Annotated in this window: 52 protein-coding genes and 2 pseudogenes (2 of these 54 only partly in view); 22 read left to right on the top strand and 32 right to left on the bottom strand. The window is 73.1% G+C overall.

Annotated elements, in window-relative coordinates; genetic code table 11:
• Positions 1 to 1255, bottom strand: the 5' portion of a protein-coding gene (locus tag IF47_RS0115855) for a DNA repair helicase XPB (protein ID WP_031509439.1). Its footprint begins 395 nt before the window's first position; only the first 1255 of its 1650 coding nucleotides appear in the window; the start codon lies at positions 1253 to 1255; its stop codon lies off the left edge, out of view.
• A 133-nt stretch (positions 1256 to 1388) separates the two neighbouring features.
• Positions 1389 to 3878 (bottom strand): helicase-associated domain-containing protein, encoded by a 2490-nt coding sequence (locus IF47_RS0115850; protein WP_031509438.1) that lies wholly within the window; start codon positions 3876 to 3878, stop codon positions 1389 to 1391.
• Positions 3879 to 3985: 107 nt separating this feature from the next.
• Between IF47_RS0115850 and IF47_RS0115845 the strand changes: the two genes are divergently transcribed.
• Together IF47_RS0115845 and IF47_RS0115840 are read left to right on the top strand one after the other, a co-directional pair.
• Positions 3986 to 4993, top strand: a complete 1008-nt coding sequence (locus IF47_RS0115845; protein WP_031509437.1) for a chromosomal replication initiator protein DnaA — start codon at positions 3986 to 3988, stop codon at positions 4991 to 4993.
• A gap of 59 nt (positions 4994 to 5052) precedes the next feature.
• Positions 5053 to 5673 (top strand): HAD family hydrolase, encoded by a 621-nt coding sequence (locus IF47_RS0115840; RefSeq protein WP_037732741.1) that lies wholly within the window; start codon positions 5053 to 5055, stop codon positions 5671 to 5673.
• Here IF47_RS0115840 and IF47_RS0115835 read toward each other — a convergent pair.
• Complete coding sequence (locus IF47_RS0115835; protein WP_031509435.1) at positions 5670 to 5912, bottom strand: hypothetical protein; 243 nt, start codon at positions 5910 to 5912, stop codon at positions 5670 to 5672. The two genes, IF47_RS0115840 and IF47_RS0115835, sit on opposite strands and share 4 nt — an antisense overlap.
• Before the next feature lie 196 nt (positions 5913 to 6108).
• Between IF47_RS0115835 and IF47_RS31915 the strand changes: the two genes are divergently transcribed.
• Positions 6109 to 6492 (top strand): cold-shock protein, encoded by a 384-nt coding sequence (locus IF47_RS31915; protein ID WP_031509434.1) that lies wholly within the window; start codon positions 6109 to 6111, stop codon positions 6490 to 6492.
• A 56-nt stretch (positions 6493 to 6548) separates the two neighbouring features.
• On the opposite strand, the gene IF47_RS0115825 is transcribed toward IF47_RS31915, so the two are convergent.
• The 4 genes from IF47_RS0115825 to IF47_RS0115810 are packed head-to-tail and all read right to left on the bottom strand — an operon-like array spanning position 6549 to position 10142.
• Positions 6549 to 7427, bottom strand: a complete 879-nt coding sequence (locus IF47_RS0115825; protein ID WP_051717754.1) for a 1,4-dihydroxy-6-naphtoate synthase — start codon at positions 7425 to 7427, stop codon at positions 6549 to 6551.
• Positions 7420 to 8097, bottom strand: coding sequence for a futalosine hydrolase (locus IF47_RS0115820; protein WP_037732685.1), 678 nt, complete (start codon positions 8095 to 8097; stop codon positions 7420 to 7422). Before IF47_RS0115820 ends, IF47_RS0115825 begins: the two co-directional genes overlap by 8 nt.
• 17 nt (positions 8098 to 8114) lie before the next feature.
• Entirely contained in the window at positions 8115 to 8609 is a 495-nt protein-coding gene (locus tag IF47_RS0115815; RefSeq protein WP_031509431.1) for a hypothetical protein, read from the bottom strand.
• Positions 8610 to 8636: 27 nt separating this feature from the next.
• Positions 8637 to 10142, bottom strand: a complete 1506-nt coding sequence (locus IF47_RS0115810) for an MFS transporter (RefSeq protein WP_031509430.1) — start codon at positions 10140 to 10142, stop codon at positions 8637 to 8639.
• A gap of 244 nt (positions 10143 to 10386) precedes the next feature.
• Here IF47_RS0115810 and IF47_RS0115805 point away from each other — a divergent pair, with 244 nt between their 5' ends.
• Positions 10387 to 11361 (top strand): DUF3027 domain-containing protein, encoded by a 975-nt coding sequence (locus IF47_RS0115805; RefSeq protein ID WP_051717753.1) that lies wholly within the window; start codon positions 10387 to 10389, stop codon positions 11359 to 11361.
• Between the two features lie 69 nt (positions 11362 to 11430).
• Here the strand turns inward: IF47_RS0115805 and IF47_RS0115800 are convergent, their stop codons facing one another.
• The 11 genes from IF47_RS0115800 to IF47_RS0115750 form a co-directional block, all read right to left on the bottom strand.
• Positions 11431 to 12180 carry an SDR family oxidoreductase gene (locus tag IF47_RS0115800; RefSeq protein WP_031509428.1) on the bottom strand — a complete coding sequence of 250 codons (750 nt, stop codon included), beginning with the start codon at positions 12178 to 12180 and terminating at the stop codon, positions 11431 to 11433.
• A 281-nt stretch (positions 12181 to 12461) separates the two neighbouring features.
• Positions 12462 to 13280: a gamma-glutamyl-gamma-aminobutyrate hydrolase family protein gene (locus IF47_RS0115795; protein WP_245641128.1), complete on the bottom strand. Its 819-nt coding sequence runs from the start codon at positions 13278 to 13280 to the stop codon at positions 12462 to 12464.
• Positions 13277 to 14791, bottom strand: a complete 1515-nt coding sequence (locus IF47_RS0115790; RefSeq protein WP_031509426.1) for an aldehyde dehydrogenase — start codon at positions 14789 to 14791, stop codon at positions 13277 to 13279. The genes IF47_RS0115795 and IF47_RS0115790 overlap by 4 nt, the downstream gene beginning before the upstream one ends.
• On the bottom strand, positions 14788 to 15516 hold the full coding sequence (locus IF47_RS0115785; protein WP_031509425.1) for a gamma-glutamyl-gamma-aminobutyrate hydrolase family protein: 729 nt from the start codon (positions 15514 to 15516) through the stop codon (positions 14788 to 14790). Before IF47_RS0115785 ends, IF47_RS0115790 begins: the two co-directional genes overlap by 4 nt.
• Positions 15513 to 16286 (bottom strand): substrate-binding periplasmic protein, encoded by a 774-nt coding sequence (locus IF47_RS0115780; protein WP_051717752.1) that lies wholly within the window; start codon positions 16284 to 16286, stop codon positions 15513 to 15515. The genes IF47_RS0115785 and IF47_RS0115780 overlap by 4 nt, the downstream gene beginning before the upstream one ends.
• Positions 16283 to 17689 carry a glutamine synthetase family protein gene (locus tag IF47_RS0115775; protein ID WP_031509423.1) on the bottom strand — a complete coding sequence of 469 codons (1407 nt, stop codon included), beginning with the start codon at positions 17687 to 17689 and terminating at the stop codon, positions 16283 to 16285. The genes IF47_RS0115780 and IF47_RS0115775 overlap by 4 nt, the downstream gene beginning before the upstream one ends.
• A 136-nt stretch (positions 17690 to 17825) precedes the next feature.
• Positions 17826 to 19049 carry an NAD(P)/FAD-dependent oxidoreductase gene (locus IF47_RS0115770; protein ID WP_031509422.1) on the bottom strand — a complete coding sequence of 408 codons (1224 nt, stop codon included), beginning with the start codon at positions 19047 to 19049 and terminating at the stop codon, positions 17826 to 17828.
• Between the two features lie 12 nt (positions 19050 to 19061).
• Positions 19062 to 19250, bottom strand: coding sequence for a ferredoxin (locus tag IF47_RS0115765; RefSeq protein WP_031509421.1), 189 nt, complete (start codon positions 19248 to 19250; stop codon positions 19062 to 19064).
• 52 nt (positions 19251 to 19302) lie between these two features.
• Positions 19303 to 20505, bottom strand: a complete 1203-nt coding sequence (locus IF47_RS0115760; protein WP_031509420.1) for a cytochrome P450 — start codon at positions 20503 to 20505, stop codon at positions 19303 to 19305.
• A 259-nt stretch (positions 20506 to 20764) separates the two neighbouring features.
• The gene (locus IF47_RS0115755; protein ID WP_037732683.1) at positions 20765 to 21484 is read right to left on the bottom strand and encodes a PDC sensor domain-containing protein; all 720 of its coding nucleotides are present in this window, start codon (positions 21482 to 21484) and stop codon (positions 20765 to 20767) included.
• A 52-nt stretch (positions 21485 to 21536) separates the two neighbouring features.
• Entirely contained in the window at positions 21537 to 22283 is a 747-nt protein-coding gene (locus IF47_RS0115750; RefSeq protein WP_211257221.1) for a FadR/GntR family transcriptional regulator, read from the bottom strand.
• A 309-nt stretch (positions 22284 to 22592) separates the two neighbouring features.
• Between IF47_RS0115750 and IF47_RS0115745 the strand changes: the two genes are divergently transcribed.
• Positions 22593 to 24098 (top strand): APC family permease, encoded by a 1506-nt coding sequence (locus IF47_RS0115745; protein ID WP_245641127.1) that lies wholly within the window; start codon positions 22593 to 22595, stop codon positions 24096 to 24098.
• Between the two features lie 10 nt (positions 24099 to 24108).
• On the opposite strand, the pseudogene IF47_RS31550 reads toward IF47_RS0115745, so the two are convergent.
• The 4 genes and pseudogenes from IF47_RS31550 to IF47_RS0115725 all read right to left on the bottom strand — a co-directional run.
• A pseudogene (locus tag IF47_RS31550) lies at positions 24109 to 24273 on the bottom strand (class I SAM-dependent methyltransferase); the annotation flags it as partial.
• Between the two features lie 374 nt (positions 24274 to 24647).
• A pseudogene (locus IF47_RS27865) lies at positions 24648 to 25698 on the bottom strand (acyl-CoA dehydrogenase family protein).
• 66 nt (positions 25699 to 25764) lie between these two features.
• The gene (locus IF47_RS0115730) at positions 25765 to 26928 is read right to left on the bottom strand and encodes a CaiB/BaiF CoA transferase family protein (RefSeq protein ID WP_031509416.1); all 1164 of its coding nucleotides are present in this window, start codon (positions 26926 to 26928) and stop codon (positions 25765 to 25767) included.
• Positions 26925 to 28469: an aldehyde dehydrogenase family protein gene (locus tag IF47_RS0115725; protein ID WP_037732682.1), complete on the bottom strand. Its 1545-nt coding sequence runs from the start codon at positions 28467 to 28469 to the stop codon at positions 26925 to 26927. The genes IF47_RS0115730 and IF47_RS0115725 overlap by 4 nt, the downstream gene beginning before the upstream one ends.
• A gap of 153 nt (positions 28470 to 28622) precedes the next feature.
• Here IF47_RS0115725 and IF47_RS0115720 point away from each other — a divergent pair, with 153 nt between their 5' ends.
• From IF47_RS0115720 to IF47_RS0115695, 6 genes are all read left to right on the top strand, one after another.
• Positions 28623 to 30092, top strand: a complete 1470-nt coding sequence (locus tag IF47_RS0115720) for a PucR family transcriptional regulator (RefSeq protein ID WP_031509414.1) — start codon at positions 28623 to 28625, stop codon at positions 30090 to 30092.
• A 277-nt stretch (positions 30093 to 30369) separates the two neighbouring features.
• Complete coding sequence (locus IF47_RS0115715) at positions 30370 to 30786, top strand: DUF7144 family membrane protein (protein WP_031509413.1); 417 nt, start codon at positions 30370 to 30372, stop codon at positions 30784 to 30786.
• Between the two features lie 67 nt (positions 30787 to 30853).
• Complete coding sequence (locus IF47_RS0115710) at positions 30854 to 31273, top strand: SHOCT domain-containing protein (protein WP_031509412.1); 420 nt, start codon at positions 30854 to 30856, stop codon at positions 31271 to 31273.
• A gap of 33 nt (positions 31274 to 31306) precedes the next feature.
• On the top strand, positions 31307 to 31939 hold the full coding sequence (locus IF47_RS0115705) for a GAP family protein (RefSeq protein WP_031509411.1): 633 nt from the start codon (positions 31307 to 31309) through the stop codon (positions 31937 to 31939).
• A 292-nt stretch (positions 31940 to 32231) separates the two neighbouring features.
• Entirely contained in the window at positions 32232 to 33368 is a 1137-nt protein-coding gene (locus IF47_RS0115700; RefSeq protein WP_425423596.1) for an AI-2E family transporter, read from the top strand.
• 223 nt (positions 33369 to 33591) lie between these two features.
• Positions 33592 to 36771 carry a sacsin N-terminal ATP-binding-like domain-containing protein gene (locus IF47_RS0115695; RefSeq protein ID WP_211257220.1) on the top strand — a complete coding sequence of 1060 codons (3180 nt, stop codon included), beginning with the start codon at positions 33592 to 33594 and terminating at the stop codon, positions 36769 to 36771.
• Positions 36772 to 36869: 98 nt separating this feature from the next.
• On the opposite strand, the gene IF47_RS0115690 is transcribed toward IF47_RS0115695, so the two are convergent.
• Entirely contained in the window at positions 36870 to 37496 is a 627-nt protein-coding gene (locus IF47_RS0115690) for a class I SAM-dependent methyltransferase (protein WP_031509408.1), read from the bottom strand.
• An 86-nt stretch (positions 37497 to 37582) separates the two neighbouring features.
• On the opposite strand from IF47_RS0115690, the gene IF47_RS0115685 reads away from it, so the two are divergent.
• Together IF47_RS0115685 and IF47_RS0115680 are read left to right on the top strand one after the other, a co-directional pair.
• On the top strand, positions 37583 to 38191 hold the full coding sequence (locus IF47_RS0115685; RefSeq protein ID WP_031509407.1) for a helix-turn-helix domain-containing protein: 609 nt from the start codon (positions 37583 to 37585) through the stop codon (positions 38189 to 38191).
• Between the two features lie 72 nt (positions 38192 to 38263).
• Positions 38264 to 38707 carry a hypothetical protein gene (locus IF47_RS0115680; RefSeq protein ID WP_211257219.1) on the top strand — a complete coding sequence of 148 codons (444 nt, stop codon included), beginning with the start codon at positions 38264 to 38266 and terminating at the stop codon, positions 38705 to 38707.
• A gap of 115 nt (positions 38708 to 38822) precedes the next feature.
• Here IF47_RS0115680 and IF47_RS0115675 read toward each other — a convergent pair whose 3' ends face one another.
• The gene (locus tag IF47_RS0115675) at positions 38823 to 39362 is read right to left on the bottom strand and encodes an NUDIX domain-containing protein (RefSeq protein ID WP_245641126.1); all 540 of its coding nucleotides are present in this window, start codon (positions 39360 to 39362) and stop codon (positions 38823 to 38825) included.
• Positions 39363 to 39461: 99 nt separating this feature from the next.
• Entirely contained in the window at positions 39462 to 39779 is a 318-nt protein-coding gene (locus IF47_RS0115670) for a hypothetical protein (protein WP_157839982.1), read from the bottom strand.
• A gap of 130 nt (positions 39780 to 39909) precedes the next feature.
• On the opposite strand from IF47_RS0115670, the gene IF47_RS0115665 reads away from it, so the two are divergent.
• Positions 39910 to 40308 (top strand): NUDIX domain-containing protein, encoded by a 399-nt coding sequence (locus IF47_RS0115665; RefSeq protein ID WP_281179472.1) that lies wholly within the window; start codon positions 39910 to 39912, stop codon positions 40306 to 40308.
• A gap of 297 nt (positions 40309 to 40605) precedes the next feature.
• On the opposite strand, the gene IF47_RS32015 is transcribed toward IF47_RS0115665, so the two are convergent.
• Together IF47_RS32015 and IF47_RS0115655 are read right to left on the bottom strand one after the other, a co-directional pair.
• Positions 40606 to 40731: a hypothetical protein gene (locus IF47_RS32015; RefSeq protein ID WP_342667272.1), complete on the bottom strand. Its 126-nt coding sequence runs from the start codon at positions 40729 to 40731 to the stop codon at positions 40606 to 40608.
• Positions 40728 to 41480 (bottom strand): Type 1 glutamine amidotransferase-like domain-containing protein, encoded by a 753-nt coding sequence (locus tag IF47_RS0115655; protein ID WP_031509402.1) that lies wholly within the window; start codon positions 41478 to 41480, stop codon positions 40728 to 40730. Before IF47_RS0115655 ends, IF47_RS32015 begins: the two co-directional genes overlap by 4 nt.
• 153 nt (positions 41481 to 41633) lie before the next feature.
• Here IF47_RS0115655 and IF47_RS0115645 point away from each other — a divergent pair, with 153 nt between their 5' ends.
• On the top strand, positions 41634 to 41972 hold the full coding sequence (locus tag IF47_RS0115645; RefSeq protein WP_031509401.1) for a hypothetical protein: 339 nt from the start codon (positions 41634 to 41636) through the stop codon (positions 41970 to 41972).
• A gap of 87 nt (positions 41973 to 42059) precedes the next feature.
• Here IF47_RS0115645 and IF47_RS0115640 read toward each other — a convergent pair whose 3' ends face one another.
• Both IF47_RS0115640 and IF47_RS0115635 read right to left on the bottom strand, forming a co-directional pair.
• Entirely contained in the window at positions 42060 to 44534 is a 2475-nt protein-coding gene (locus tag IF47_RS0115640) for an HAD-IC family P-type ATPase (protein ID WP_031509400.1), read from the bottom strand.
• 184 nt (positions 44535 to 44718) lie between these two features.
• Positions 44719 to 45060 carry a DUF2530 domain-containing protein gene (locus IF47_RS0115635; RefSeq protein ID WP_078591871.1) on the bottom strand — a complete coding sequence of 114 codons (342 nt, stop codon included), beginning with the start codon at positions 45058 to 45060 and terminating at the stop codon, positions 44719 to 44721.
• A 299-nt stretch (positions 45061 to 45359) separates the two neighbouring features.
• Here IF47_RS0115635 and IF47_RS0115630 point away from each other — a divergent pair, with 299 nt between their 5' ends.
• The 4 genes from IF47_RS0115630 (at position 45360) to thpR (ending at position 49728) form a co-directional block, all read left to right on the top strand.
• Positions 45360 to 46841: an NCS2 family permease gene (locus IF47_RS0115630; protein ID WP_031509398.1), complete on the top strand. Its 1482-nt coding sequence runs from the start codon at positions 45360 to 45362 to the stop codon at positions 46839 to 46841.
• A gap of 349 nt (positions 46842 to 47190) precedes the next feature.
• The gene (locus IF47_RS0115625) at positions 47191 to 47628 is read left to right on the top strand and encodes a MarR family winged helix-turn-helix transcriptional regulator (protein ID WP_031509397.1); all 438 of its coding nucleotides are present in this window, start codon (positions 47191 to 47193) and stop codon (positions 47626 to 47628) included.
• A 34-nt stretch (positions 47629 to 47662) separates the two neighbouring features.
• Positions 47663 to 49162 (top strand): MFS transporter, encoded by a 1500-nt coding sequence (locus tag IF47_RS0115620; RefSeq protein ID WP_078591862.1) that lies wholly within the window; start codon positions 47663 to 47665, stop codon positions 49160 to 49162.
• Complete coding sequence (gene thpR, locus IF47_RS0115615) at positions 49159 to 49728, top strand: RNA 2',3'-cyclic phosphodiesterase (RefSeq protein ID WP_031509395.1); 570 nt, start codon at positions 49159 to 49161, stop codon at positions 49726 to 49728. The genes IF47_RS0115620 and thpR overlap by 4 nt, the downstream gene beginning before the upstream one ends.
• A 229-nt stretch (positions 49729 to 49957) precedes the next feature.
• Here thpR and IF47_RS0115605 read toward each other — a convergent pair whose 3' ends face one another.
• Together IF47_RS0115605 and IF47_RS0115600 are read right to left on the bottom strand one after the other, a co-directional pair.
• A complete protein-coding gene (locus IF47_RS0115605; RefSeq protein ID WP_031509394.1) occupies positions 49958 to 50953 on the bottom strand; it encodes an aldo/keto reductase in 996 nt (331 codons plus the stop codon).
• A 67-nt stretch (positions 50954 to 51020) separates the two neighbouring features.
• Positions 51021 to 51722 carry a GDSL-type esterase/lipase family protein gene (locus IF47_RS0115600; protein WP_031509393.1) on the bottom strand — a complete coding sequence of 234 codons (702 nt, stop codon included), beginning with the start codon at positions 51720 to 51722 and terminating at the stop codon, positions 51021 to 51023.
• Between the two features lie 170 nt (positions 51723 to 51892).
• Here IF47_RS0115600 and IF47_RS0115595 point away from each other — a divergent pair, with 170 nt between their 5' ends.
• The 3 genes from IF47_RS0115595 (at position 51893) to IF47_RS0115585 (ending at position 55090) form a co-directional block, all read left to right on the top strand.
• Complete coding sequence (locus IF47_RS0115595; protein ID WP_051717747.1) at positions 51893 to 52903, top strand: serine hydrolase domain-containing protein; 1011 nt, start codon at positions 51893 to 51895, stop codon at positions 52901 to 52903.
• A 139-nt stretch (positions 52904 to 53042) separates the two neighbouring features.
• Entirely contained in the window at positions 53043 to 53978 is a 936-nt protein-coding gene (locus tag IF47_RS0115590; protein ID WP_051717745.1) for a serine hydrolase domain-containing protein, read from the top strand.
• A 68-nt stretch (positions 53979 to 54046) separates the two neighbouring features.
• Positions 54047 to 55090 (top strand): esterase-like activity of phytase family protein, encoded by a 1044-nt coding sequence (locus IF47_RS0115585; RefSeq protein ID WP_031509390.1) that lies wholly within the window; start codon positions 54047 to 54049, stop codon positions 55088 to 55090.
• 48 nt (positions 55091 to 55138) lie between these two features.
• Here the strand turns inward: IF47_RS0115585 and IF47_RS0115580 are convergent, their stop codons facing one another.
• Positions 55139 to 55630, bottom strand: partial view of a hypothetical protein gene (locus tag IF47_RS0115580; RefSeq protein WP_157839981.1) — the 3' portion only. The gene runs 87 nt beyond the window's last position; only the last 492 of its 579 coding nucleotides appear in the window; its start codon lies beyond the right edge, outside the window; it ends in the stop codon at positions 55139 to 55141.

Below are 55630 nucleotides of genomic sequence, written 5' to 3'. Positions count from 1 at the left end.
CGATGTACTGGCCGATGACGAGCGTCTGCTCGCCGGCGTGGCGGCGCACCAGCGCCTCGGTGACGCGCTGCTTGGAGGCCGTGGTGGAGCAGAAGCGGTACTTCTCGTCCGCCTCGGCCGTCGCGTACGCCAGCCGCTCGGACTCGGTGAGGTCGACGCGGACCTCCACGCAGTCGGCCGGCGCGATGTAGCCCTGCGCCTCGATCTCCTTCCAGGGGGCGTCGAAGCGCTTGGGGCCGATGAGGGAGAAGACGTCGGACTCGCGGCCGTCCTCCCGCACCAGGGTGGCCGTCAGGCCCAGGCGGCGGCGGGCTTGGAGGTCGGCGGTGAACTTGAACACCGGCGCCGGCAGCAGGTGCACCTCGTCGTAGACGATCAGGCCCCAGTCGCGGGAGTCGAACAGCTCCAGGTGCGGGTAGACGCCCTTCCGCTTGGTCGTCAGCACCTGGTACGTGGCGATGGTGACCGGCCGGATCTCCTTCTTGGCGCCGCTGTACTCGCCGATCTCGTGCTCCGTCAGCGAGGTGCGCCGCATCAGCTCGTGCTTCCACTGCCGGGCCGAGACGGTGTTGGTGACCAGGATCAGCGTGGTGGACTTCGCCGTGGCCATCGCACCCGCGCCCACCAGCGTCTTCCCCGCCCCGCAGGGCAGGACGACGACACCGGAACCGCCGTGCCAGAAGCTCTCCACGGCCTGCTTCTGGTACGGGCGCAGCGCCCAGCCGTCCTCGTGGAGCTCGATCGCGTGGGCCTCGCCGTCCACATAGCCGGCCAAGTCCTCGGCGGGCCAGCCCAGCTTGAGCAGCGCCTGCTTGATCTGGCCGCGCTCGGAGGGGTGGACGGCGACGGTGTCGGGGTCGATGCGGGCGCCGACCAGCGGCTGGATCCGCTTCGACCGCAGGATCTCCTCCAGCACGGGCCGGTCGGTGGTCTCCAGCACCAGACCGTGCACGGGGTGCTTGAGCAGCCGCAGCCGCCCGTAGCGGTCCATCGTCTCGGCCACGTCCACCAGCAGCGCGTGCGGCACCGGGTAGCGGGAGTGGGTGACCAGCGCGTCCACGACCTGCTCGGCGTCGTGGCCGGCGGCGCGGGCGTTCCACAGGCCCAGCGGCGTCAGCCGGTAGGTGTGGATGTGCTCCGGAGCGCGCTCCAGCTCGGCGAAGGGCGCGATGGCGCGACGGCACGCGTCGGCCTGCTCGTGGTCGACCTCCAGCAGCAGGGTCTTGTCGCTCTGCACGATGAGCGGTCCGGTCACGTGGTCCTCCTGCCTTCGACTGCCTCCGGCGCGCGTGGGCCGACCGTCCAGTGTGCCGCATCGGACCGACAGGCGAACGGTGCTCGGCCGTCGACGCCCGTACGGGTGAAGCCGCGCCGGACCGGCGCCGGTCTCACCCGTCGTCGGCGTCCGCCGACTCGGCCGCGCCCGTGACGCGGTGCAGGGGGTAGGTGCGGACCTCGGCGGCGATGTGGTCGTACCCCGTGACGAAGCCGTCCTCGACGCGGACGGGGTCGATGACGCGCCGGCCGGCCACCCCGTCGGCGTCGACGTAGCCGATCACCACCGACGCCCCCGTCCGGACCGCCGAGCGCAGGAGGGCCAGGGTGTCGGCCGCCGCGGTGCGCGGCGGGCGGCCGTTCGGGGCGTCGGGCGCGGACGGTGCGGACCGGTCGGGGCGGTGCGGGACGCGGGCCGCCCGGTCGCCCGCGCGGATGGCGCGGACGGCGGCGGCCAGCAGCGGGCGGTCGGGGCGCGGCGGGCCGTCCGGCACCGGCTCGGGCGCCGTGCGCGGCGGGGTGCGCAGGGTGTCGGCGCGGTGGATCACCACGTCGCCCTCGGCTGACTCGGCGGCCGGGGCGTACCCCATCGACCGCAGCCGCTCCAGCAGCGTGACCGGGTCCGTCTCGGCGGCCAGCACCGTCGGCGCCAGCAGCCGCAGCCCCAGACCGGCGGCACGGCGGTCGGCCACGATCTCGGCGAGCAGCGCGTCGTCGTCGCAGCGGACGTACGAGCCGGCCGCGCCCACCCGCAGCCGGCCGTGCCGCCGCGCCACGTCGTCGATCAGGTACGCCAGCGGCTGCGGGACGGGCGTGTGGGAGTGGGCGGCCAGGAAGGAGTGCAGCTCGGACGCGGTGCGGCCCGTGTCGAGGGCACGACGCACGGACCGGGGGGTGAAGCGGTAGACCGTCGCGCCGCCCTTGGACTCCACGTCGGCGAGGACGTTCAGCGTCTCGGCCAGGGGCCGCCGGAGCGGACCGGGCGCCACGGCCGTCAGGTCGGCCTGGAGCAGGACGTGGTCCAGCGGTTCGGGGAGGAGCGGGGCGAGACGGGCGGCGGCACCGTCCAGGGCCCGCTCCGTCTCCTCCTCCAGAGAGGTGCGCGCCCCGGCGCCCGCGTCCAGCAGGGGGCGTGCGTACGACGCCAACGCGCCGCGTCCGGTGACGCCCAGCAGCTCCGCCTCCCGGAGCGTCCAGCGCGCGATCCGACCACGCGTCTCGGTGCCGGCGCGCAGCGGGCACTCCCAGTCCAGCCGGGCCACCACCGCCTCGACGTCCGGGGCGGCGACCTCGTCGTCCGGTGCCTCGCCCTCCGCGAGCCCGGCGAGCAGGCGCAGGACGCGGCGGCGCAGCTCGGGCGCCGGGCCGCGGTCCAGGCCCGGACCGAGCGCGTTCAGGGCGCGGCCCTTGGCGTCGCGCTCGCCGACCAGCCCGGCCGGCCGGGTGCTCGCCAGCCAGGCGCCCGCCAGCCGCGCCCACCGTCGCTCGGGCGGCTGTTCCAGCCACACGTCGTACGCCGGGGTGGGCGCGTACCGCTCGTCCGCCTCGCCGTCGGAGGCCACCAGCCCGGCGGCGTAGGACACCTCGATCCAGAAGGCGGCGACCGGCTCGGGCACGTCGAGCGTGACGGCGGTGCGCTTGAGGTCCCGCACGCCCAGGCCGCCCGCGCGCAGCACGGGCGGGGCGCCGGCGGCCGTGCTCCAGGACGTCAGCAGTTCCTCGACGGCCGTGAGCGCGGCCAGCGCCTGCCCCGCCGCCGCGGCGTCCACCGACCGACGGGGGTGCGCGCGGGCCGGCTCCAGAGCGGGCGGCAGCGGCTCCAGCCGGCGGTGGGCCCGACCGTCGCGCAGGTGGAGGGCGACCTCACGGGGCAGGACCACCGTCCGGGACCCCACCGGCAGCAGCAGCCCGCGGTCCAGCAGCCAGCGGACCGGGGCCGAGGGGCGCTCGGAGACCTCCCCGTAGGGCGGGCCCCAGGTCAGCTTGGCGAGCGTCGCCCGCGCCTCCTCGGACGCCCCCGCCAGCAGGGACGCCATCCGCTCGCGGTCGGTGAACAGGGCGGTCAGGGCGGCCAGCGCGCTCACCGGGTCGTGGGTGGTGGGCAGCCCGACGGCGATCAGGAGCTCCTGGAGGCGGCCGGGCGACATGCCCGACGTGGCCTCGGCCAGCGTCGGGCCCAGGCCCGTCGGCGAGGGGCGGTCGGCGTTCGGGGTGAGCAGCTCGCGCGCGGTGCGCACCAGACGCAGCCGGTCGTCGCCGCCCCACACCAGGGCCCGCTCGCGCAGCAGGCCGAGCGCGCGCGGCAGCTCGTCCTCGCCGCCGGGCAGCGAAGCGGCCAGCGTCTCGTACGGGCAGGGGTCGGGTGCGACGGCCAGCGCCTCGGTCACCTGGAGGGCGAACCGGTCGAGCCGTTCCATCGCCCGCACCACCGAGGCGCGGGTGCCCGCGCGGGTGGCGAGCTGGGTGAGGTCGGAGGGGACGGGGGAGAGCAGGTCCGGACGGGCCCGCAGCAGCTCGACGAGCGCCTCGTCGGGACGCGAGCGCAGCTCGTCGGCGAGCGTGCGGGGAGCTGCTCGTCGGCGTGCCTCGGGCTCTGTCGTCATCCTCACCACCGTACCGGCCCCCTGTGACGATCGGTTCCGTCCGGCGCGGTGCGCGGTACGGTCGTGGACGTACGGGAGTCAAGGACCGGCGGCCGATGGGGTGTTCGGTGGGGATCGAGAGCGAACAACTCGTCTTCGACTATCTGAGCCGGATCGGGGATCTGGCGCACGGCACGAGCATGACGGCCGCCGAGCGGGCGAAGCTGGTGGGTCGGGTGCGCGCCGACATCGACCGGCGCCGGGCCGAGGCGGGCGGCGCCGACACCGTGGCCGGGGTGCGGAAGATCCTGAACGCCCTCGGCAGACCGGAGGAGGTCGTCGCGCAGGAGGGCGTGTCCGTCCCGCGGCCCAGGGACGTCCCCGGGTCCGGGGACGTCCCCCGGTCCGGGGAGCCGCGTCCGGCCGAGGAGGGGAGAGGGACGGTCCCGCCCACGGTCGTCTCGTCGCCCTCGTCGCCGCACCTGGCGGGCATCGGCGAACCGGGCCCCGAGGAGAGCGCCCCGGACTGGTGGCGCGAGGGCCCCGGCCTGCCCCGGTACGTCGAGGGCGGCCGGATCGAGGTGGGCGGCTTCGTCGGCGGGGTGGAGGCGCCGGAACTGCTCGACTCCCCCCAAGCGCCGGGAGGACCGGGAGGGCTGGAGGCGCCCGTGGGCGGTGGCGGGGACGCGGAACCCCCGACGGCCCCCGTGCTCGACACCCCCGACACCCCCGGCGCGTCGGGCGGACGCCTGGCACGGCTGTGGCGCGCCCGCGCGGCGAAGGGCGCGGGCGTCCCGCGCGTGGGCGGCGTGGTGGAACTGCTGGCCGCCGCCGCGCTGGTGGCGGGCGCGGTGCTGGGCTCGCTGGTTCCCCTGGGCCTGGGCTGGCTGGCCGCCTGGTGGTCGCCGCGGCTGAGCCGCGTCGAGGCCAAACGGGCGGTCATGGTGGTGCCGGGCACGGTCGCCGCCGCCGCGCTGGTGTGGCTGTGGGGCCGTACGGAGGGCCGCTGGGGGGAGCCGATCGCCGAGGGCGGGCTGGGCGAGGCGGTCGGCGACGCCTGGCCGTGGACGCTGCGCGCCGCGGCCGTCGCCAGCGCCCTGTACCTGGTCTGGCGCGCGCGACGGCCGAAGGGCTGAACGCGGACCGAGGTCGGGCGGGCCCGAGCTCACGGGGCGAGGGCTGCACAATGAAGGGCATGACTTCTCGCGCGGTGACGGTCGGCTTCGACCTGGACATGACGCTGATCGACTCCCGCCCCGGCATCCGGGCGACCTACCTGGCCCTCTCCGCGGAGACCGGTACGTACATCGACGCCGACCTGGCCGTCACCCGCCTCGGCCCGCCGCTGGAGGTCGAGCTGGCGCACTGGTTCCCGGAGGAGGCGCTCGAGGAGGTCGCCGTGCGCTACCGCGAGCTGTACACGCACCACGCCATCGAGCCGACCCTCGCCATGCCCGGGGCGCGGGAGGCGGTGGACGCGGTGCGGCGGGCGGGCGGCACGGCGATCGTGGTCACCGCCAAGCACGAGCCCAGCGCCAAGCTCCACCTGGAGCACCTGGGCATCGCACCGGACGCGGTGATCGGCGGGCTGTGGGCGGAGGCCAAGGCCGAGGCGCTGGTCGAGTACGGGGCGGGCGTCTACGTCGGCGACCACCGCGGCGACGTGCGCGGCGCGCGGGCGGCCGGCGCGCTGTCGGTGGCCGTGCCGACGGGGCCGTGCGACGCGGAGGAGCTCCGGGCGGAGGGGGCCGACGTGGTGCTGGAGGACCTGACGGCGTTCCCCGCCTGGCTGGAGGCGTACGCGGCGGGCCGCTAGCGCCCGGACTCCGCGCGGGCCCGGCGGCGCTGCACCGCGATGGAGCGCAGCACCCCGGCGCCGGCGATGGCGAAGCCGACGCCCATCAGCATGCTGACGAGGTACGCCGCCGTGGGCAGCGGGTCGGCTCCGAGGAAGAGCGGCAGCAGGGTCACGAGGGTGGCCGCCGCGCCGATGAAGAAGACGACGGCACCGATGCGGACGAGCAGATCTCCCGCGCGGGACGTTTCACTGGTCACCGGGACAGGGTAATTCGATGGTCGGGCACGCGCGGCACGCGGGGGGAGGGGCCGGGGGCGTCTTGTCACCGGGACGTGGACCATTAATCTTGTTGACGGCGGGTCGTTCGGCCCGCTGAAGTCTTATTCAGAGCCGTTTTCTTTTCAAGAAGTCGTCACCCGGTCATACGGACGAGTACAAGGACAGAGGACAGACGTGCCTACCGGCAAGGTCAAGTGGTTCAACAGCGAGAAGGGTTTCGGCTTCCTCTCCCGCGACGACGGCGGTGACGTCTTCGTGCACTCGTCGGTGCTCCCGGACGGGGTGACCACCCTGCGGCCCGGCCAGCGGGTGGAATTCGGCGTCGTCGCCGGTCAGCGAGGTGATCAGGCGCTCTCGCTGACCCTGCTGGAGCCCGCCCCCTCCGTGGCGGCGGCCCAGCGGCTCAAGCCCGACGAGATGGCGTCGATCGTGCAGGACCTCACCAATGTGCTGGACCGGGTCGCGCAGCAGTTGGAGCGTGGACGTTACCCGGAGCGCCAGCAGGGCCGCAAGATCGCGGGCATGCTCCGCGCGGTGGCCGACCAGCTCGACGTCTGAGGCCCGGCCGGCGGGGCCGGCCGGGGTCCGACGAGATCGGTCGAGATCGGTCGCGGTCAGTCGAAGTCCAGGGCGCCGGGGTGGAGGGGCGGGACGAGCCCCTCGCCCGCGGCGCGCGTGAGCAGCGCGCGCACGGCCGCGTAGCCGTCCTCGCCGAGGTCGGCGGTGAACTCGTTGACGTACAGCTCGATGTGCCGGTCGGCGACCGTCGGGTCCATCTCCTGGGCGTGTTCCAGCACATGGGCGCGGGACGCTTGGGGGTCGTCCCAGGCCATCCGCACCGAGGCGCGGGCGGACTCGGCGAGCGTGCGCAGCCGCCGTGCGCCCAGCGAACGCCGGGCGATGATCGCGCCGAGGGGGATCGGCAGCCCGGTGCCGGCCTCCCAGTGCTCGCCCATGTCGGCCAAGCGGTGGAGGCCGTAGTTCCCGTAGGTGAAGCGCGCCTCGTGGATGACCAGCCCGGCGTCGACCTCGCCGTCGCGGACGGCGGGCATGATCCGGTGGAAGGGCATGACGACGATCCGCCCGACACCGCCGGGCACCTTCTCCGCCGCCCACAGCCGGAACAGCAGGTAGGCCGTCGACCGCTCGCTGGGCACCGCGACCGTCGCGCCGCGCAGGTCCGCCCCCGGCTCGCGGGTGAGCACCAGCGGGCCGCAGCCGCGCCCGAGCGCGCCGCCGCACGGCAGCAGCGCGTACTCCCGGAGCACCCACGGCAGGACGGCGTAGGAGACCTTGAGGACGTCCAGCTCACCGCGCTCGGCCATGCCGTTGGTGACGTCGATGTCCGCGAACGTCACGTCCAGCGGCGGGGCGCCGGGCACCAGACCGTGCGCCCAGGCGTGGAAGACGAAGGTGTCGTTGGGACAGGGGGAGTAGGCGATCCGCAGTGGTCCGCCCTCTTCGGGGCTCCGCTCGGACTGCCGCTCAGACATCACCTGGGACACGGTCCCTCCAACCGTCGAGTACGGGAACGATCCTGCCGAATGCGGCCGTCAGGGCGTCGAGCGCCTCCGCGATCCGCCAGGCCGAGCGGTCGCGCGGGCCCACGGGGTTGGACACGGAGCGGACCTCCAGCACCGGGACGCCCCAGACCGCCGCGGCCTCGGCGACGCCGAAGCCCTCCATCGCCTCGGCCAGCGCACCCGGGTGGCGCCGCGCCAACAGCGCCGCCCGTTCGGCGGTGCCGGTGGTGGTGGAGACCGTCAGCACCGGCCCCAGCGCCGCGCCGGCCGCTTCCGCGACGGTCCGCGCCAGCGGGCCGTGCGGACGGTGGACGGTCGTGCCGAAGCCCAGGTCGGCCACGGAGGTGAAGGGCTCGGGACCGTCGGGCGTCTCCGAACCCAGGTCCGCGGCGACGATCTCGGAGGCGACGACCACCGAGCCGACCGGCGCCAGGGGCGGGAAGCCACCGCCGATGCCCGCCGAGACCACCAGGCCGTAGGGGTGTCCGTCCGCCGCCGCGCGGGACAGTGCCGCGGCGGTGCGGGCCGCCGCGGCGGCGGGGCCGGCCCCCACGGCGAGCACGTCGATGCCCGCCGGGGCACACGCGGCGGCCACGGCGTCACGCTCCGCCGCGACGGCGGTGACGACGAGAGTGGACACGGCGGGCCCGGAGGGGGTCAGTCTTCCTCGCGGTCGAGGTTGATGCGCCACACGCCGTCGCTGTACCGGCTGCCGTCGTAGCCGACGACGCTGAGCTGCACCGTGTCCGCGGAGGTGCCGTCGGTCTGGGCGAACAGGCCGTCGCTGGAGAAGCTGCGGTAGGTCTTGCCGATCGGCTCGGAGACCACGGGCCGCTCACCGAGGAAGACCACCCAGCCGGTCTCGGCGATCTCGGGATCGACGCCGATGCGCAGCATGTCGCCCTCGCCGACCGTGATGGACGTGTCGGTCTTCTTCTTGACACAGGAGAGCACCTTGTCCTGCGACAGCTTCTTGCCCTCCGTGTAGCAGGTCGCTTCCGTGGACACGCTGTCCGAGCCGACGGTCACGGTCGCTCGGGGGGTCGGCTTCTCACAGGCGGAGAGGACGACGAGACCGAGGGTGGCCGCACCGATGGCTACGGCAGTGCGGATGCTGCGGCTGCCCTTGCCCCGGGAGATCGTGTGCGTCATGACGTGCAGGCTACCCGGCGGTTCCCCTCACGCGACGCGCGGGTGGGGCGTGCCGTGGCGCGCGGCGGACAACAGGGGCCGGACGGTCGCGAGCGCGCCCGCCGCGACGATCAGCCCGGCCACCCCCATGCCGACCGGGCCGATCAGCGGCAGCGCGATCCCGATGGCGCCGCCCACCACCCACGACATCTGCATCAGCGTCTCGGAGCGGGCGAAGGCGGAGGTCCGCACCACCTCGGGGACGTCCCGCTGGATGAGGGCGTCCAGGGAGAGCTTGCCCAGCGCCTGCGCCATCCCGGCGGCCGCCGCGAGGACGGGCACGGTGACCGTGCCGTACAGCACCGCCGCCACCACGGCCGCGGTCAGCGCCATGGCCAGCACGGACGCGATGATCAACTCCGGTCCGCGGTCCCGCAGCCAGGCGCCCAGCGCCGTGCCCAGCGCGTTGCCGCCGCCCGCGGCGACGGCGACGACCCCCAGCGAGACGACGGCGTCCAGCCCGCGCAGGGGGTGCTCGCGCAGCATGAAGGCGAGGAAGAAGGTGAGGAAGCCGGAGAGCGCGCGCAGGGAGGAGTTGGCGATCAGCGCGTTGAGCACGGACGCGCCGACCGTCCGCAGTCCGGGCCGCTTCGGCTTCCCGTTCCCGTTCCCGTCCCCGGGGCCGGCCCCGCCTCCGGTTCCGGTGGCGGTTCCGGTGGTGCTCCCCACCGCGTCGCCGCCGGCGGCCCGCTCGCCGTCCCGGACCTCCCGGACCTCCCGCGCGTCCTCGGACCCGGCGCCGTTCGCCGCCTCGTAGGCGGACAGCAACGCCTTTCGCTCGCCCTTGGCGGAGTCCACCTTGTGGGGGAGGGAGAAGGACAGGAACGTTCCGACGACGAAGACGACGAAGGCCCCGTACAGCGGCCAGGACGGCCCCAGCCCGTGCAGCGCCGCCCCCGCCGGCGCCGCGGCGCCGGTGGCCAGCAAACCGGCCAGCGTCACCCGCGAGTTGGCCTTGACCAGCGAGATGCGGTGCGGCAGGAGTCTGGGCACGACCGCGGACCTGACCACCCCGTACGCCTTGGACGCCACCAGGACCCCCAGCGCCGCCGGATAGAGCTCCAGGCTGCCGGTGGCCACCGCCCCCGCCATGCTCAGCGCGAGGAGCGCACGGGCCAGCATCGAACCGGCCATCGCGGCGCGCCGACCGTGCGGGATGCGGTCCAGCAGCGGCCCGATGATCGGCGCCAGCAGCGCGAAGGGGGCCAGGGTGACGGCCAGGTAGAGCGCGACCCGCCCCCGGGCCTCGCCCGTGGGGACGGAGAAGAAGATGGTGGAGGCCAGGGCGACGGTGATCATCATGTCGCCCGCGGAGTTCACGGCGTGCAGTTCGATGAGTTTGCCCAGGCCCGACTCTCCCGCCCCCTGCGCGTGCGTCGCCCGGCGGATCCGTCGCCCGAGCGCGCGGGGAGGCGCGTGTACGGCGCGGACGATCGCCCGCGCCGTACGACGGAACCGCCCCTCGCCTCGCCGGGGCGTCCTGAAGGCTGCCACGTCGCAAGTGTGCCCCAACGGCGGCTGCCCAGCCCGGCGCCTTTTGGTTGAAGGTGCGACGGTTGGAGGCGGACCCACGTGGGGTAGCGTGGAGGGACAGTGCGCTCCACCCGGCGATATCGCGGGAGTCGGGACGTCGCAGCGGTCCCCGGGTCCGCTCCGTCCTCACCCGCTCTGAACTGGGCCTACGGGAGGCGCGCTCGCGAAACGGCGTAGGAGAGAATCGATTCTTGTGAGTGCTGCGATGCGAGGCCGGGCCCCTGATCGCCTGTGCGCCGAGGCGGTTGAACTGGCTCGGGAGGCGGCGGAGGAGGCCGCTTTCCCGGGCAAGGTCGGGGACCATCTGGGTGCCGTGGCCGACGGGGACCGCGTCGTCACACACTTCTTTGAGTGCCTGGAGTCGGGCTACCGCGGCTGGCGGTGGGCCGTCACGGTGGCACGGGCCCTGCGGGCGCGGACGGTGACGCTGGACGAGACCGTCCTGCTGCCCGGTCCGGACGCGCTGCTCGCCCCCGAATGGGTGCCCTGGAGCGAACGTCTCCGTCCGGGTGACCTCGGCCCCGGCGACCTGCTGCCCACGGCCGCCGACGACCCGCGTCTGGAGCCGGGCTTCACCGGCGCGGACGCCCCGCCCCCGAACTCGGTCCTGTCGCAGGAGGCGGCCGAGGAGGGCGACAGCATCGCGGAGGCCGAGGACGCCGAGGTCGCCACCAACGAGCCCGGGGAGTTCCCGGGCGCCCCGGCGCGCGGCGGCATCGCCGCGGTCGCCGAGGAGATCGGCATGGGCCGGCCCCGCGTCCTGTCGCGCCTCGGCCTGCACGCCGCCGCCGACCGGTGGGAGGAGGCGTTCGGCTCCGGGACGCCCATGGCCCAGGCGGCCCCCGCGACGTGCATGAGCTGCGGCTTCCTCGTGCCGATGGCGGGCTCCCTGCGGCAGGCGTTCGGCGTGTGCGCCAACGAGTTCTCCCCGGCCGACGGCCGCGTGGTCTCCCTCGCCTACGGCTGTGGCGCCCACTCGGAGGCGGCTGTCATGCCCAAGACGCCCCGGCCGGCTCCGCCGGTGGTGGACGAGACGCGACTGGACGAACTGCCGCTGGACGGCGACTCGGACGGCCCCGACCGCACGGGCGATTCCGACGGCACGGACGGCGCGGACGGCGAAGACAAGGCCGGTGCGACCGACGGGGACACCGAGGCGGGCGCCGACACGGAGGCGTGACCCGCACACGTCCCGCGGCTCTCGCCGCAGCCCCGCCCGGCCCGGCGTCCGGTTCGGCGTCCGGCCCGGTCAGACGATGCCGCCGTTGGCGCGGACGACCTGGCCGTTGACCCAGTGCCCCCGCGGGGAGACGAGGAAGGCGACGACCTCGGCGATGTCGGCGGGTGCGCCCAGGCGCTCCAGCGGAGGCTGGGAGGCCAGCCGGGCGACGGTCTCCTCGTCCTTGCCCTCCAGGAACAGGGCGGTGGCGGTGGGGCCGGGCGCGACGGTGTTGACGGTGACGTCCCGGCCGCGCATCTCGCGGGCGAGGATCAGGGTCATGGCCTCCACGGCGCCCTTGGTCGCGACGTAGGGCGCGTAGTTCGGGAGGGCCAGGCCGATCGCCGAGGTGGAGAACAGCAGGATGGTGCCTCCGGAGCGGACCCGGCGGGCCGCCTCCCGCGCCACCACGAAGGTGCCGCGGACGTTGGTGCGGTGCACCGCGTCGAGGGCGTCCAGGTCCACGTCGGCGACCGGGGACAGGTACATCCGGCCCGCCGCGTTGACGACGGCGTCGACGCCGTCGAACTCCTCCTCGGCCACGTCGAACAGCGTGGCGACGGCCGCCTCGTCGGCGACGTCCGCCCGGACGGCGATCGCCCGGCCGCCCGCCTCGTCGACGGCGGCCTCGGCCTCTCGGGCGTTGCCGGCGTAGTTCACCACGACGGCCCAGCCGTCGGCGGCCAGTCGGCGTACGGTCTCGCGGCCGATGCCGCGGGAGCCGCCGGTGACGATCGCGACGCGCGGCGCCTCGGCGGTGGGGCGGGGGTCGGTGGTCATGCGGGGCTTCCTTCCCGGAGTCGGCCGGGCCGGACGGCGAACCGCCGGCCTTCCTTCCCCTGCACTGTCGCCCCGCGGCCGGCCCGTTGCCACGGCTCTCCCCGGCCCGGGGGACGGCGTCCCCCGAACCGCCCCCGAATCGCCCCGGCCCGGCTCGCCCGACGGAGTGGTGGCGGGACGGGGCCGGGGCGCGACGTGCGGAAGGCTCCCGGCGGACGGAGCGTCCGCCGGGAGCCTTCTCCAGGGGAGGGGAGTGGTTCGGTGCGCTCGGTGCGCGCCCCCTAACGCGCGCAGGCGTCGAGGAAGCCCCGGAGGAGCCGGGTCCGGTGGACCTCCGAGCCGGCCGGGTCCTCCGGGTGCCACTGGACGCCGATCACCCACTTGTCGGGGTGCTCGGTCCCCTCGATCACACCGTCGTCGGCGTGCGCCACCGCCACCAGTCCGTCGCCGACCCGGGCGACGGCCTGGTGGTGTCCGGAGCGGACGGTGAGGCGGGTGTCCCGGACGAGGCCCGCCAGCCGGGTGCCCTCGGTGACGGTCACCTTCTCGTCGAGGAACATCGGCTTCCCCGGGCCGCCGCGGTGCAGCCGGTAGTCCTCGATGTCCGGTACGAGCGTGCCGCCGAAGGCGACGTTGACCAACTGCGAGCCGCGGCAGACCCCCAGCACCGGCCGGTCGGCGTCGACCGCCGCGCGGATCGCGGCGAGGGCGAACTCGTCGGCCCGGCGGTCCACGCCGTAGGAGTGGGGCGCCGTTTCGGCGCGTCCGTACAGCTCGTGGTGGACGTCGCCGCCACCCAGCAGGAACAGCCCGTCGTACCCGGCGACCCGCTCCGGATCACCGAGGTCCTCCAGCGGAGTGGAGGTCTCGACGAGCTCACAGCGGGCGCCCAGGTCGCGGAAGGCGGTCAGGGCGGTCCGGGTGAAGTTCCGGACCAGATCGGCGGTCTCGTCGGTCATGTCCGGGAAGTTCAGCGAGACCAGGACCGCGATCCGCGGCCCGTCGTTCCCGGCCGTGCCGCCCTCCGGCTCCACCTCGGAGCGGAGGACGACGGGGACGTCGCCGGGGAGCTTGCTTCCCTCTGCGTGGAATTCGGTCACAGCTTGATCCAGGTCGACTTCAGCCGGGTGTACTTCTCCAGGGCGTGCAGGGACTTGTCGGGGATTCCGAAACCGGACTGACGGTATCCGCCGAACGGCACGGTGATGTCGCTCTCGTCGTAGTTGTTGACCCACACGGTGCCGGCCCGGATCGCCCGGGCCATGCGGTGCGCGGTGGACAGGTCCTTCGACCACACCGCGGCGGCCAGACCGTAGTCGGTGTCGTTGGCCAGCCGCACCGCCTCGTCGGCGTCGTCGAAGGTCATGACGGAGAGCACCGGGCCGAAGACCTCCTCGCGGGCGATCCGCATCCGGGGCCGGGCCTCGAAGACGGTGGGCTCCACGTAGTACCCGCCGGTCTCCCGAAGGACGCGGTCGCCGCCCAGGATCAGTCGGGCGCCCTCCTCCACGGCGCCGTTCACGTACCCCAGGACCCGCTCCAGATGCTTCTCCTCCACCAGCGCGCCGATGTCGGTGCGCGGGTCGAGCGGGTCGCCGACGACGGTCTCGCGGCTCTCCTGGAGGACGAGTTCCAGCAGCTCGTCCTTGACGTCCCGGTGGACCAGCAGCCGCGACCCGGCGGAGCAGGCCTCGCCCTGGTTGAAGAAGATGCCGCTCGCGACGTACTTGGCGACCGTCCGCAGGTCCGGGGCGTCCGCCAGGACGACGTGCGGGGACTTGCCGCCGAGTTCGAGCGAGACCTCCTTGAGGTTGGACTCGGCCGCGTACCTCAGGAACAGCCGGCCCACCGGACCGGAGCCGGTGAAGGTGATCGCGTCGACGTCCCCGTGGCGTCCCAGGGCGGCGCCGGCGGTCGGCCCGAAGCCCGGCACCACGTTGAGGATGCCGTCGGGAACGCCCGCCTCGGTGGCCAGTTCGGCGAAGCGCAGGGCCGTCAGCGGGGACTGCTCGGCCGGCTTGAGGACCATGGCGTTGCCCGAGGCCAGCGCCGGCGCGATCTTCCAGATGGCCATCATCAGCGGGAAGTTCCACGGGACCACCGCGCCGACGACCCCGATGGGTTCGCGGGTGATGGTGGCCAGGGTGTCCCGGTCGGTGGGGACCACCTCGTCGTAGAACTTGTCGACGGCCTCGGCGTAGAAGGAGAGGGTCTGGAGGGTCACCCGGATGTCGACGGCGAGGGCGTCCCGGTAGGGCTTGCCCATGTCGACGCTCTCCAGGAGAGCCAGCTCCTCGGCGTGCTCCTCGACCAGCCGGACCAGCCTCTGGAGCACCTCGCGCCGCTTCCGGGGCGCCAGGTGCGACCAGACGCCGCTCTCGAACGCCTTCCGGGCACTGGCCACGGCCCGGTCGACGTCCTCGGCCTTGCCCTCGGCGACCGAGGTGATCCTCCGGCCGTCGCGCGGGGAGATCCGGTCGAACGTGGCGCCGTCGGCGGCGTCGACCGGCTTCCCGTCGATGTACAGCCGGTTGGGGAGGGACAGTGCGGCGAAGCGCTTCTCCAGCTCGGCGCGGGTGGCGAGGGCCTGTTCCTCCGGGGTCGCTGTCATGCTGCGCGCTCCTTTCGGGTTGCGGCACGTCGGTTCGCGGCGCGTTCGACGAGGTCGCGGAAGAGGGCGCCGTCCTGCTTGGAGGTGTCGAACAGGTCCTCCGGGTGCCACTGCACGGCGAGCACGTCCGCCGTCGTGTGCTCCACCGCCTCGACGCAGCCGTCGGTCGCCCGCGCCACCACGCGCAGGTCGTCGCCGAGCCGGTCGACGGCCTGGTGGTGGTAGGAGGAGACCTCGAAGGGCTCGGACCCCACCACGGCCGCCAGACGCGAGCCGGCCTCGGCCGTGACGGTGTGGTGGCCGTCGAGGTGCTCGACGGGGCCCTGGGCCAGGTGCTGGTTCAGGGTGCCGCCGCAGACGGTGTTGAGCACCTGCAGGCCGCGGCAGACGGCCAGGGTGGGCAGGCCCAGGTCGAGCACGGCCCGGGCCACCGCGAGGTCGAGGTCGTCCTGTTCGGGATGGTCGGGCCGGGTCTCGGGGTGCGGCTGCTGCCCGTAGCGGGCCGGATCGAGGTCCGACCCGCCCGGCATCAGCACACCGTCGAACCGGGCCAACCGGCCCGGCAGTTCGGGCAGTTCGGCGCGCGGTCCGCCGTGCAGGATCAGCGGTTCGCCGCCGGCCGCGAACACCGCGTCGCCCAGGGCCTCGGCGGCGACGGTGGCGGCGAACCGCAGGCCGGAGACGGACGCGGCGCGGCGGCCGACCACGGCGATGAGCGGCCTCATGCCCGGCCCTCCGTCCCGCCGGCGCCGCCGCCCGTCCCGTCGGACCCGCCGCCCGTCCCGCCGTCCGTCTCGTCGCCGAAGGGGTACTCCAGCGCCGGCAGCCACTCGGCCCAGGCCTTGGCCAGTCGGCCGTCGGCGATGATCCGGCCGAGCGCGCCGTCCAGGGCCGCCAGGTCCTCCGGGCGGTCCTTGGCGACGCCGACGGCCCAGCGGTTGCCGGTGCGGACGGTGAAGGCCAGCTCGTAGTCGGGGTGGTCGCCCAGCGGCACGAAGACGACGTCGTCGTCGACGACCGCGTCCACCTCACCGGCCTTGAGGGCCTTGAGCATGTCCCCGAACACGTCGTCGGAGTCGCCGCCGAAGGGCACGGTGATCGCGCCGTCGAAGGTCTCGGCCAGCGCCATGTTGGTGCTGCCCGCGATGGCGGCGACCTTCCGTCCGCGCAGGTCCTCGGCGGAGCCCACCGGATCGCCGCGGCGGACGAGCACGGACTCGTGGAAGACCGCGTACGGGCGGGTGAAGTCCACCTGCCGCAGACGGGCCTCGGTGACGCCCTGGCCGCACAGCACGCCGTCGGCCTCGCCGCGCCGCACGGCGGGGATCATCTCGGCCCAGGGCAGGAACACCCACTCCAGCGGGCGGCCGAGCTCGTCGGCGATCAGCTCGCCGACGGCCGGCTCGTAGCCGCGCCGCCCCCGGACGGGGTCGTTGGGCAGGAACAGCGGCGCGGCGTCGGAGTCGATGCAGGCCAGGCGGAGGGGCTTGGTCACGGGGTGTCCTCCGAGTACATCATGTGCTCCCAGTCGGTGACGACGCCGCAGAACCGGGCCCACTCGTCCCACTTGTAGGCGTAGTACAGCTCCGCGGTCTCCTCGCCGATGGCGGCCTTGACGACCGGGTCGGTGTTGAAGACCTGCAGCGCCTCGCCCAGGTTCAGCGGCAGCGGCGTGAACCGGGGGATGCCGGGGGTGTCGCTGTAGCTGGAGCCCTGCTGGGCCGGGCCCGGGTCGATCTTGTTCTCCAGGCCGTCCGAGATCGCGGCGATCAGGACGGCGTGCGAGAGGTAGGGGTTGACCATGGCGTCGGGGAGCTTGAACTCCAGCCGTCCGTTGGCCGACAGGCGCACGGTGCAGGTCTTGTTGTCCTTGCCCCAGTTGATCTGCGACGGGGCGAACTGGCCGGAGTCCCAGTACCGCTTGTAGGAGTTGACGGTCGGTCCCATGACGGCCATGGAGGCGGCGGCGTGGGTGAGGATGCCGCCCAGGGCGTGGAGGCCGGTCTCGGTGAGGTGCAGCTCCCGGCGGCCGGGCTCCTCCAGGACGTTCTCGTCGCCGCGCCACAGGCTGAGGTTGTGGTGGCAGCCGTTGCCCATCATGCCGGTGGCCGGCTTGGGCATGAAGCTGGGCTTGATGCCCAGCTCGCGGCCCACCTGGCGGCAAAGCTGCCGGTAGGTGATGAGTCGGTCGGCCGTCAGGTCGGCGTGGTCGAACATCCAGTTGAGTTCGATCTGGCCGGGGTCCTCGTAGTCGCCCTCGATCATGTTGAAGCCGAGGGCCTTGGCGTAGGAGGTGACCTTCTGGTAGATCGGGCGGCTCTGCTCCAGCAGGTCCACCCGGTAGGCCGGGCTGTCGTCGGGGCGGTGGTGCACCTCCAGGCCGGGGCCGGTCCAGGTCATCTCGGGCTCGCAGCCGGTGCGCAGCTCCAGGCCGGTGCGGGCGGTGAAGTCCTCGTGCAGCCGGATGAGGTTGCCGCGCACGTCGGTGGCGAGCGGCCGGCCGCCGACCTCGGGCCGGTGCTCGGGTTCGTAGAGGCGGCAGAAGAAGCGGCCGACGCTGGAGTCCCAGGGCAGCACGGCGAAGGTGTCGAGGTCGGGCAGCGCGGTGAACTCGGCGGCCTCGCTGCCGCCGCCGAGGAGGTTGCCGGCCCGGTCGACCTGGAAGTCCGCCATCACCGTGCGGTGCATGTTGACGCCCTTCTCCACGTTGCGGAGCAGGTGTTCGGCGGGCACCACCTTGCCGATGACGCGGCCGTTGATGGTCACGGCCTGGTAGTAGACGTACTCCACACCGGCGTCGGCGATGCGCTTCTGCACCGCCTCGATCGCGTCCCGGTCGGCGTTGCGCTCGCGGTGCTGGTCCAGAGCCGTGGTGGTGCCGGTCGTGATGGTGGTCATGTGTACCTCAAAGGGTCTCGCGGCGGGTCTTCGCCCGGAGCGGGGAAGGGGGAATGGCGGGAAAAGCGGCGAGGGGAAACGAGGAGAGACTGAAACGAGGAGAGACTGAGGAGAGACGAGAAAAGAGGGGGCCGGGTCAGGCGGCCACGGCCACGAGGGCGTCGAAGGCCCGGCGCAGCTCGCGCTGACGGGCGGGCGGCAGGTTGATCGCGACGGTGCCCACGTGCGTCGACCGTCGGTGGTAGGTGACGAGCACGCCGTCCGCGGGCCGCTCCAGGTCGCCCTCCTCCACCCGCACCTCGTCGGCGAGGGCGGGGGAGCCGAAGCTCTGGAAGCGCAGGTCCAGTTGGTCGCTCCAGAAGGAGGGGATCGGCGCGAACGGGGACGGGTCGGGTTCGGCGCCCGACAGGTCGGCGGTGAGGGTGGCCGCCGCGCGCTTGGCGGTGTCGGTGGGGATGGACCAGTGCTCGACGCGGCGGGGCACCTCGTCGAACAGGGGGTTGGGGAACCGGGCGACGTCCCCGACGGCGACGAACCGCTCGGCGCCGTGGCCCCTGAGCAGGTTGTCGCACAGGATGCCGTCGCTCAGGTCCGGCCCCTCGTTCCCCGCCAGCCACTCGGTGTTGGGGATCGAGCCGACGGCCTCGACGACGACGTCGGCGTCGAGGGTGCTCCCGTCGTCGAGTTCGACCCCGGTGACGGCGGTGGTGCCGAGGAAGCCGACGATGGACCGGCCGATGACGAACCGGATGCCGGCGGCCTCGTGGTGTCGCTGGACGGCGGCGGCCGGCGACGGACCGAGGACGCGCTGCATCGGCGCCCCGAGGGGGTCCACCACGGTGACCCGGCAGCCCAGCTTCAGGGCGGTCGCGGCGACCTCGCAGCCGATGAACCCGGCGCCGATCACCACGACGTCGGCGTCCGGCCGCAGCGCGCCGCGCAGCCCCACGCAGTCGTCGAGGGTGCGCAGCACGTGGCGTCCGGCCGACGGACCGGGGAGGTTCAGCCGGCGGGGGCGCAGCCCGGTGGCCGCGACGAGCCCGTCGAAGGTGACGACGGAGCCGTCCTCCAGGGAGAGCCTGCCCTGGGTCAGGTCGGCCTCCACCACCGGCAGGCCGAGCCGGAAGTCCACGTCGGCGACCGACGCCCGGCGGCGGAAGGCCACCTTGGCGTGGAGGTCGGCCGGCGAGGGGGCGCCCGGCTCGGAGAGCAACTCCTTGGAGAGCGGGGGCCGGTTGTAGGGGAGGTGCGGTTCCGCGCCGAGGACCGTGATGGGCCCGGTGTGCCCGGCGGCGCGGAGCTGTTCGGCCGCTCGCAGGCCCGCGAGCGACGCTCCGACGACGGCGACGTGTGCGGTCATGGCCGGTCTCCGTCAGCCCTCGATGAAGATGGCCTGGACGGGGCAGACGTCGGCGGCCTCCTCGACCTCGTCGCGCAGCGAGTCGTCGGGCTCGCCCTCGTAGACGAGCTTGCCCTCGTCGTTCATCTGGAAGACGGCGGGCGAGGCGATGGCGCACTGGCCGTGGTCCTGGCACAGCGACATGTCGACGGTGACCTTCATGGGGGTGTTCCTCTCGCTCTGCTGACGGTTGGGGGAACCGTTCGTGAACCGGTCAGGAGGCCGGAGTGAAGGTGAGGGGCAGCCGGATCGGGCCGGTGTTGCCCGAGTCGGGCAGCCACTCGGAGCCCTCGGCGATCTTCGGGTCGCGCAGGCGCTTGGCCAGCAGCGGCAGGGCCTCGCTCATGTCGCTGCGGGCGACGAAGTGGCCCAGGCAGTGGTGGGCGCCGCCGCCGAAGCCGAAGTGGGGCTTGCGCTCGGCGGTGATGTCGAAGGGGGAACCGCCGAAGACCCGGGGGTCGGTGCCGGCCGACTCGGTCCACAGGTGGATCGTGGTGCCGGCCTCGATCTCCACGTCCTGGAAGGTGAAGTCCTCCGCGGCCTCGCGGGTCACCCAGCGGGTGGTCGGGTTGACGCGCATGATCTCCTCGACCGCCTTGCCGCCCAGTTCGGGCCGCTCGGCGAGCAGGCGCCACTGGTCGGGGTGGTCGACGAAGGTCTGCATGGCCAGACCGAGCTGGTTGCGGGTGGTGTCGAACCCGCCGAAGATCAGCAGCACCAGACCGTCCCTCAGCTCGTCGTCGCTGAGCTTGTCGGTGTCGCGGCTGGCCTCCACGAGCCGGGTGACGAAGTCCTCGCGGGGGGTGCGGCGGCGGTCGGCGATCAGGTCGTCGGAGTACCGGTAGAGCCGCTCCAGCGCCTCCTCGATCTTCGGTAGGTCCTGGCGGAGGGTCACCCCCATGGCCAGGCCGATGGTGGCGGCGTCGGTGGAGATGACCTGCCACTCGTCCTCGGGGATGCCGAGCATGATGGCGATCACGCGGGCCGCGTAGGGCTCGGCGAACTCCGAGACGAACTCGCACCGGTCGGGCTCGGCGAAGTTGTCGATCAGCTCGGTGGCCAGCGCCTGGAAGCGCGGCACCAGGCCCTTGATCAGCTTCGGGGAGAAGGCCGGGTTCATCAGCCGGCGCAGCCGGTGGTGTTCCTCGCCTTCCTTGTTGAGGATCCAACTGTCCCACCACCGGGCGAACGGGCCCTCGGTCACGCCGTTGTGGGCGGGCCAGGCCACGCTCCCCTGGCGGAGCTTGGGGTGCTTGAGCAGCCGGTTGACCTCGTCGTAGCGCAGCACGGCCAGGCCGTAGTTGGTCCGGGCGTACCAACTGCGTTCCCGCGCTTCGTGCACGGCGGGGGAGGTGATCGAGAAACCCGGGTCGGCGACGTCGAAGTACGGGGCGACGTCGAGAGTTGTACCCGTCATGGAACTCTCCAACTCTCGGAGGGAGCTTTGCGAGTGGCCAAATACTCTAAACTTAGAGTTTGTTAGTCAAGGGGTCGTCGCGAAAAAGTTCGACCCCGTTCACCGGGGTCGCCGTGGACCGTTTGAAAGCCCGTTAAATCGCCCCTTTTGGGGAGCATGGCGGACATGAAGACGGGACCGCCGCGGTCGGATCGACCGCGGCGGTCCCGTCTTCTGTGTTCGTTTCCGGTGTGTTCTGTTTTCCTCTGGGGAGTGCCGGCTACTCGCGAGGAGCCAGGGCCACCACCCAGCCGCTGTCCAGACCGACCTCCCCCACCGCGGTGAAGCCCTCCTCCCCGGCCCGGGGCGTCCTCGGCAGCCGGGAGCCGATCACCCAGCGCGAGGTGTTCGCGGCGATCACCCGCCGCTCCGGGCCGACGAGCACCGCGTCGTGGGCGCCCCCGCGCAGCGCCGCCAGCAGGCGCGGCTCGAACTCGTTCACCCGCAGGTCGGCCCCGACCACGCCCAGGAAGGTCTCGTCGAAGACGGGGGCGGTGAGGGTGAAGACGTACCGGTCGGCGCCGAAGTAGTCCACGTACGGGCCGAAGACCGAGCGGTGGGAGCGATCGCGCCCGGCGGCGAACCACTCCATCTCGAAGTAGTCGTAGACGTCCACGCTGCTCGGGTCCAGGTTCAGTCTGAGCTGGACGAAGCCCGTGCCGCCGCGCTGCCACCACGTGAAGTGCCGGTCGCGCTCCGGCAGCAGCCCGGCCGCGGCGAAGAAGCCGAAGCCGTCCGCCGCGGGCTGCGCGTCGATCTGCTCGACGAGGATCGGCTTGAGGGCGTCCACCTCCCGCACCCCGAAGGAGCCGCCCTCGGCCAGTACGGCGCGGCGGCGGGCGACGACCTCGCCCGCGACGGTCTCCAGACGGTCGAAGACCTCCGTGAGCAGGGCCTTGACCCGTTCCAGGAGCATGTCCAGTTCTTCCGTGGCCATCATGGGCGGTCCGCCTTCCGGCGCGGCTACGTCGGGACACATGGGCGCCCCCCTTTCATTGTTCCGCCACTACCAGGTGCAGCTCGATCAGTCGGCGCAGGTTGCGCTGTACATGGCGCTCGGACAGGGCCCGAGCCCGTTCTCCGTCCTCCTCGGCGATGGCCGTGGCGATGGCGTGGTGGTCGGCGACCGCCTCCTCCAGCACGGCCCGGGGTTCGATCGGCAGCCAGAGCAGGGACGTCAGCTCGGCCTGGAGGTTCACCTCCAGCCGGGTGAGCCGCTCGGACTGGGAGGCCATCGCGACCTCGATGTGGAACCGGCTGTCGGCCCGTATCCGGTCGCCGTACTCCTCGGCCACCGCCAGTTGCTCGACGAGCTGGAGCAGCTTCCGCACACTCGCCGCCGAGGCGCGCTCCGCGGCGAAGAAGGCGGAGGCCCCGGCGACGGCGAACTGCTCGTCGGCCAGATCGCGGAGCTTGGAGACGGTGGTGGAGCGCAGCCGCTCCTCCAGCGGGTCGCGCGGCGGGTTCACCGGGCGTCGCACGAAGGTGCCGCCGTTGCGGCCGCGGCGGGTCTCGACCAGCCCCTGCTGCCGCAGGATCGCCAGCGCCTCCCGCAGGGTCATGGGGGAGACGCCGAGCTGGCCGGCGAACTCCACCTCGGTGGGAAGCTGCTCGCCGTCGACCACGAGCCCCAGCAGGATCGCCCTGCTGATGCGCTCCACGACCTCCTCCGCCCGTCCTCCCACGTTCAGCGGGGAGATCAGCGAGGTGCGCATCACCGGTGCGCCGCTCGTGGTCATGCGTTCTCGTCCTTTGTCATCCGATTGCTCCTCCTGGGTCCGCCGGTCGATCGTCACCCGAACGTCACCGGCCCGTCACCCGGGGTGTCGTCACCTGCGCGTAACAGCGAGGAGTCTTGTGCAATAAAAACTGGGCTTGTAGTTTTTCGCGCCATACCCGGAGCATCTTAGGGCCACCTCCACCCCCGGCCACCGGATCCAGGTGCGGACAACGAATTCCGCACCGCTCCGACGCTGCAGCACATCACATCGCTCCCCGTACATCCGCATGTCCTCCACCCTTTTCGGTTCGAGACGACGGGAGTCCGTATGAGTCCCAACGCCCCAACGGGACACCACGACAGCGACGCGGCACAACTCGCCTCGCTGGGCTACACCTCGGAGTTCAAGAGGGACATGAGTCCCTGGGCGAACTTCTCGCTCGGCTTCACCTACCTGTCGCCCGTGACCGCCGTCTACACGATGTTCGCCGTGAGCCTGGCGGTGGGCGGCCCCCCGATGATCTGGGCCCTGGTCATCGCCGGCGTCGGCCAGTTGCTGGTCGCCCTGGTGTTCAGCGAGGTGGTGGCGCAGTATCCGGTCGCCGGCGGCGTCTACCCCTGGGCGCGGCGGCTGTGGGGCCGCCGGTACGCCTGGCTGACCGGCTGGGTCTACATGATCGCGCTGTTCGTGACCATCGCCAGTGTGGTCTCCGGCGCGGGTCTGTACTTCGCCTCGATGCTCGGGTTCGATCCCACGGTCGACACCGTCATCGTCTGCTCGCTGGTGATCCTCGTGCTGGCTACGTTGATCAACTACCTGGGCACCCGGGTCCTGGCCATCGCCGCCATCATCGGGTTCAGCGCCGAGCTGCTGGGCGCCCTCGCGGTGGGCGTGTGGCTGCTGGCCACCGAACGGCACCACAACCTCGGCGTGCTCTTCGACAGTTTCGGCGCCGGAGACGGCAGCAACTACCTGTGGGCGTTCGCCGCCGCCTCCCTGATCGGCATCTACAACTACTACGGCTTCGAGGCCTGCGGCGACGTGGCCGAGGAGGTCCCCAACCCGGGGCGGACGATCCCCAAGGCGATGCGTCGCACCATCTACGTCGGCGGCGCGGCGGCCACCTTCGTCACCGTCTCCCTGGTGCTGTCGGTCTCCGACATCTCCGCGGTCATCTCCGGCGAGGACACCGACCCGGTCTCCGGAGTGCTCCAGACGGCCTTCGGCAGCGCGGGCTCCAAGGTGATCCTGCTCGTCGTGGTGCTGTCCTTCCTCTCCTGCGCCATGAGCCTGCAGGCCGCGGCCAGCCGGCTGGCCTACAGCTACGGCCGCGACGACATGATCGTGGGCAGCGGGCTGCTGCGGAAGTTCTCCCAGGCCCGGCGCATCCCGCCGTACGCCCTGGCGCTGGCCTTCGTCATCCCGGGTGTCATCGTGCTGGCCTCCAAGTTCTCCGAGGACGCCCTGACGAAGATCGTCAGCTTCGCCTCCCTCGGCATCTACCTGGGCTTCCAGATGGTGGTGTTCGCCGCGCTGCGCGCCCGGCTGAAGGGCTGGAAGCCCAGCGGCCCCTACCGGCTCGGCAAGTGGGGCCTGCCGGTCAACATCGCGGCCCTGGTCTACGGGATCACCGCCATGGTCACCCTCGCCTGGCCGCGCACCCCCGAAGCCCCCTGGTACGACAACTACATCGTGCTGCTGTCCGGCGCGGTGGTCGTGGGAGCCGGCCCACCGGGACGACACACGGGGGCGGGACCGACGCGACGGCGTCGGGCCCGCCCCGTGCCGCTCGACGACCGGCTCCGAGCCGGCCGGAGCCTCCTCGGACGGTGAGTCGATTCGTTCACTTGACGGCGACGACGTAGACGCTGCCCCACTGCCGCTTGGGGTCGGCGATGGCCGGATCGAACGGCCGGGGCCCGACGGATCGGAACCCGGCTTCGGTGAACAGCTACACCGGCTTCTCGTGGTCGTAGGCCCAGTGGTGGGGGGTGTGGGTGGGGTCGTCGTAACCGGGCGATCCGATGCTCATCGCGTAACGTCCTCCAGCGGCGCGGCAACATCGCCACCGAAGCCGGCCATGCCGGGCATGGGGCAGGTCTCGCCAGGGCCGTCTTGGAAGACCGTCTTGGAAGACGTGGAAGGCGCCTGTGAAGCAGCGTGGGCCCGTTCACGCGGGCATGTTCGTGAGGAGCCGGTCTGTTTCGTGCTCTCCCCGAGGACCTGCGGTAGAGCTGAGAGCTGACTTGCGGTCTCCGGTCCCTCGTCCGTGACACCTTCCACGACGGGAACGACGCACGCCGACGCGGCCCGGTGCGGAAGACGGGAGGAGCGCCGCGGCGCCCCTCCCGTCGAGTCCCGTCGGGAACGTGCTCTTGAGCCTCAGCGGAAGGCGGGGAGCCCCGTCATGGCCTGGCCGATGACCAGGGTGTGCATCTCCGGGGTGCCCTCGTAGGTCAGCACGGACTCCAGGTTGGTCATGTGCCGGATCACCGGGTACTCCAGCGAGATCCCGTTGGCGCCCAGGATGGTGCGGGCGGTGCGGCAGATCTCCAGCGCCTTGGAGACGTTGTTGAGCTTGCCGATGCTCACCTGCTCCGGACGCAGCCCCGGACCGTCCTTGCGGCGGCCCAGGTGCAGGGCGAGCAGGGTGCCGTTCGTCAGCTCGACGGCCATGTTCGCCAGCTTCTCCGCGCACCTCCGGCAGGACGGCGTCGGCGGGCAACCGCACCCCGTCCAGGACGAGTTCGCTGGTGACCGAGGCCCGCAGCGACAGCTTGTGCTTGATCAGCGGAGCGGAGAAGCCGGGGGTGTCGGTGGGCACCACGAAGCCGCGGACGCCCTCGTCGGTCTGGGCCCAGACCACGGCGACGTCGGCGACGGAGCCGTTGGTGATCCACATCTTGCGGCCGTCGAGGATCCAGTCGCTCCCGTCGCGGCGGGCGCGGGTGCGCATGGAGCCCGGGTCGGAGCCGTGGTCGGGCTCGGTCAGTCCGAAGCAGCCGATGGCCTCGCCGGCGGCCATCCGCGGCAGCCACCGCTGCTTCTGCTCCTCGCTGCCGTGCCTCCAGATCGCGTACATCGCCAGCGAGCCCTGGACGGAGACCAGGGAGCGGATGCCGGAGTCGGACGCCTCCAGCTCCAGGCAGGCCAGACCGTAGTCGACCGCGCTCATGCCCGCGCAGCCGTAGCCCTCCAGGTGCATGCCCAGCAGGCCCAGTCCGCCGAGTTCCTTGGCCAGTTCACGGATGACGGGCAGCTCGCCCTTCTCGAACCACTCGGCGACGTAGGGGTCGACGGAGGCGTCGCAGACCTGGCGGATGGCCGCCCGGACGGCCTTCTCCTCGGGGCTGAGCATGTCGTCGATGCCCGCCAGGTCCAGCGGATCGACCTTGGCGCGGGACTTCCCGGACTTCTCGGGTGCGGTGCTCATGGGGTGTGCCTCTCAGGACGTGAGGGATCGGTCGGATCGTATGGATCGGGGTCGTGTGGGTCGGGGTCAGGGGGTGGGAAGCGGCGGGGCCTCGGGATCGGAGAGCCAGTCCCGTACCGCCGTGTCGTGCTCGCCCAGCTCCGGCGGCGGCTGCGCCTCGCGGACCAGGTCGGTGGAGTAGGTCACCGGGTGCCGGACGGTGGGCGTGCCGCCCGACTCGGGGACGACCGTGGGGGCCAGCCCCAAACGCTCGGCGAGGGCGAAGCCGTCGGCGAGCGTGCCGACCTTCCCGGCGGGCACGCCCGCCCCGGTCAGCCGTTCCTGCCATGCGGCGCAGCCGTCGGACGCCAGCCGCTCCTCCAACGCGGCCACCAGCTCCTCGCGGTGGCCGACCCGGGCGGCGTTGGTGGCGAACCGCTCGTCCTCGGCCAGCTCCGGCGCGCCGAGCACGGCCGCCAGCCTCGCGAACTGACCGTCGTTGCCGCACGCGACGGCCAGCAGCCCGTCGCGGCAGCGCAGCGTCTCGTACGGGGCGATGGACGGGTGCCGGTTGCCCATCCGGCCCGGCGGGCGACCGGTCTCCAGGAAGCCCTGGGCCTGGTTGACCAGGGAGCCCAGCAGGCTGGAGAGCAGGTTCACCTCCACCCGGCAGCCGCGGCCGGTGCGGGCCCGGTCCGCCAACGCGGCCAGCACGCCGATCGCGGCGTCCTTGCCGGTGAGCACGTCCACCAGGGCCACGCCCACCTTGGTGGGGGCGCCGTCGGCCTCCCCGGTGATGCTCATCAGGCCGCCGGCGGCCTGGACGACGAAGTCGTAGCCCGGCAGGTCCGCGCCCGCGCCGCTGCCGAAGCCGGTGATCGAGCAGTACACGATCCCGGGGTTGTCGGCGGAGACCCGCTCGTAGCCCAGGCCCATCCGTTCCAGCGAGCCGGTGCGGAAGTTCTCCACCAGCACGTCCGCGCGGCGGGCCAGCTCCCGGGCCAGGGCACGGTCGCCCTCGTCGGCCAGGTCCAGGGTGACGCCCAGCTTGGAGCGGTTGACGCTCTCGAAGTACGTCGTGGACTTCTCCGACCAGGGCGGGCCCCACGAGCGGGTGTCGTCACCGGAGCCGGGACGCTCCACCTTGACGACCGTCGCCCCCAGGTCCGCCAGCGTCATCGTGCACAGGGGCCCGGCCAGCACGCGGCTGAAGTCGGCGACCAGGACGCCCTCCAACGGACCACCGCTCACGCCTTCCTCCTCTCGTCGGCGCCTTCGAGGACGCCGTCCACCCGCCGGGGCACGCCCCAGGGATTGTCGTCGCGCAGTGCCTCGGGCAGCGCCGCCGGCGGCACGGACTGGTAGGCCACGGGACGGGTGAAGCGGTCCAGGGCGGCGGCTCCGACGCTGGTGGCCTCCGGGCGGCTGGTCGCCGGCCACGGCCCGCCGTGCTGCTGCGCCCACGAGGTGGCCACGCCGGTGGGCCAGCCGTCCACGACGACCCGGCCGGCCCGCCGCGACAGCAGCTCCACCAGCCACGGCAGGTCGGGGTCGTCCGCCCCGGCGGACGCCACCGCCGCGGCCAGGGACGGCTGCAACCGGCCCAGCACCGACCGCAGTTCGGCCTCGTCGCCGTACTCCACGACCAGCGCCACCGGCCCGAAGCACTCCTCCAGCAGCCGGGAGCCGGCGCGCAGCGCCTCGGCGGGCGCGGTCAGGACGGTGGGGGAGGCGGCGAAGCCGCCGTCGGCCGCCGGCACGGAGGCCGCCGGCTCCGCGCCCGCCTTCACCAGGTCCTCCAGCCCCTGCCGGTAGGCCGCCGCGATGCCCTCGGTCAGCAGCCATCCGGGCCGCACCTCCGCCAGCGCCGCGGCGACCGCGCCGGCCGCACCGCTGCCGGCGGGGGCCAGCAGCAGGCCGGGCTTGGTGCAGTACTGGCCCTGGCCGAGGGTGAAGGACGCCACGAAGCCCTCGGCGGCCCGCGCCGTGCCCTCGCCATCCTCGCCGGCCGAGGCGGCGGACGGGGTGAGCACCGCCGGGTTGACGGTGCCCATCTCGGCGAAGACGGGGATCGGCACCGGCCGCCGGGACGCGCGCTCCACCAGCGCCATGCCGCCGCTCTGCGAACCGGTGAAGGCCACCGCCGCCACCTCGGGCGCGTCCACCAGCGCCAGGCCCGCCTCGAACCCGACGACCAGCGCGAACGCCCCCGCCGGGGCGCCGGCCCGGCGCAGCGCGGCCGACACCACCGAGCCCAGCCGCGCGCTCAGCAGCGGGTGCGCCGGATGCGCCTTGACCAGGACGGGGCAGCCGGCGGCCAGCGCGGAGCCGGTGTCGTGCCCGGCGACGCCGAACGCGAACGGGAAGTTGCTCGCGCCGAACACCGCGACCGGGCCCAGCGGCCGGTTCATGCGCCGCAGCTCGCCCACGCCGGTCGCCTCGGCGCGGTCGATCCGCACGTCCAGCCAGCCGCCCTCGGCGGCGACCGATCCGTAGAAGCGGAGTTGCGCCGCCGCACGGCCCACCTCGCCGCGCAGCCGCTCCATGCCCAGCGCGGTCTCGGAGTCGGCGAGCGCGGCGAGCTCCTCGGTGCGCTCCTCCAGCGCGTCCGCGACGGCCGCCAGCCGGCGCGCCCGTTCCGCCGGGGCGGTGGCGGCGACCTCGGCCGCGTCCCGGGCCGCCGCGGCCACGAGTTCGGACAGCTCCTTCGGGGCGGTGGCCCGCGGCCCGGGAGCCGAGCGACCGGTGCGCGGGTCGCGGCTCACCTCCACGGGAGAGAGATCAGGGGACATCAGGGGTGTCCTTCCGGGTGGCGTTTCCGGGTGCCCCCCGAACGCTAGGGGGCCCCGGGCCCGGAATTCCTTGGACGAATCGACCGGTACTCTCGTTTCTCGTACGGAACGCACAATCTCCGGATCTCCGGGCCGCATCAGCGAGGAGGGCCCGTGCCCGCGCTCGACGACCTCGTCCGCCTGCTGGGCGCCGACCTCGAACCCGTCGCCCCCGCCGACCCGCCCGCACGCGAGGTCACCGGCGTCCACGTCAGCGAACTGACCGACCCCACCCCCTACCTCGCGGGCGGCGAACTGCTGTTGACCACCGGCATGGGCCTGACCGGCCAGACGGCGCAGGCACGGGCGTACGCCGCCCGGCTGGCCGCGCACGGCGTCACCGCGCTCGGCATCGGTCTGGGGCCCGTCCACCGCACCGTCCCCGAGACCCTGCTCCGCGTCTGCGAGAGCGCCGGGTTGCCGCTGCTGGCCGTGCCCGCGCCCACCCCGTTCCTCACCGTCGCGCGCACCTACTGGTCGCTGACCGCGGCGGCCGGGCAGGAGGAGCTCAGCGCGGCGCTCGGCGCCCACCGCGACCTGGTCCGCTCGGCCGCCGGCCCCGACCCCGTGCGCGCCGTGGTCCGCACCCTGGCCGGCGCCGTCGAGGGCTGGGCCGCCCAACTCACCCCGCAGGGCGAGGTGGTGGAGGTCTGGCCCCGCGAACACCGGGACAGCGCGCGGCGGATCGCGGCGGAGGTCGCCCGGCTGCGGGTGGCCGGCCCCCACTCCTCGGCGACGTTCCCGCTCGGCGGGGACGACGTCGTCCTCCAGCCGCTGGTCGGACGGGGACGGCTGAGCGGCTTCGTCGCCACCGGCTGCCCCCGCCCCATGAAGGCGCCGGACCGGCAGCTCGTCCTCACCGCGTGCGCCCTGCTCGCCCTCCAGAGCGAGCAGCGCCGGCGCGACACCGCCGGCGCCCGCACCGCGCGGGACTGCGTGGCCCGGCTGCTGCTGGCCGGCCACCTGGACGCGGCCCGTGCCCTGGCCGCCGACCTCGGCCTGCCCGCCGTCGCCCCCCGCGTCCGGCCGTTGGGCCTGACGGGCTGGACGGACGCCGGCCCCGACGACGTCCTCGACGCCCTCGAACCCGCCGCCGTCCACGACGGCCGGCACCTGCCGGCCGTGGCCGAACCGGACGAGCTCTGGGCCCTGGTCGCACCGCGCGACGCCGACGCCGTACGGGACGCGCTGCGCCGCCTGACCGCCGAACGCCTTCCGAACCTGCGCGCCGTCCTGGGGCCCGAGACCGGACAGGCCGAACTCCGCCACCGCGTGCCGGTGCTCCGCCGTGCCCTGGCCGACGTCCCCGCCGGCACCCTGCGCGACCTGGCCGCCCCCGACGCGCCCGTCGCCGTGCGCCTGGACGTCCTCCTGTCCTACCGCCGCACGGACCTGGTCGGCGCGGTCGCCGCCTACCTCCGCCGGCGCGGCCACTGGGAGCGCGCCGCCGCCGACCTCGGCGTCCACCGCAACACCCTCCGCCACCGCGTCGCCACCGCCACCCGCCTGCTGGAGGCGGACCTCGACGATCCGGACGTCGCCAGCCGGCTGTGGCTGGCGCTGCGCGAGAACGGCCTGGCCTGACGGAGCGGGGTTGTGCTCTCACTCCGGTGAGGGATACTGGATAAACAGGGGCAAAATGTGTTGATGTGCACAGAGAGGCCAAGGTGAAGGGGCGTCGTGCCCGCCGGGTGAACGCCTGACGTTCTCGGCGGTCTCCGCGGCTGGGTACCGCCGTCGTGGGCCGGGCCCGGTGCCGATTGTCCTCTCCGATTCCGTCCGGCCCGGCTTCCGGACCGGGACCTCGGAGGCACGGGGCCTTGATGTCCGTGCACGTCACCCGTGGAAGGCGGGGTTCTCGATGTCACACACCACGACCCAGCGGCGGCGTTCGACCGGCTCTCAGGCGGTGGCGACCGGGCTGGTGATCTTCGCCGGCGTCATGCTGATCATCGGCGGCATTCTGGACGTGCTGCGCGGCATCATGGGCATCGCGGGGGACGAGATCTTCGTGACCACGCCGAACTACGTCTTCGAGTGGGACGCGACCGGCTGGGGCTGGACCCACCTTCTCCTGGGCGTGCTGGCCATCGCGGTGGGAGCGGGCCTGTTCGGGGGCATGCTGTGGGCGCGGATCGTGGGCGTGCTGATCTCGGCGGCCCTGTTGGTGGCGAACTTCCTGTCGTTGCCCTACTACCCGCTCTGGTCGGTCGTGTTGATCGCCTTCTACTTCTTCGTCATCTGGGCGCTCTGCGTCCACCAACGCGACACCATGTGACAGCCTCACCGGCGGTGCCGCCGAGGAGACCTCCCCGGCGCGGACCGGTGAGGGGCGAGGAGGAGCAATGAGCGACCGTCTGCCGCTCGCGTACGACTATCCGGTCCTGGGGGCCTTCTGGACCGTGATGTGGGTCTTCTTGTGGATCATGTGGCTGGTGCTGCTGTTCCGGATCGTCACCGACGTCTTCCGCGACCGCTCCATGAGCGGCTGGGCGAAGGCCGCCTGGCTGCTGTTCCTGATCCTGGTCCCGTTCGTGGGGGTCCTGGTCTACGTGATCGCCCGCGGCCGGGACATGGGCCGGCGCGAGGCACGCCACGCCCAGGAGCAGCGGGAGGCGGTGGACGCCTACATCCGTCAGGCCGCCGCCGGTTCCGGCCCCGGCTCCGGCGAAGTGGAGCAACTGACCAGGTTGTCGGACCTCAAGGCGCGGGGTGACATCTCCGAAGCGGAGTTCGAGCGGGCCAAGGAGAAGATCCTCCACTGACTCCCGTCCCCGCGTGGCGGTGGTGAGATTCCCGTGGACGGACTGCAGATCCTGCCGCTGGCCATCACCATGATGGCGGGCCCGCAGATCCTGTCGGCGATCATCCTGGTGACCACGCCCAGGGCGGTCCGGGCGTCCCTGGCGTTCCTGGCCGGCGTGGCCGTGGCGGCGACCGTCGGCACGGCGCTCGCGCGAGGGCTGGCGGCCCTCCTCGGGGGCGCGGTGGACTGGGGCGACCCCGCCGACGGCGGTTCGGCCGGCCGGATCGTCCAGTACGTGCTGGTGGGCCTGTTGGCGCTCGCCGCGCTGCGGAACTGGCGCCACCGCGCGACCGTCCGACCCCCCGCCTGGCTGGGCACTCTGATGACGGCGGGCCCGCGCAGGGCGTTCACCGTCGGCCTGCTGGTCATTCTGCTGATGCCGTCGGACATCCTGGTCATGCTGACCGTCGGCGTCCACCTGGAGCAGAGCGGCGCCGATCCCGGCGTGGCGCTGCCGTTCATCGCGCTCACCGTCCTGATCGCGGCGCTGCCGCTGCTGGCCCGGCTGGTGTTCCACCGGCGGGCCGAAACCGCCATGCCCCGCTTCCAGGACTGGGCCACCACCCACAGTTGGCTGATCAACATCGTCGTGTGCCTGGTCTTCGTCGTCCTGATCCTCTTCTGAAGGCCCGCGGAACCCGCCGACGGGCGCGCCCGCGCCGACGGCGCCTCCTTCGGCGCCCCGCGGTTCACGCCCCTTCGGGTGATTCCCCGGCGGCTTTGTCCGGCCTCCGCCCGACCCGGCGTGGTATCCGGGAACGTCGGGTCGGAGTGCCCGCCGGGACAGCCACTGCGTGCGAGCGGAGATGATCGAGATGGCCCGTGCAGGAGACGCACGGCGCGGCTCCGGCCGGAAACGGTCCGTGCGGCGGACCCGAACCGGCCACCGCCCCACCCCGGTGGTGCGACGTCGACCGGTGCGGAGACCGGACACGCCAAGTCCTCCGGGGGCGCGGGACGCCGGGTGGGCCTCGTCCCCGAAACTGCTTCCGGACCCCGCCCGCCGCGCCGGCGCCTGGTGTGCTCTCGCGCTGCTCGTCACCGGTGTCGCCGCCGTCGGCGTGTGGCTGTGCGTCACCTTCAAGACGGCCGTCACACCGATCCTGCTCGCCCTGCTCGGCACCGCGCTGCTCCGCCCGCTGTACCGGTGGCTGGTGACCAGGAAGGTGAACACGTCCCTCGCCGCCGGGCTGACCTGCGCCACCATGCTGCTGGTGGCGGGCGGAGCCGCCTCCGTCGTGGTGAACGCCCTGACCGAGACCGGCGCGCAGATCATCTCCGCGCTGCGGGCCGCGGCGCGGTCGCTCGCCGAGGAGTTCGGCCCCGCCGGAGCATCGCTGGACGACCTCGCCCGGAACGCCAAGGACCTGCTGTCCGGATTCGGCGGCACCGCGGCCTCCGGGGTGGTCAGCGGCGTCGGCGTCGTCGGCGAGGTACTGGCCATGGCCGTCCTCGCGCTGCTGCTGATGTTCTTCTTCCTGCGCGACTCCGGCAGGGCCCTCGCCGCGCTGCGCTCCCTCGCGCCACGTGGTTCCGAAGAGTCCCTGGAGGCCATGGCCCGCCGCGCCTTCCAAGCGATCGAGGGCTTCATGCGCGGCACCACGCTGATCGCCGTCATCGACGCCGTCTGCATCACCGTCGGGCTGCTCGTCCTCCGGGTGCCGGGCGCCCTCGGGCTCGGAGCGCTGGTGTTCGTCGGCGCGTACATCCCCTACCTCGGGGCCTTCATCTCCGGCACGGTCGCGGTCCTGGTCGCGCTCGCCGACCGGGGCCTGGTGGTCGCGCTGTGGGTCCTCGGCGTGGTGCTCGCCGTGCAGGCGCTCGAAGGGAACGTGCTCCAGCCGGTGATCCAGAGCCGAACGGTGCAGATGCATCCGGCCGTGGTGCTGCTGGTCCTCACGGCGGGCGCCACGGTCGCCGGAATCCTCGGCGTGCTTCTCGCGGTGCCGCTCACCGCCGCGGCGGGCGGTGTGCTGTCGGAACTCCGCAACCGGTATCCGGGGAACGCCGCGGGCGGCCGGGCCGGGGCGGCCACACCGCCCCGTGCCGGGTGAGTCCACGCGCCGTGCCGGTGCGCCGTGGGTGAGGACGGGGACGCGCGGCCCCGGACGCGCTTTGGCCGCCGCCCGTCATGACCCGTGCCGCCGGTTTCCCGGCCCGCCGGTCCGCAGTGCGGGCCGGCGCGCACCGCGCGCACCGGACGCAGTACCGTCGCCGCATAGAGGGAAGACGGGCTTGTCCTGTGGTGTGGTCCTGTCGTGTGGAGGAGAGGCAGACGTGAGCGGCACGGTGCTGGTGCAGGGCGCGGACGACGGGGTGGACCCCTTCAACACCGCACGGCTGCGCCGCGGCGTACTCGACGCCTGGGCGGCCTCCGCCGCCCGCTTCCGGGAGGACGCCAACGCCGAGGAGGACCTCGCCCTCGGCGGCTACCGCGACCGGCTGGTCGTCGAGCTGGCCCAGAACGCCGCCGACGCCGCCGCCCGCGCCAAGGTGCCCGGCAGGCTGCTGCTGACCCTGCGCGACGGGGTGCTCGTCGCCGCCAACACCGGAGCGCCCCTGGACGCGGCCGGCGTGGAGTCCCTGTCCACCCTGCGCGCTTCCGCCAAGCGCGACGAGGCCGGCGAGGACGCCGGTGAGGACACGGAACAGTTCGCGGGCCGGCCCGTGGGCCGCTTCGGCGTCGGCTTCTCCGCCGTCCTGGCCGTCAGCGACGAACCCGCCATCGTCAGCCGCGCCGGCGGCGTCCGCTGGTCCCTGGCCGAGGCCCGTCAACTGGCCGCCGAGGCCGCCGAGGGGCACCCCGACCTCGCCGACGAGCTGCGCCGCCGCGAGGGCCACGTGCCGCTGCTGCGGCTGCCGCTGCCCGCACGGGGCAGCGCGCCGCAGGGCTACGACACCGCCGTCGTGCTGCCGCTGCGCGACGCGGGCGCCCAGGACCTGGCCGTCCGGCTGCTCACCGCCGTCGACGACGCCCTGCTGCTGACCCTCCCCGGCCTGGACGAGGTCGTGATCGAGACCGACGGCGGCGTGCGGACCCTCACCCGCCGCCAGGACGGCCCCTGCGTCGTCGTCGAGGACAGCGGCGCCGGCGACGAGGGCGCCGCCACCCGCTGGCGCGTGGCCTCCGACGCCGGACGGATCGACGCCGCCCTGCTCGCCGACCGTCCCGTGGAGGAGCGGGCGCGGCCGATCTGGTCCGTCACCTGGGCCGTCCCCGTCGACGACTCCGGCGCGCCCGTGCGCACCCGCACCGTGCCCGTCGTCCACGCCCCGACCCCCACCGACGAGCCGCAGGGCCTGCCCGCCCTGCTGATCGCGTCGTTCCCGCTGGAGCCGTCCCGCCGCCACATCGCGCCCGGCCCGCTGACCGACTTCCTGCTGGAGCGCGCCGCCGACACCTACGCGACGCTGCTGCGCGACTGGGAACCCGTCCACGGCGGGACCCTCGACCTGGTGCCCGGACCGCTGGGCAAGGCCGCGTTCGACACCGAGCTGCGCCGTCTGGTGCTGGAGCGGCTGCCGCGCGTGGCGTTCCTGGCCGGCGCCGCGCGGGACGAGAACGGCGAGCCCTACGCGCTGCGCCCCACCGACGCGGAGGTCGCCGAGGGCGCCGGGGCCGAGACCGTCACGGTGCTGGCCGAGCTGTTCCCCACCCTGCTGCCCGCCGGACTGGAGCGCCGCACCGAGCTGCGCACCCTGGACGTCCCCCGCGTGCCGCTGGGCGAGCTGATCGACCGCCTCGCCGGCGTCGAGCGGTCCCCGTCCTGGTGGCGGCGGCTGTACGACTCCCTCGCCGGCGTCGACCCCGACCGGCTCTCCGGCCTGCCCGTCCCGCTCGCCGACGGCCGCACCACCATCGGCCCGCGCCAGGTGTTGCTGCCGCTGCCCGAACCGGCGGCCGAGGAGGCCGGCGCCGAGTCCCTGGCCCGGCTGGGCCTGAAGGTCGCCCACCCCGACGCCGCCCACCCGCTGCTGGAGAAGCTGGGCGCCACCCCGGCCACGCCCCGCGCGGTGCTCACCACCCCGCAGGTGCGGGCGGCGGTCGCCACGTCGCTGGACGCCGACGAGACCTGGTACGACGAGGACGAGAGCGGCCCCCTCGACGCGGACGAACTGGCCGAGACCGTCCTCGCCCTCGTCCGCGACGCGGGGCTGTCACCCGGCGACGAACCCTGGCTCGGGGCGCTGGCCCTGCCCGACGAGGACGGCGAACTCGTCCCGGCCGCCGAACTCGTCTTCCCCGGCAGCGCCTTCGAGAGCGTCATCCGCGAGGGAGAACTGCCGGTCTGCGACGCGGAGTTGGCCGAGCGGTGGGGCGAGGAGACGCTGGCGGCGGTCGGTGTGTCGGCCGACTTCGCCCTCGTCCGCGCCGGTGACGTCGTCCTCGACCCGGACGAACTGGAGCCCCGCGACACCGACTTCCCCGAACCCGACGACGCCGGCCTGCTGGACGCGGTGGACGTGTGGTGCGAGGACGTCCTCGACGGCCTCCCCGACACCCCGGTCCCGCCGGTCGCCTCCGAACTGCTCGCCGTCCGCGACCTGGACCTCGTCGACGACGACCGCTGGCCACAGGCCCTGCGGATGCTCTCCCGGCCCCCGCTGCGCGACGCGCTGACCACCCCGGTGCGGGTGCTGCTGCCGGACGGCACGGTGGAGTCCGTCCGCCCCTACACCGCCTGGTGGCTGCGCGGCCACCCCGTGCTGGACGGCCGCCGCCCCGCCGGGCTCCGCGCGGCCGACGGCGACCCGCTGCTGGCGGGCCTGTACGAGGAGGCGTCCGTCTCCACCGACGCCCTGGACGAGCAGGTCCTGCGCGCCCTGGGCATCCGCACCTCCGCCGCCGCCCTCCTGGACGAGCCGGGCGGCGCGTCCGAACTCCTCGGCCGTCTCGCCGACCCCGAACGGCCTGTCGGGGCCGCCCAACTCCACGGCCTCTACACCCTGTTGGCCTCCCTGGACCCGGAGGAGGTCACGCTCCCCGACGAACTGCGGGCCGTGGTGGACGGCGAGGTGCGGGTGGTGGACGCCGCCGACGCGCTGGTCGCCGACGCCCCCGACCTGCTGCCCCTGGCCGCCGGCCGGCCGCTGCTGCCGGTGCGGCCCGCGCTCGCCGCCGACCTGGCGGCCGTCCTCGACGTCCGCCGCCTGAGCGAGGCCCTGCCCGCCCCGGCGCCGGAGGGCGGCGAGGTCCACGAGGTGCCCGAGGCCGTCCGCGTGCTGCTGCCCGGCGCGCCGAAGACGTACGTCGAGCACGAGGAACTGATCGTCGACGGCGTGGAGGTGGACTGGCGGCTCACCCCCGACGGCACCCTCCACGCCGCCACCGTCGAGGGCCTGGCGGCGGGCCTGGCCTGGGCGGCCGGCCTCTGGCCGCGCCGCTTCGAGGCCGCCGCCCTGCTGGAGGACCCCTCGCGGGTGGACGAACTGGCCCGTGACCGCTGGTTCGACTGACGTCCGCGGCGTCGCGCGCCGCACGGACCGGACCTCGTACACGGGTGTCGCCGGCAGCCAGGTGGTCGAGCAGGCCGAGCCGGGACCGTGCCCGCGAGTCAGGCGGCGCGGCGGACGAGGAGGACGTGGTCGGTGACCTCGGCGGTGCGCCCGTCCGGTCCGGTCGCGATCCGGCGGGGTGCGTCGGCCCGCTCGACCGTCCACGTGGCCGGGTCCAGGTCGATGTCCGCGGCGACTTCCCTCGGGCTCGGATAGCGGATGGCGGGGTCCTGGTCCCACGACCACGGCGCGGTCGAGCCGTGGTCGACGACCAGCAGCCGCCCGCCCGGGCGCAGTGCGTGCGCGGCCGAGCGCAGTACGGTCGCCCGGTCCAGTTCACAGGGAGTGTGCAGGTAGTGGGCACAGACCAGGTCGAACTCGCCGGGCGGGAAGGACTCGCGCAGGTCGTGCCGCACCGCGGTGACGCGCTCGCCCAGGCCGTGTGAGCGGGCGAGGGCGGCGAGCCGCTCGACCGCCACGGCCGAGATGTCGACGGCGGTGACGCGCCACCCCAGGCGGGCGAGCCACAGCGCGTCTCCGCCGTCGCCGCATCCGAGGTCCAACGCGTCACCGGGCGGCAGACCCGTCACCGTCTCGGTGAGGCGAGCGTTCGGCCGGGGGTCGCGGGCTTCCGGTCGGGCCGCGTGGACGCTGTCCCAGAACGCGGCCGCGTCGATGGTGGTCATCAAGACTCCTTGTGTCGGTGGGCGCTCAGTCTTGCCGGGCACCCGAGACCTGGCACGGAATCTTGCGGTTACGGCAAGATGACCGCATGGACCGCGAGACGGACGACGACGTGCTCGAAGCGGTGGGGCCGCGGCTCCGTGCGCTGCGCCGTGACCGCGGCATCACCCTCGCCGACCTCGCGGCGACGACCGGCGTGTCGGAGAGCACTCTCTCCCGGCTGGAGAACGGGCAGCGCCGACCGAGCCTGGAACTGCTGCTGCCGCTGGCCCGTGCCCATGACGTTCCACTGGACGACCTCGTCGGTGCTCCGCGCACCGGCGACCCCCGGATCCACCTCAAGCCGATCAGGCGGTTCGGGATGACCTTCGTGCCCCTGTCCCGGCGACCGGGCGGGGTGCACGCGTTCAAGATGATCATCCACGCCCGGCCGGAACCGCTCGAACCGACCCCGCGGACCCACGAGGGCTTCGAATGGCTCTACGTGCTCAACGGACGCCTGCGACTCGTGATCGGCGAGCGCGACCTGACGCTGCCGCCCGGCGAGGCAGCAGAGTTCAATACGTCCACACCCCACTGGCTGGGCAGCGCCGACGGTGGCACGGTCGAGCTTCTCATTCTGTTCGGCCCGCAAGGGGTGCGCGCGCATGTACGCACCGACCCCCAACGGTCGTCCCGGGACGAGGGCGGCCGGTGAACTCGGCGGAGGGTCCCGTGCGCGCGTCGACACCCCTGGGTGTTCGGGGCGGGGGCTGTTTGAATGTCGGACATGGTCGAATTGGTGGCCGTCCTCGTCGGGGGCGGAACAGCGGCGTGGTTGCTCCGCCGGAAGGGGAGGCAGCGGGCGGAGAGCGCGGCGCGGGGGGAGACGATCGCGGTCCCCTGCCTGGTGCGACACCCCGTACGGGGAGGGCGGTGGAAGCGCGGACGCATGCTGGTCGGCCCGGGTTCGATGGTGTGGCGGCCGGCGGGCGGACACGGCGGACCGGACCGACTCCCGCCACGATTGCGGAAGGTCGAGGTGCGCCGGCCCACCTGGAAGGAAGCGCTGTGGATCAACGGCGGGGGCCTGGTGATCGAGTGCGCCTCGGCCGAGGGCGAGGTGTGGATCGGGGTGATGCCGCGCGAGGCGGGCCACCTGCTCCACGTCCTGGACGGCGATCCGCGAACATCCCCCGATACGGGCGACCGGATCGTGGCGGGCGGGACGTGACCCCACGGCGCTCGGGCCGGCCGAGTGGCCATCGTGCCTTCCGGAACCGGGGCCTCGGTCCGGCGGGAGCGGCCCCGCCACGTCCGTGTCGTCACGGCATGGGCGGAACCGCCAGTCAGGCGGATCCCGAGATGATCGGCTCGCTCACCAGCAGGTCCGCGCGGCCGGTGCGACGGGCCTCGGCGAGGGCGGCCAGCCGCCGGTAGCCCTCGGGGGACATCAGCCGTTCCCAGGTGGGCCAGTCCTCCACCGCCCAGCGGTCGTGCTCCTCCGGATCGAGCCGGATGGAGGCGAGCTGGTCGTCGTCCAGGGTGCCGCCGTCGAAGCAGAAACCGATCTTGGCCAGCGGCGCCCGGTCCCGGTCCTCGCGGATGTAGTGGACCAGCAGCAGCGGGCGCGGGCCCTCCACACGCAGGCCGGTCTCCTCGAACGTCTCGCGGACGGCCGTCTGGTACGGGTCCTCGCCCGCGTCCAGGTTGCCGCCGGGGATCTGCCACGGCCGGTTCCGGTAGACCGAGCGCATCTGCAGCGGGCGTCCGCGCAGGTCGGTGAAGTACAGGCAGGCGTAGACGGTGGCCTTGGGCAGGGTGGCCAGGTAGTCCGCCTGCGACATGGGGAAGGGCAGGCCGGCGGGCTCGTCACTGGTAGCGGTCATGGCACCAGTCCTATCCCGCCCCGCGCGCGGATGTGTCCGCTTCCGTCCGGCGAAGCCGTTCGGGTGACCCACGACCGGCCCCGGAACCCCGAACCGCCGTCACCCGCCGCAACCGCACCCGCCGCAGCCGTCCCCGCCGGTCACGGCACCACAGCCGGTGCCGTTCCCCTCGTCCTTCCCCACCGTCCACCAGCCGTCCCCGTCCTGAGCCCGGTCCTCGGCCTGGGCTGCCTTCTCCTCGATCTCGGGCGCGATGGCACCGCCGGCCACGTAGAGGAGGAGGCCGGCGAACGCGCCGCCCCATCCGACGGTGGCGGGCGCCTCGGTGAAGACGGCCCAACCGATGGAGCCCGCGCCGACGCCGAGCCCCCCGATGACCAGCAACGCGGTCATGGTGTCCCTTGTGTTCCCCCGCATGGGGGCAGTGTGCGGCCGGGAGCGGACGGGCGGAAGACACCCGGACGTGCACAACCGGCCATCTTCGGAGGGCTCGTGAAGCGCCGTGATGCGCCGTGAGGAGACGTGAAGCGCCGTGAGAGGAGACAGGGTGGACGAGAGGCCGGGGATCGCGGTGGCGGTCGTCGTGCGCGGCGGCCGGGTGCTGATGGTGCGGCGACGGGTCGCCGAGGGCGCGCTGTCGTGGCAGTTCCCGGCCGGCGAGGTCGAGCCGGGGGAGTCGGGCCGGGAGGCCGCCGTGCGGGAGGCGGCCGAGGAGACGGGCCTGGTGGTACGGGCGGTCGCGCCGCTGGGGGAGCGGACGCATCCGGTGACGCGGCGGGTCGTGACGTACTGGGCGTGTGAGGCGCCGTCCGGGACGGCACGGGTGCGGGACACCGAGGAACTGGCCGCACTGGCCTGGTGCGGGTACGCCGGGGTGGTGGAGCGGGTGCCGCACGGGCTGTACGAACCGGTGCGGCGGTACCTGGCCGAGGTCCTCGTGCCCTGACGCCCACCGCGTCCGGGGCGCGGGAGGCGGTTCGGTGCCGGCGTGAGGTCGACCTCCATCTCGGGAGGCCCGATGTCCTCGGCCGCCGACTGGACCTCGAAGGCGTGCCGTTGCATCCGACGCACCTCTTCCCGGACGGCCGCGTCGGCCTCGGGACCGAGCCAGGTGTCCCCATTGAGCTCGACGGGCCCGGCGAGGTCGCCCCCGCGAACAGCGCCTCCTCGCGTTCGTCGAACGCCCGTGGTTCGGCGGAGGGTTGGTGACCGGGCATCCCGGAGCAGAGCAGCACCAGGGACGTCACCCGGTCCGGGCGGCGGGCGGCGACCTCCAGGGCCACCAGGTCGCCGGGGTGCCGCCGAACCCGTGGAAGTCGCAGCGCACCGCCCGTCGGCCGGCGCCGGCCGTGTCGTGGGCGAGGGTCACAGGACGAACTCCTCTCCGGCGCGGTGGGAGCGCACCACCGTCTCTCCGGGAACGGCCCCGGCACGGACCAGGTGGACCCGGCCCGCACCGGAGACCCGGGCCCGGCCCCCGTCCACGGTCAGCAGGGTGTTCTCGTCCAGCGCCACGCCCTGCCGGGAGAGCCTCCGCGCGACCACCTCCACCAGCCGGGAGAGCGTCCCCCGCTGCGCGGCGTGGACCTCGACGGCGCCCGGCAGCAGACCCAGCCCCGGACGGACGTCCAGCTCCGCCATCCCCTCGGCGGCGCCGTCGGGGCAGACGGGCACCCCGTCCGAGAGCCGGCCGCCGAGCACCGCGTGTTCGGCGGCGAGCGCCGCGCCCGCCGAGACCCCCGCGTACGGCAGGCCCCGGAGGACGCGCAGGGTGAGGGCGTCGAGCACGTCGACCAGGGCGTCGTGGAAGGCGGGGGCGGGGCCGTCGCAGACCAGCAGCGCGTCCGCGCCGTCCAGCGCGCTCGGATCGAGTCCGCCGCCCGGTGACACCACCACCGGCACCGGCGTGCACGAGGGGTCGACGGCGCGCAGGACGGCCTCGAAGCGGGCGAAGACCCCGGCGCCGTCACCCGGCTCGCCCGGCTCGTCCGGCCCGCCGCTTCCGTCGAACACCAGACAGGCGACGGTGGGGGCGGTCTCGGCCTCGGAGAGGAACGGTCCGTAGATCTCGGCGGCGGCCTGCTCGTCCCAGCCGCCGCCGATCAGATGCGTGCTCATGGCGTTCGTGTTCCTCCGGAGGTGCGCGCGATGCGGGTCGGACCGTAACAACGCACCCGACGGGCACGCGAAGGGTTTTACCCGCGCACCGGGCGGCTCGGAAAACGTGCGACCCGGTGGAACGGCATCCCTCGCGAGGGGGACGATGGCCTCATGTTCGGTGCGGGAAAGCGTGAGACGGCGGTCGTGGTCGTGCGGGACTCCCAGGAGATCCTCGCGGCCCTGGAACAGGCCCTGGAGACGGCCTCGGAGGAGGAACGGCCCGGCCTGGAGCGGGCCGTGGCGGTCGCGACCGAGGCCGCCGAGACCGTGGTGGGGAACGAGGCGCGGGTGCGGGTCCGGTGGACGCGCCGGAGGCTGGAGGCGGTCGGCTTCGACGGGCCGCTGGACTCGGTCCGGGCCGTCAAGGCCCTGCGCGAGGCCGAACCGTCCCTGAGCCTGCGCTCGGCGGTGGAGCTGACCAGGGAGGCGGCGGCGGCCAAGGACGCCTGACGGTCCCCGACGCCCCGACACACCGCTGCCCCGGACGCTTCGGTGTCCGGGGCGGCGGGTGTCCGGGGCGGCGGGTGAGCGGGCCGGTCAGTCGGGGAAGCGGCGGCCGATCCAGCGCCAGACGATCTCCAGCACCACCGCCGAGCAGGCCGCGACGCCCACGGCCGTCCACGGCATCACCGTGCCGACGAGGCGGACGGCGAAGAAGTCCTGGAGGAACGGGGTGACCAGGACGACCACGAACGCCGCCGCCATGGTGAGCACCAGGCCGATCCGCCACCAGGTGTAGGGGCGGGCGATGATCGCCAGCACCCACAGCGCCACCAGGAACAGCGTCAGCGTCGCCGCGCTGGTCTCGGCCTCCAGCGCGCCCGCGCCGGTGTAGTGGGAGCGGGCCAGCAGGTAGACGGTGAAGGTGGCCGTCGCCGCGATGAGGCCGGAGGGGATCGCGTACCGCATCACGCGCTTGACGAAGTGCGGGCGGGCGCGCTCCTTGTTGGGAGCCAGGGCCAGGAAGAAGGCGGGTATGCCGATGGTCAGGCCGCCCAGCAGGGTCAGGTGCCGGGGCAGGAACGGGTAGGGCACCTGGGAGCAGATGACCAGCAGGGCCAGCAGCACCGAGTAGACGGTCTTGGTGAGGAAGAGGTTGGCGACGCGCTCGATGTTGCCGATGACCCGCCGTCCCTCGGCGACCACCGACGGCAGGGTGGAGAAGGAGTTGTTGAGCAGCACGATCTGCGCCACGGCCTTGGTCGCCTCCGAGCCCGAACCCATCGAGACGCCGATGTCGGCGTCCTTCAGCGCCAGGACGTCGTTGACGCCGTCGCCGGTCATCGCGACGGTGTGGCCGCGGGACTGGAGGGCGTCGACCATGTCGCGCTTCTGCTGCGGGGTGACGCGGCCGAACACGGCGCCGTCCTCCAGGGCGGTCGCCAGCTCGTCGCGGTCGGCGGGGAGGGTGCGGGCGTCCACCGCGGACTCCGCTCCCGGCAGGTCCAGCTTGGCGGCGACGGCCCCCACGGAGACGGCGTTGTCGCCGGAGATGACCTTGGCCGAGACGTCCTGGTCGGCGAAGTAGCGCAGGGTGTCGGAGGCGTCGGGGCGCAGCCGCTGTTCGAGGACGACCAGGGCCACGGGGGTGCTGTCGGCGGTGGGGTCGCCGGCCGGATTCGGGGTGTCCAGGGCGCGGGAGGTGCGGGCCAGCAGCAGGACGCGCAGGCCCTCCCGGTTGAGCCGGTCGGTCTCGGCCAGGGTGGGGTCGCCGGGGGCCAGCAGCACGTCCGGGGCGCCCAGCAGCCAGGTGCTCTCGGTGCCGTCGGGCTCGGTGAAGGACGCGCCGCTGTACTTGCGGGCGGAGGAGAAGGGCAGGGTGCCGGTGCACGTCCAGCCGGCCGCGCCGTCGGCGGGGTGGGCGTCGATGATGGCCTTGAGGCTGGCGTTGGGGCGCGGGTCGCAGGCGCCGAGGGCGGCCAGGACCCGCTCCGTGTGGGCCGGGTCGGCGTCGCCCAGCGGGCGGACCTCGGTCACGTCCATGCCGCCCTCGGTGAGGGTGCCGGTCTTGTCCAGGCAGACGACGTCGACGCGGGCCAGGCCCTCGATGGCGGGCAGTTCCTGGACCAGGCACTGCTTGCGGCCCAGCCGGATGACGCCGATGGCGAAGGCGATGGAGGTGAGCAGGACCAGGCCCTCCGGGACCATCGGCACGATGCCGCCGACCATGCGGCGGATCGCCTCGTCGGGGTCGTTGTCCTCCACCAGCATCTGGCTGAGCACCAGACCGATCGCCGCGGGAACGATCATCCAGGTGATGTACTTGAGGATCTGGCTGATGCCGCTGCGCAGCTCGGAGTGGACGAGCGTGAAGCGGGACGCCTCCTCGGCGAGCTGGGCGGCGTAGGCCTCGCGGCCGACCTTGGTGGTGGTGAAGGAGCCGCTGCCGGCGACGACGAAGCTGCCGGACATCACGGTGTCGCCGGGCCGTTTGTGGACGGGGTCCGCCTCGCCGGTGAGCAGGGACTCGTCCACCTCCAGCCCCTCGGACTCGGCGACGGTGCCGTCCACGACGACCTTGTCGCCGGGGCCCAGCTCCACCAGGTCGCCCAGGACGATCTCGCCGGTGCGGACCTCGGTGCTCACCCCGTCGCGGCGGACGGTGGGCCGGGACTCGCCGATGACGGCGAGGTTGTCCAACGTCCGCTTGGCACGGAGCTCCTGGACGATGCCGATGAGGGTGTTGGCGAGGATGACGAAGCCGAACAGGCCGTCCTGGATGGGGCCGACGACCAGGATGATCGCGAACAGGACGCCGATGATGGCGTTGAAGCGGGTGAAGACGTTGGCGCGGACGATGTCGGCCGTGGAGCGGGAGGACCGGACGGGGACGTCGTTGACCTCGCCACGGGCGACGCGTTCGGCGACCTCGGCGGTGGTGAGGCCGGACGGCCTCGCGGAGGTGTCCGGTCCGGTCCCTTTACCGGCGTCCGCGTCGAGGGTCGTCACGGCCCGCGCCGTGCCATCGGGCGGCTCCAGGGTGCCGCGTGTGATCTCAGCCCGTTCGGTCATGACCCAAGACAGTACGGGCGATCACGGGATGGTGGGCGTGTTCTGCGCCACCTTTGGGTTTTCCCCGGGGGAAATCCGGGAATCCCCAATGGCTCTCCGGCCCTCTCGGCCGGGGAGTTCTCCGTACAGGAGGGGCTCGACGGGGCGAATCGGGCCCGGTGGCCGGCCCGCGCCGACGGGACGGTCAGTCGGTGAGGGGGGTGCCGTCGGGGTTGGTGGTGCCCTCGGTGCCTTCGGTGCTCTCGGAGCCGGTGGTGCCGGGGGTGCCGGCGGCGCGCTGCTGCCGGGCGCGGCGGATGGCCTCGTCGCGGCGGCGGACGTACCAGATGCCGACCAGGCCCAGGAGGCCACCGGTCAGGCAGGTCCACAGCCACCAGGTGCGGTCGTGGTCGGCGAACCAGCCGTAGAAGGGGAGTTGGACCAGGAACAGCACGAACCAGATGATCGTGCCGCCCACGACCGTGGCGACGACGTTGCCCTCCAGGGGCTCGGGAGCCTCGCGCTCGCCGCTCGTCCACCTGCTCAGGTCCATCGTCCGGCCCCTTCTTCGGTTCTCGCCCACCCCGCGTCCACCCTGTCGCTCGTCGCCGCCCGTTGTCGCGTGTCGCTCGCCGCGGTCGCTCGTCGCTCGTCGTCCCGCGGTGCTCGCACCAGCGTAGCCAGGGGGCGCGTGTGGGGAGAGTCACGACGGGGCCGTGGAATGTCTACGCGCGGAGATGGTCTTTCCGGTCATGGTGCGTTCATACTGAAAGAATCCTGGTATGGCTGGTTCTACTCGTATGAACCTCCAAACCTCGTCCCCGAGCCGATCACCGAAGGTCACGCATGTCCGCTCCGGTCACCGACACCCCGGCCACGCCCGACTCTCCAGGCAAGGACACCGGCACACCGCCGCCAGGCAACGGTGTCGACCGGTTCTTCAAGATCTCCGAGCGAGGCTCGACGGTGGGCCGCGAACTGCGTGGCGGGCTGGCCACGTTCTTCGCGATGGCCTACATCATCGTGCTGAACCCGATCATCCTCGGCGCGGGCCAGGACAAGTTCGGCAACCAGCTCGACAACGCCCAGCTCGTCACCGCCACCGCGCTGATGGCCGGTCTGACCACCCTCCTGATGGGGGTCGTCGGCAACGTCCCCATCGCCCTGGCCGCGGGCCTGGGCATCAACGCCGTGGTCTCCCTCCAGCTCGCGCCCCAGATGAGCTGGCCCGACGCCATGGGCATGGTGGTCCTGGCGGGCTTCGTCCTGATGCTCCTGGTCGCCTCCGGGCTGCGCGAGCGCGTCATGGACGCCATACCCAACGGGCTGCGGCAGGCCATCGCGATCGGCATCGGCCTGTTCATCACCTTCATCGGTCTGGTGGACTCCGGGTTCGTCACCCGCAACCCCGACGCCGCGCACACCACCGTCCCGCTCGGCCTCGGGCAGGGCGGCCAGTTGACGGGCTGGCCGGTGCTGGTCTTCGTGCTCGGCCTCGCGTTGACGTTCGTCCTGGTCACACGGGGCGTCAAGGGCGCGATCCTGATCAGCATCGTCGCGATGACCGTCGTGGCCGTGGTGATCAACGTCATCGCCGAGATCCCCGACGCGGCGTGGGGCCTGGCCGTGCCCAACATGCCCGAGAAGATCGTCAGCACCCCCGACTTCTCCCTGCTGGGGCAGGTCAGTCTCTTCGGCGGCTTCGAGGAGGTCGGCCTGCTGACCGGCTGCCTGTTCGTCTTCACCGTGCTGCTGTCCGGCTTCTTCGACGCGATGGGCACGATCATCGGCGTCGGCCAGGAGGCGAAGCTCACCGACGAGGAGGGCCGGATGCCCCGCATGGGCCGCATCCTGATGGTGGACGGCATCGGCGTCGCGGGCGGCGGCTTCGGTTCCTGCTCGGCCAACACCTGCTTCGTGGAGTCCACCGCGGGCGTCGGCGAGGGCGCCCGCACGGGTCTGGCCAACATCATGACCGGCGCCCTGTTCCTGCTGGCCCTGGTCTTCACCCCGCTGGCCACCGTGGTGCCGTCCCACGCGGCCACCCCCGCGCTGGTCGTCGTGGGCTTCATGATCATGGCGTCGAACGTGCGGCAGATCGACTGGAGCGACCACACCGTCGCGGTGCCGGCGTTCCTGACGCTGATCTCGATGCCGTTCACCTACAGCATCACCAACGGCATCGGCATCGGTGTGCTGTCCTACATCCTGCTGCGCGCCGCCACCGGGCGGTTCCGCGAGCTCCCCTGGCTGCTGAACGTCGTCGGGGCCTGCTTCCTGGTGTACTTCCTGCTCGACCCGATCGAGCAGGTGCTGGGCATCGGGTGAGCCCGGCGGGTTCGCCCGCCGACGTCGACCAACGTCGACCGACAACGACACGGAACGAGGGTGTGGGACCACGTGGTCCCACACCCTCGTTCCGTGTTCCGTGGCCCGGACGGACCCCGGACAGACTCCGGACGGACCCCGGATGGACAGGGCCGTCGAGCGGTGCGTCACCCATCCGTAGGCTGGGCACTTTCGGTCCTGTCGGTTTCATGAGGGCACGGTTCAGGGGGAAGGAGGGGCGGCGTGTCGACTCTCCGTACGGTCTCGTCCATGCGGGTGATGAAGGACACCCTCCACGGGCCTTCTTTCAGGTTGTCCTTAGATAAAGTAATGAGTTAGGCTAAAAAACATGCCGGATATGTCCCGGAGCGAGGACGCCGCAGCGGTGAACGCTCTCCGCTCCGCCACGATGCGTCTCGCACGCCGCATCAAGCACCAGCGCGTCGACGAGTCGCTGAGCCCGACCGAGATGTCGGTCCTCGGCACTCTCTCTCGCTGTGGCTCGGCCACCCCCGGCGAGCTGGCGCGCAAGGAGCACGTACAGCCGCCGTCGATGACCCGCATCGTGGCGATGTTGGAGGGCAAGGGCCTCGTCCGGATGGAGCCGCACCCCGGGGACCGCCGCCAGAAGGTGGTGACCCGGACGGAGCTGGCGGATGAAGTGCTGGAGGCGAGCCGCCGCAAGCGGAACGCCTGGCTGGCGGAGCTCATCGGCCAGTTGGACGAGGAGGACTGGGCGCGACTGCGCGCCGCGGCACCCGTCCTGGAGAAGCTCGCGCACCTGTAAGTGAGGAGTCGCACCCCAAGGAGGCGAAATCGTTTTGAGTTCGGGACCCGGAGCACACTCCGCACCCGCACCTGACGAGAACACGAACCAAGGCACCACCACCGCCGAGGCCGACGAACCCAAACCCTCGACGTTCAGCTCGCTGCGCGTACGCAACTACCGGCTGTTCGCGATGGGCCAACTCGTCTCCAACACCGGTACCTGGATGCAGCGCATCGCCCAGGACTGGCTGGTGCTCAGCCTCACCGGGTCGGCGACGGCCGTCGGCATCACCACCGCGCTGCAGTTCCTGCCCATGCTGCTCTTCGGGCTGTACGGCGGCGTCATCGCCGACCGCTACTCGAAGCGCAAGCTGCTGCTGTTCACCCAGTCGGCGATGGGCCTCACCGGTCTGGCACTGGCCGCGCTCACCCTCAGCGGCCAGGTCCAGGTCTGGCACGTCTACGCGCTCGCCTTCGCCCTGGGACTGGCGACCGTCGTGGACAACCCCGCCCGGCAGAGCTTCGTCTCCGAGATGGTCGGCCCGCGCCAACTGCCCAACGCGGTCTCGCTCAACAGCGCCAACTTCCAGTCCGCCCGCCTGGTCGGCCCGGCCGTCGCCGGTGTGCTGATCACGGCCGTGGGCAGCGGCTGGGCGTTCCTGCTCAACGGGCTGTCCTTCATCGCGCCGATCATCGGCCTGCTGATGATGCGCCCCGCCGAGCTGTACCGGGTGGAGACCGCCCCGCGCGCCAAGGGACAGCTCAGGGAGGGCCTGCGCTACGTCAGGAGCAGGCCGGACCTGATCTGGCCGATCACACTCGTCGGCTTCGTCGGGACCTTCGCCTACAACTTCCCGATCTGGCTCACCGCCTTCACCGACGAGGTCTTCAACGAGGGCGCGGGTACCTACGGCCTGCTCAACACCCTGATGGCGATCGGCTCGGTGACCGGCGCGCTGCTCGCCGCCCGGCGCGGCACGAGCCGGATGCGGGTCATGGTCGGCGCCGCGCTGGTCTTCAGCGTCCTGGAGATGGCGGCGGCCCTCTCCCCGACGTTCTGGCTCTTCGCCGCCCTGATGGTGCCCATCGGCGTCATGGGCCTGACCTTCAACGTGACCGCCAACTCCACCGTCCAGCTCGCCTCCGACCCGGTGATGCGCGGCCGTGTGATGAGCCTCTACATGATGGTGTTCATGGGCGGCACCCCGCTCGGCGGTCCGCTGATGGGCTGGATCACCGACGCCTACGGCGCCCGGATCGGCTTCCTGTCGGGCGGCCTGATCTCCGCCCTGGCGGCCGGCGCGACCGGACTGGTGCTGGCCCGGGTCAGCGGACTGCGGCTGAAGGTCGACCTCCGTCGGCGTGGCCGTCGCGTCCTGACGTTCGTGCCGGTGGCGGGCGGGAAAGGGCAGGAGAGCATAACGAGCGCCGGGAAGACCCCGGCCTGCTCGTCGCCCACCGCCCCGGCCGTCGCTCCCGCGACCGCCCCGCCCACCTCCCCGTCCACCGCCTCCGGCGGGGACAGGGACCACCGCAAGGAAGTACTGGCGTGAGACTCTTCACCGCCGTCCTGCCGCCTCCGGGCGTCCTGACCGAACTGGAGGCGGCGGTGGACCGACTGAAGGGCCTGCCCGACGCGGACCGACTGCGTTGGGCCAGGCCCGAGGGATGGCACTTCACCCTCGCCTTCCTGGGCGAGGTGGACGAGGCCCTCCTCCCCGAACTGCGCGAGCGCCTGGCACGCGCCGCACACCGTCACCCCGCCTTCGGCCTCCGACTGGCCGGAGGCGGTCGTTTCGGCGACCGGGTCCTGTGGATCGGGGTGGAGGGCGACCACACGACCCTGCGCCGACTGGCGGACTCCGTCACGGCAGCGGTCCGCCGCGCCGGGGTGCCGACGGAGGACCGCCCCTACAAGCCGCACCTGACCGTCGCCCGCGCCGGCCGCACGGCCCACCGCGTCGACCTGCGCCCGTTCGTGGCGAGTCTGGACGGCTTCTCCGGCAGCGACTGGCAGGCGCGCGAGGTGGCCCTCGTCCGCAGCTTCCTGCCCTCCTCCGGGGTGCCCGGCGAGCACCCCCGGTACGAGACGCTGGAGGCCTGGTCGCTGGACGGCTGAGCGGTCCGGCTACCGTTGGGGACGTGGACCCGAAGACCCGTACCCGCATCGTGAGCGGTGCGCTCGTGCTGATGCTCGCCGTGGTGGTCCTGGCGGCCGTGTTCGGCTGACGGACCGCCGGGCCCGACACCGTCGGGACGGCGAGGGCGCCCGCCGCCGGGCGCCCTCCACTCGTCCGTTCACCGGGTCACCGGCTCACTCGGGGTCACCGGCTCACCCGCTCGCCCGCTCACCAGGCGAACGCCTCCGGGGACGGACCCGGACCGGGGAAGATCTCCTCCAGCGACGCCAGCAGCTCCTCGCTCAGCTCCAGCTCCACCGCGCGCAGCGCGGACGAGAGCTGCTCCACCGTGCGCGGGCCGGTGATCGGCCCCGTCACGCCCGGCCGGGTCAGCAGCCAGGCCAGGGCCACCTCGCCCGGCTCCAGACCGTGCTTGTCCAGCAGGTCCTCGTACGCCTGGATCTGCTCGCGGACCTTGGTGTTCGCCAGCGCGTCGGCCGAGCGTCCGGAGGACGTGCGCGCGCCGCCGCCCTCCCTCTCCTTGCGGATCGCACCGCCCAGCAGGCCGCCGTGGAGCGGCGACCAGGGGATGACCCCCAGGCCGTAGCCCCGGGCGGCCGGGATGACCTCCATCTCGGCGCGGCGCTCGGCCAGGTTGTACAGGCACTGCTCGCTGACCAGCCCCAGGCTGCTCCGGCGGGCGGCGGCCTCGTTGGCCTGGGCGATGTGCCAGCCGGCGAAGTTCGACGATCCGGCGTAGATGATCTTGCCCTGCTGCACCAGGACGTCGATGGCCTGCCAGATCTCCTCCCACGGGGTGTTCCGGTCCACGTGGTGGAACTGGTACAGGTCGATGTGGTCCGTCCGGAGCCGCTTGAGGGAGGCGTCCACGGCCCGGCGGATGTTCACCGCCGACAGCTTGTCGTGGTTGGGCCAGACCTCGCCGTCGGCGCCCATGTTGCCGTACACCTTGGTGGCCAGCACCACCTTGTCCCGGCGTCCCCCGCCCTTGGCGAACCAGGAGCCGATGATCTCCTCGGTGCGTCCCTTGTTCTCGCCCCAACCGTAGACGTTGGCGGTGTCGAAGAAGTTGACGCCCGAGTCGAGGGCGGCGTCCATGATGGCGTGGCTGTCTGCCTCGTCGGTCTGGGGGCCGAAGTTCATCGTGCCGAGAACCAGGCGACTGACCTTGAGACCCGTGCGTCCGAGCTGCGTGTACTTCATGGGTACCAGCCAACGCGGTGAAGTGCGCCCGAGGCAAGAGCATCCCGGGCGAGTCCCTGATCGGACGTCACCCCACGGTGGCCGCGGCGTACGGGCCGCCGACCCCCCACGCCTGGTGCATCGCGTCCGCGAAGGCGGCGGCGATGCGGTGTTCGCCGGACGCGGTGGGGTGGGTGCCGTCGTAGGTGTCGCGGTCGAGGTCCCAGTCGTGCGGCGGTGAGGCCAACAGCAGGGGCGAGGCGGGCGTCGACAACTCGGCCACGGCCTTGGCCAACAGTTCGTTGAAGCGCTCGCACTCGGCGGCGAAGAAGACGTCGTGCCGCGCCCGGACGTTGGGGATCACCGGCAGCACCACCGCCCGGATTCCCGGATCGGCGGAGCGGGCCTCGACGAAGAAGCGGCGGACGTTGGCCGCGGTGGCGGCCGAGTCGGTGTAGAAGCCCAGGTCGATCAGGCCGAGGAAGATCAGCAGGGTGTCGGGGCGGTGCTCCCGCACCGCCTCGGCTATCAGGGGCGCCATGTGCAGCCACCCCTCCCCCCAGCCCGCGAGGTGGCGGCGGGCGGGAGCGGGGAAGGCCGGGTCGGCGTAGTCGTGGGAGACGGGCGCGTCGGCCGCCTTGTCGTACAGCGTGTCGCGCGGGCCGACGATCCCGTACGTCTCGCCCAGGGACCCGCACGTCTGCTCCAGGTGCCGCCACATGCGGTGGCGCCAGGTGTGCTCACCGGCACTGCCGATGGTCATGGAGTCGCCGATGAAGAGGAAACGCATTCGCACATCCTCCCGGACGGCGGTTCGGGCCTGCGACGTGATGCCCGTCACCCGACAGGCCCCGGCACGTGGCCGGAATCGGTCGGTCCGGACGAGTGAAGATCAACTGTTCGACGCCCCTGGCGGTCCTTCGATGCGCGTCCCCGCGTGGCGGGACGGAGCGGCCTCGGGTGCGTCCGGACCGGTTCCGGATCGGCAGCATCACCAAGACGTTCGTCGCCACCGTTCTGCTGCGGTTGCAGGAGGAGGGGCGGTTGGATCTGGACGATTCGGTGGAGCGGTGGCTGCCCGGTCTGGTGCGGGGTCATGGGCACGACGGCCGGGAGGTCACCGTGCGGCAGCTCCTCAACCACACCAGCGGGATCTTCAACTACACCGAGGACCCGGAACTGGCCGAGAGGATGTTCGGCCTGGGCTTCTTCGAGCACCGCTACGACTCCTTCACGCCGGAGGAGTTGGTCGGCATCGCGATGGAGCACGAGCCCGTCTTCGCGCCGGGTGAGGGGTGGAGCTACTCCAACACCAACTACGTCCTGGCGGGCCTGGTGATCGAGGCGGTCACCGGGAAGCCCTACGCCGACGAGGTGGAGCGGCGCGTGATCGAGCCGTTGGGGCTGCGCTCCACGGTGGTGCCGGGCACCCGCGCGACGATGCCGCGTCCGCACGGCCGGGGCTACGGCCTGCTGCCCGAGGGCGAGGGGGTGAAGTGGGCCGATGTGACCGACGTCAACCCCTCCTGGGCCTGGGCGGCGGGCGAGATGATCTCCACCGTGGACGACCTCAACCGCTTCCTGCGGGCGCTGCTGGACGGCCGGCTGCTCTCCGAGGAGAGCATGGCGGAGATGTTCGCCGCCGTCCCCACCGGCGGGGAGGGGAGCGCCCGGTACGGGCTCGGCGTCCTCAACCTCGACCTGTCGTGCGGGGTGGGGCTGTGGGGCCACGACGGTTCCGTCCACGGCTCGCTCTCCTACGTCTTCTCCACCCGGGACGGCGACCACACGATGGCGTTCAACGCCAACGCCACCTGGGGCCCCCTCGGCTCCGTGCTGGAGGCGGAGTTCTGCGGCACGGCCCCCGGTAAGGGCGACGACTCCCGGACGCCCGAGGTGTTCGAGACGTTCGAGCTGCCGGGGGAGTCCGAGGTGCCGCGGCGGTCCCGCCCGGTACCGAACGTCCGCTGACGCCGACGCTTGTGTGACGGTGTCCCGCCGCGCTCCGGAGCAGGGCCCGGAGCACGGCGGGATGGCCGGATCCGACTCAACCGGCATGGGTGTGGTCAACGGTGCGCCGGCGTTTTCGGTCCCGACGGAGCGGCCTCGGGTGCGTCCGGACCGGTTCCGGATCGGCAGCATCACCAAGACGTTCGTCGCCACCGTTCTGCTGCGGTTGCAGGAGGAGGGGCGATTGGATCTGGACGATTCGGTGGAGCGGTGGCTGCCCGGCCTGGTGCGGGGCCATGGGCACGACGGCCGGGAGGTCACCGTCCGGCAGCTCCTCAACCACACCAGCGGGATCTACGACGTCACCTCCGATCTCGAGTTTCAGGAGAAGGTCTTCAAGTCGGGCTTCTTCGAACACCGCTACGACACCTGGACCCCCGAGCAACTCGTCGCCATCGCCATGGAGCACGAGCCCGTCTTCGCGCCGGGCACGGACTGGAGCTACTCCAACACCAACTACGTCCTGGCGGGCCTGGTGATCGAGGCGGTCACCGGCCACTCCTACGCCGACGAGGTGGAGCGGCGCGTGATCGAGCCGTTGGGGCTGCGCTCCACGGTGGTGCCGGGCACCCGCGCGACGATGCCGCCTCCGCACGGCCGGGCCTACGAACGGTTCGGCAGTGAGGGGGAGTTGGTCGACGTGACCGAGATCAACCCGTCGGTCGCCGGGGCGGCGGGCGAGATGATCTCCACCGTGGACGACCTCAACCGCTTCCTGCGGGCGCTGCTGGACGGCCGGCTGCTCTCCGAGGAGAGCATGGCCGAGCTGCTCTCCACCGTCCCCACCGGGGAGGGCGACCGGTACGGGCTGGGCATCCAGGCCCGGCCCCTGTCGTGCGGTGTGACGGTGTGGGGCCACAGCGGCGGCATCCACGGCTCGACCTCCCTCGTCGTCTCCACCCGGAACGGTTCGCGCACCATGGCGTACAACGTCAACACCTCGGCATCGACCGGCTCCGTGCCGGAGGCGGAGTTCTGCGGGAAGCCCGGGAAGTCCGAGAAGGAGTTCACCGGGCCGCGGACGGAGCGTTGGTGACCCGGTGACCGACCGCGGGTGAACGTCGCCCGCCCGGGGTGCCCCCGGTGAATGGCAGGCTGGGAGCCATGCGGAGGTTGGTGTGCGCCCTGGGCGCGGCGACGGTGATCGTGTTCGGGACGGCCGGGACGGCGGGGGCCGCCGACGGCGACGCCGGCTTCACCATCGAGGACGAGCGGATCACCGAGTCCAGCGGACTGGCCGCGAGCCGCGCGCACCCCGGCGTGTACTGGACGCACAACGACAGCGACGACGGGCCGTACGTCTACGCGGTGGACGGCCGTACCGGGCGGACGGTCGCCACGATCACCCTGAGCGGTATCGCCCCGCGCGACGTCGAGGCCGTCTCGGTCGGCCCGGACGGCCACGTGTACGTGGGCGACATCGGCGACAACTTCGGCGGTCGGTGGCCGGAGGTGTGGATCTACCGCTTCGCCGAGCCCGAGAAACTGGTCGACCGGGAAGTGCCGGTCACCCGCTTCACCGTGCGCTACGCCGACGGCCCGCGCGACGCCGAGTCGCTGGCGGTCCACCCCGACACCGGGCGGGCTTACATCGTCAGCAAGCACGAGGACGGCGGCGCGCTGTACGCCGGGCCCGAGGAGCTCTCGGAGTCCGGCGTCAACACCTTCACCCGTGTCGCCGCCGTCGACGTGTGGGCGACCGACGCCGCCTTCTCCCCGGACGGCACCCGGCTGGCGGTGCGCGGCTACTTCGGCGGGACCATGTACGCCTGGCGGGACGGGAAGCCGCACGAGCTGGGGCGGTTGACCGTGCCGATGCAGCGTCAGGGCGAGTCGCTGACCTTCACTCCGGACGGCCGCACCCTGCTGTACGGCACGGAGGGCGAGCGCGGCGCGGTCCGGGCGGTGGAGCTGTCCGGTGACCAACTCCCCGAGGGAGCGCGGCGTCAGGAGGCGTCGGAGCGTCCCCGGGACGGGAAGGGGGACGCGGCGGACGGCGGCACGGAGACGTCCGACGATCGGGCGGACGATCGGGCGGACGACGGGGCGGGAGAGGGGGAGGGGGCCACCGCCGTCCTCGTCCTGGCTCTCGCCTCGGTCGCCGTCCTCGTCCTCGCCGTGCGCCGGGCGGCCCGGCTCAGGGGGTGAGGCGGCAGGACGACGCCCCGCCGTCGAGGGGTCGCGCCGGGAGCCGTGTCACGGTGACGTCCGACCCTCGTCGTCCAGCCAGGGGCCGACCAGCGCCAGGACGTCCCGCAGCGGATCGCGCAGGGAGGTCTCGTCGGTGAGGACGGCGTGCCCCGGCGTGACGAACTCGTAGACGAACGCGTCGGCGACCTGCCGGTCGAGGAGGCGCCGCGGCAGGCTCCGGAACTCCTCGCTCTCCAGGAGGGCGCGCAGTTCGGCCAGGTCCTCCCCCGGCATCCGATCGGACCGCGCGGCTTTGCCCGAGCCGTCCAGGACCTCCACCGAACCGTCCCGTTCGACGACGACGCCCACGTACACGCCCGCGATGCCACCGGTCTTGGTCACGGCGAGCAGCGTCTTCCCGAGAGGGGCCACGGACGGGGTGGTCGTCGGGTCGGGGGAGGCGGCGGGAGACGTTTTCCGGGTCGTCGGGTCGGGGGACGGCATGCCGGTCGTCTTGCCGTCCGGGGCGGTCGCCCCTTCCGCGTCGCATCCCGCCGT

It is taken from the genome of Streptomyces megasporus, from assembly GCF_000718985.1.
GTDB classification, from domain to species: domain Bacteria; phylum Actinomycetota; class Actinomycetes; order Streptomycetales; family Streptomycetaceae; genus Streptomyces; species Streptomyces megasporus.
Note: the sequence above shows the minus strand (reverse complement) of the source record. Positions and strands in the feature narration are given on the sequence as shown.

What these genes read in the sequence shown, in the direction of transcription:
- IF47_RS0115850 (WP_031509438.1), bottom strand. Translation starts at nt 3,878, where the DNA reads ATGACGACAGAGCCCGAGGCACGCCGACGAGCAGCTCCCCGCACGCTC.
- IF47_RS0115840 (WP_037732741.1), top strand. Translation starts at nt 5,053, where the DNA reads ATGACTTCTCGCGCGGTGACGGTCGGCTTCGACCTGGACATGACGCTG.
- IF47_RS0115825 (WP_051717754.1), bottom strand. Translation starts at nt 7,427, where the DNA reads ATGTCTGAGCGGCAGTCCGAGCGGAGCCCCGAAGAGGGCGGACCACTG.
- IF47_RS0115815 (WP_031509431.1), bottom strand. Translation starts at nt 8,609, where the DNA reads ATGACGCACACGATCTCCCGGGGCAAGGGCAGCCGCAGCATCCGCACT.
- IF47_RS0115805 (WP_051717753.1), top strand. Translation starts at nt 10,387, where the DNA reads ATGCGAGGCCGGGCCCCTGATCGCCTGTGCGCCGAGGCGGTTGAACTG.
- IF47_RS0115800 (WP_031509428.1), bottom strand. Translation starts at nt 12,180, where the DNA reads ATGACCACCGACCCCCGCCCCACCGCCGAGGCGCCGCGCGTCGCGATC.
- IF47_RS0115790 (WP_031509426.1), bottom strand. Translation starts at nt 14,791, where the DNA reads ATGACAGCGACCCCGGAGGAACAGGCCCTCGCCACCCGCGCCGAGCTG.
- IF47_RS0115785 (WP_031509425.1), bottom strand. Translation starts at nt 15,516, where the DNA reads ATGAGGCCGCTCATCGCCGTGGTCGGCCGCCGCGCCGCGTCCGTCTCC.
- IF47_RS0115775 (WP_031509423.1), bottom strand. Translation starts at nt 17,689, where the DNA reads ATGACCACCATCACGACCGGCACCACCACGGCTCTGGACCAGCACCGC.
- IF47_RS0115770 (WP_031509422.1), bottom strand. Translation starts at nt 19,049, where the DNA reads ATGACCGCACACGTCGCCGTCGTCGGAGCGTCGCTCGCGGGCCTGCGA.
- IF47_RS0115765 (WP_031509421.1), bottom strand. Translation starts at nt 19,250, where the DNA reads ATGAAGGTCACCGTCGACATGTCGCTGTGCCAGGACCACGGCCAGTGC.
- IF47_RS0115760 (WP_031509420.1), bottom strand. Translation starts at nt 20,505, where the DNA reads ATGACGGGTACAACTCTCGACGTCGCCCCGTACTTCGACGTCGCCGAC.
- IF47_RS0115755 (WP_037732683.1), bottom strand. Translation starts at nt 21,484, where the DNA reads ATGATGGCCACGGAAGAACTGGACATGCTCCTGGAACGGGTCAAGGCC.
- IF47_RS0115750 (WP_211257221.1), bottom strand. Translation starts at nt 22,283, where the DNA reads ATGACCACGAGCGGCGCACCGGTGATGCGCACCTCGCTGATCTCCCCG.
- IF47_RS0115745 (WP_245641127.1), top strand. Translation starts at nt 22,593, where the DNA reads ATGAGTCCCAACGCCCCAACGGGACACCACGACAGCGACGCGGCACAA.
- IF47_RS0115725 (WP_037732682.1), bottom strand. Translation starts at nt 28,469, where the DNA reads ATGTCCCCTGATCTCTCTCCCGTGGAGGTGAGCCGCGACCCGCGCACC.
- IF47_RS0115715 (WP_031509413.1), top strand. Translation starts at nt 30,370, where the DNA reads ATGTCACACACCACGACCCAGCGGCGGCGTTCGACCGGCTCTCAGGCG.
- IF47_RS0115710 (WP_031509412.1), top strand. Translation starts at nt 30,854, where the DNA reads ATGAGCGACCGTCTGCCGCTCGCGTACGACTATCCGGTCCTGGGGGCC.
- IF47_RS0115690 (WP_031509408.1), bottom strand. Translation starts at nt 37,496, where the DNA reads ATGACCACCATCGACGCGGCCGCGTTCTGGGACAGCGTCCACGCGGCC.
- IF47_RS0115685 (WP_031509407.1), top strand. Translation starts at nt 37,583, where the DNA reads ATGGACCGCGAGACGGACGACGACGTGCTCGAAGCGGTGGGGCCGCGG.
- IF47_RS0115680 (WP_211257219.1), top strand. Translation starts at nt 38,264, where the DNA reads ATGGTCGAATTGGTGGCCGTCCTCGTCGGGGGCGGAACAGCGGCGTGG.
- IF47_RS0115675 (WP_245641126.1), bottom strand. Translation starts at nt 39,362, where the DNA reads ATGACCGCTACCAGTGACGAGCCCGCCGGCCTGCCCTTCCCCATGTCG.
- IF47_RS0115670 (WP_157839982.1), bottom strand. Translation starts at nt 39,779, where the DNA reads ATGCGGGGGAACACAAGGGACACCATGACCGCGTTGCTGGTCATCGGG.
- IF47_RS0115655 (WP_031509402.1), bottom strand. Translation starts at nt 41,480, where the DNA reads ATGAGCACGCATCTGATCGGCGGCGGCTGGGACGAGCAGGCCGCCGCC.
- IF47_RS0115645 (WP_031509401.1), top strand. Translation starts at nt 41,634, where the DNA reads ATGTTCGGTGCGGGAAAGCGTGAGACGGCGGTCGTGGTCGTGCGGGAC.
- IF47_RS0115640 (WP_031509400.1), bottom strand. Translation starts at nt 44,534, where the DNA reads ATGACCGAACGGGCTGAGATCACACGCGGCACCCTGGAGCCGCCCGAT.
- IF47_RS0115630 (WP_031509398.1), top strand. Translation starts at nt 45,360, where the DNA reads ATGTCCGCTCCGGTCACCGACACCCCGGCCACGCCCGACTCTCCAGGC.
- IF47_RS0115625 (WP_031509397.1), top strand. Translation starts at nt 47,191, where the DNA reads ATGCCGGATATGTCCCGGAGCGAGGACGCCGCAGCGGTGAACGCTCTC.
- IF47_RS0115605 (WP_031509394.1), bottom strand. Translation starts at nt 50,953, where the DNA reads ATGAAGTACACGCAGCTCGGACGCACGGGTCTCAAGGTCAGTCGCCTG.
- IF47_RS0115600 (WP_031509393.1), bottom strand. Translation starts at nt 51,722, where the DNA reads ATGCGTTTCCTCTTCATCGGCGACTCCATGACCATCGGCAGTGCCGGT.
- IF47_RS0115585 (WP_031509390.1), top strand. Translation starts at nt 54,047, where the DNA reads ATGCGGAGGTTGGTGTGCGCCCTGGGCGCGGCGACGGTGATCGTGTTC.